Source organism: Phenylobacterium sp. (assembly GCF_004799515.1).
In the GTDB taxonomy this organism is placed as follows: Bacteria; Pseudomonadota; Alphaproteobacteria; order Caulobacterales; family Caulobacteraceae; genus Phenylobacterium.
In genome coordinates this window covers 339,212-393,912 of record NZ_SSMX01000026.1, presented here as the reverse complement: position 1 = coordinate 393,912, position 54,701 = coordinate 339,212, and the positions used below count along the sequence as shown (strand labels likewise).

At 69.6% G+C, this 54,701-nt stretch carries 58 protein-coding genes (2 of these 58 running past the window's edge); 40 read left to right on the top strand and 18 right to left on the bottom strand.

Annotation, left to right across the window (positions count from 1 at the left end):
• Positions 1-1,112 carry the 5' portion of a DUF885 family protein gene (locus tag E8A49_RS11320; protein ID WP_293380715.1) on the bottom strand. 685 nt of this gene lie to the left of the window's left edge, so 1,112 of the gene's 1,797 nt are visible here — the first part of the coding sequence; its start codon is at positions 1,110-1,112; the stop codon falls past the left edge of the window.
• Between the two features lie 211 nt (positions 1,113-1,323).
• On the opposite strand from E8A49_RS11320, the gene E8A49_RS11315 reads away from it, so the two are divergent.
• Positions 1,324-1,710: a hypothetical protein gene (locus E8A49_RS11315; protein WP_293380712.1), complete on the top strand. Its 387-nt coding sequence runs from the start codon at positions 1,324-1,326 to the stop codon at positions 1,708-1,710.
• Between the two features lie 3 nt (positions 1,711-1,713).
• Here the strand turns inward: E8A49_RS11315 and lepB are convergent, their stop codons facing one another.
• Positions 1,714-2,493, bottom strand: a complete 780-nt coding sequence (gene lepB / locus E8A49_RS11310) for a signal peptidase I (RefSeq protein ID WP_293380709.1) — start codon at positions 2,491-2,493, stop codon at positions 1,714-1,716.
• A 201-nt stretch (positions 2,494-2,694) separates the two neighbouring features.
• Here lepB and E8A49_RS11305 point away from each other — a divergent pair, with 201 nt between their 5' ends.
• A complete protein-coding gene (locus E8A49_RS11305) occupies positions 2,695-3,135 on the top strand; it encodes a copper-binding protein (RefSeq protein ID WP_293380706.1) in 441 nt (146 codons plus the stop codon).
• 49 nt (positions 3,136-3,184) lie between these two features.
• Here the strand turns inward: E8A49_RS11305 and E8A49_RS11300 are convergent, their stop codons facing one another.
• Positions 3,185-4,789: a M20/M25/M40 family metallo-hydrolase gene (locus tag E8A49_RS11300; RefSeq protein WP_293380703.1), complete on the bottom strand. Its 1,605-nt coding sequence runs from the start codon at positions 4,787-4,789 to the stop codon at positions 3,185-3,187.
• Between the two features lie 179 nt (positions 4,790-4,968).
• On the opposite strand from E8A49_RS11300, the gene E8A49_RS11295 reads away from it, so the two are divergent.
• The 3 genes from E8A49_RS11295 (at position 4,969) to E8A49_RS11285 (ending at position 9,204) form a co-directional block, all read left to right on the top strand.
• Positions 4,969-5,289, top strand: a complete 321-nt coding sequence (locus E8A49_RS11295) for a hypothetical protein (RefSeq protein ID WP_293380700.1) — start codon at positions 4,969-4,971, stop codon at positions 5,287-5,289.
• Positions 5,290-5,450: 161 nt separating this feature from the next.
• Entirely contained in the window at positions 5,451-8,411 is a 2,961-nt protein-coding gene (locus tag E8A49_RS11290) for a M14 family zinc carboxypeptidase (protein WP_293380697.1), read from the top strand.
• Positions 8,412-8,727: 316 nt separating this feature from the next.
• Positions 8,728-9,204 carry a hypothetical protein gene (locus E8A49_RS11285; protein WP_293380694.1) on the top strand — a complete coding sequence of 159 codons (477 nt, stop codon included), beginning with the start codon at positions 8,728-8,730 and terminating at the stop codon, positions 9,202-9,204.
• Between the two features lie 39 nt (positions 9,205-9,243).
• On the opposite strand, the gene E8A49_RS11280 is transcribed toward E8A49_RS11285, so the two are convergent.
• The gene (locus E8A49_RS11280) at positions 9,244-11,001 is read right to left on the bottom strand and encodes a chloride channel protein (RefSeq protein WP_293381037.1); all 1,758 of its coding nucleotides are present in this window, start codon (positions 10,999-11,001) and stop codon (positions 9,244-9,246) included.
• A 225-nt stretch (positions 11,002-11,226) separates the two neighbouring features.
• On the opposite strand from E8A49_RS11280, the gene E8A49_RS11275 reads away from it, so the two are divergent.
• On the top strand, positions 11,227-11,421 hold the full coding sequence (locus tag E8A49_RS11275; RefSeq protein WP_293380691.1) for a hypothetical protein: 195 nt from the start codon (positions 11,227-11,229) through the stop codon (positions 11,419-11,421).
• A gap of 88 nt (positions 11,422-11,509) precedes the next feature.
• The gene (locus tag E8A49_RS11270) at positions 11,510-11,974 is read left to right on the top strand and encodes a hypothetical protein (protein ID WP_293380688.1); all 465 of its coding nucleotides are present in this window, start codon (positions 11,510-11,512) and stop codon (positions 11,972-11,974) included.
• Here E8A49_RS11270 and E8A49_RS11265 read toward each other — a convergent pair.
• Complete coding sequence (locus tag E8A49_RS11265; protein ID WP_293380685.1) at positions 11,971-12,657, bottom strand: TetR/AcrR family transcriptional regulator; 687 nt, start codon at positions 12,655-12,657, stop codon at positions 11,971-11,973. The genes E8A49_RS11270 and E8A49_RS11265 overlap by 4 nt on opposite strands.
• A 66-nt stretch (positions 12,658-12,723) precedes the next feature.
• Here E8A49_RS11265 and E8A49_RS11260 point away from each other — a divergent pair, with 66 nt between their 5' ends.
• Positions 12,724-13,248, top strand: a complete 525-nt coding sequence (locus tag E8A49_RS11260) for a hypothetical protein (RefSeq protein WP_293380682.1) — start codon at positions 12,724-12,726, stop codon at positions 13,246-13,248.
• A 1-nt stretch (position 13,249) separates the two neighbouring features.
• On the opposite strand, the gene E8A49_RS11255 is transcribed toward E8A49_RS11260, so the two are convergent.
• Entirely contained in the window at positions 13,250-13,762 is a 513-nt protein-coding gene (locus E8A49_RS11255; RefSeq protein ID WP_293380679.1) for a hypothetical protein, read from the bottom strand.
• 171 nt (positions 13,763-13,933) lie between these two features.
• Between E8A49_RS11255 and E8A49_RS11250 the strand changes: the two genes are divergently transcribed.
• From E8A49_RS11250 to E8A49_RS11220, 7 genes are all read left to right on the top strand, one after another.
• Positions 13,934-14,335 carry a GFA family protein gene (locus E8A49_RS11250; protein ID WP_293380676.1) on the top strand — a complete coding sequence of 134 codons (402 nt, stop codon included), beginning with the start codon at positions 13,934-13,936 and terminating at the stop codon, positions 14,333-14,335.
• Between the two features lie 237 nt (positions 14,336-14,572).
• Positions 14,573-16,255, top strand: coding sequence for an ankyrin repeat domain-containing protein (locus E8A49_RS11245; RefSeq protein ID WP_293380673.1), 1,683 nt, complete (start codon positions 14,573-14,575; stop codon positions 16,253-16,255).
• Positions 16,245-16,682 (top strand): DUF5990 family protein, encoded by a 438-nt coding sequence (locus E8A49_RS11240; RefSeq protein ID WP_293380670.1) that lies wholly within the window; start codon positions 16,245-16,247, stop codon positions 16,680-16,682. Before E8A49_RS11245 ends, E8A49_RS11240 begins: the two co-directional genes overlap by 11 nt.
• A 51-nt stretch (positions 16,683-16,733) precedes the next feature.
• Positions 16,734-17,132 (top strand): VOC family protein, encoded by a 399-nt coding sequence (locus tag E8A49_RS11235; RefSeq protein WP_293380667.1) that lies wholly within the window; start codon positions 16,734-16,736, stop codon positions 17,130-17,132.
• Between the two features lie 434 nt (positions 17,133-17,566).
• Positions 17,567-17,875, top strand: coding sequence for a hypothetical protein (locus E8A49_RS11230; RefSeq protein ID WP_293380664.1), 309 nt, complete (start codon positions 17,567-17,569; stop codon positions 17,873-17,875).
• Between the two features lie 106 nt (positions 17,876-17,981).
• Positions 17,982-18,710 carry an SDR family oxidoreductase gene (locus E8A49_RS11225; protein WP_293380661.1) on the top strand — a complete coding sequence of 243 codons (729 nt, stop codon included), beginning with the start codon at positions 17,982-17,984 and terminating at the stop codon, positions 18,708-18,710.
• 144 nt (positions 18,711-18,854) lie between these two features.
• Entirely contained in the window at positions 18,855-19,472 is a 618-nt protein-coding gene (locus tag E8A49_RS11220) for a YdeI family protein (protein WP_293380658.1), read from the top strand.
• A 55-nt stretch (positions 19,473-19,527) separates the two neighbouring features.
• Here E8A49_RS11220 and E8A49_RS11215 read toward each other — a convergent pair whose 3' ends face one another.
• The 7 genes from E8A49_RS11215 to E8A49_RS11185 form a co-directional block, all read right to left on the bottom strand.
• The gene (locus E8A49_RS11215; RefSeq protein ID WP_293380655.1) at positions 19,528-20,148 is read right to left on the bottom strand and encodes an exopolysaccharide biosynthesis protein; all 621 of its coding nucleotides are present in this window, start codon (positions 20,146-20,148) and stop codon (positions 19,528-19,530) included.
• Between the two features lie 39 nt (positions 20,149-20,187).
• Positions 20,188-21,669: a phospholipase D-like domain-containing protein gene (locus E8A49_RS11210; protein WP_293380652.1), complete on the bottom strand. Its 1,482-nt coding sequence runs from the start codon at positions 21,667-21,669 to the stop codon at positions 20,188-20,190.
• Positions 21,670-21,776: 107 nt separating this feature from the next.
• A complete protein-coding gene (locus E8A49_RS11205) occupies positions 21,777-22,472 on the bottom strand; it encodes a response regulator transcription factor (protein ID WP_293380649.1) in 696 nt (231 codons plus the stop codon).
• 15 nt (positions 22,473-22,487) lie between these two features.
• The gene (locus E8A49_RS11200) at positions 22,488-23,969 is read right to left on the bottom strand and encodes an ATP-binding protein (protein WP_293380646.1); all 1,482 of its coding nucleotides are present in this window, start codon (positions 23,967-23,969) and stop codon (positions 22,488-22,490) included.
• Positions 23,970-24,093: 124 nt separating this feature from the next.
• Positions 24,094-24,726, bottom strand: a complete 633-nt coding sequence (locus tag E8A49_RS11195; RefSeq protein WP_293380643.1) for a glutathione S-transferase family protein — start codon at positions 24,724-24,726, stop codon at positions 24,094-24,096.
• 124 nt (positions 24,727-24,850) lie between these two features.
• On the bottom strand, positions 24,851-25,891 hold the full coding sequence (locus tag E8A49_RS11190) for a hypothetical protein (protein ID WP_293380640.1): 1,041 nt from the start codon (positions 25,889-25,891) through the stop codon (positions 24,851-24,853).
• Between the two features lie 114 nt (positions 25,892-26,005).
• On the bottom strand, positions 26,006-26,869 hold the full coding sequence (locus E8A49_RS11185) for a hypothetical protein (RefSeq protein WP_366928808.1): 864 nt from the start codon (positions 26,867-26,869) through the stop codon (positions 26,006-26,008).
• A gap of 466 nt (positions 26,870-27,335) precedes the next feature.
• On the opposite strand from E8A49_RS11185, the gene E8A49_RS11180 reads away from it, so the two are divergent.
• From E8A49_RS11180 to E8A49_RS11170, 3 genes are all read left to right on the top strand, one after another.
• Positions 27,336-28,931 (top strand): MFS transporter, encoded by a 1,596-nt coding sequence (locus E8A49_RS11180; protein WP_293380634.1) that lies wholly within the window; start codon positions 27,336-27,338, stop codon positions 28,929-28,931.
• 76 nt (positions 28,932-29,007) lie between these two features.
• Positions 29,008-30,351, top strand: a complete 1,344-nt coding sequence (purB, locus tag E8A49_RS11175) for an adenylosuccinate lyase (protein ID WP_293380631.1) — start codon at positions 29,008-29,010, stop codon at positions 30,349-30,351.
• On the top strand, positions 30,321-30,677 hold the full coding sequence (locus tag E8A49_RS11170; protein ID WP_293381034.1) for an MmcQ/YjbR family DNA-binding protein: 357 nt from the start codon (positions 30,321-30,323) through the stop codon (positions 30,675-30,677). Before purB ends, E8A49_RS11170 begins: the two co-directional genes overlap by 31 nt.
• Before the next feature lie 4 nt (positions 30,678-30,681).
• On the opposite strand, the gene E8A49_RS11165 is transcribed toward E8A49_RS11170, so the two are convergent.
• The gene (locus tag E8A49_RS11165; protein WP_293380628.1) at positions 30,682-31,005 is read right to left on the bottom strand and encodes a DUF1476 domain-containing protein; all 324 of its coding nucleotides are present in this window, start codon (positions 31,003-31,005) and stop codon (positions 30,682-30,684) included.
• A 234-nt stretch (positions 31,006-31,239) separates the two neighbouring features.
• Between E8A49_RS11165 and purC the strand changes: the two genes are divergently transcribed.
• From purC to E8A49_RS11085, 16 genes are all read left to right on the top strand, one after another.
• The gene (purC, locus tag E8A49_RS11160; protein ID WP_293380625.1) at positions 31,240-31,995 is read left to right on the top strand and encodes a phosphoribosylaminoimidazolesuccinocarboxamide synthase; all 756 of its coding nucleotides are present in this window, start codon (positions 31,240-31,242) and stop codon (positions 31,993-31,995) included.
• Positions 31,995-32,234, top strand: coding sequence for a phosphoribosylformylglycinamidine synthase subunit PurS (gene purS, locus E8A49_RS11155; protein WP_293380622.1), 240 nt, complete (start codon positions 31,995-31,997; stop codon positions 32,232-32,234). The genes purC and purS overlap by 1 nt, the downstream gene beginning before the upstream one ends.
• A gap of 8 nt (positions 32,235-32,242) precedes the next feature.
• Complete coding sequence (locus tag E8A49_RS11150) at positions 32,243-32,611, top strand: hypothetical protein (protein ID WP_293380619.1); 369 nt, start codon at positions 32,243-32,245, stop codon at positions 32,609-32,611.
• Between the two features lie 52 nt (positions 32,612-32,663).
• Positions 32,664-33,326 (top strand): phosphoribosylformylglycinamidine synthase subunit PurQ, encoded by a 663-nt coding sequence (gene purQ / locus E8A49_RS11145; protein WP_293380616.1) that lies wholly within the window; start codon positions 32,664-32,666, stop codon positions 33,324-33,326.
• Between the two features lie 46 nt (positions 33,327-33,372).
• The gene (locus E8A49_RS11140) at positions 33,373-35,304 is read left to right on the top strand and encodes a CocE/NonD family hydrolase (protein WP_293380613.1); all 1,932 of its coding nucleotides are present in this window, start codon (positions 33,373-33,375) and stop codon (positions 35,302-35,304) included.
• A gap of 178 nt (positions 35,305-35,482) precedes the next feature.
• On the top strand, positions 35,483-36,661 hold the full coding sequence (locus E8A49_RS11135; protein ID WP_293380610.1) for an efflux RND transporter periplasmic adaptor subunit: 1,179 nt from the start codon (positions 35,483-35,485) through the stop codon (positions 36,659-36,661).
• A gap of 6 nt (positions 36,662-36,667) precedes the next feature.
• Positions 36,668-38,146 (top strand): efflux transporter outer membrane subunit, encoded by a 1,479-nt coding sequence (locus E8A49_RS11130; RefSeq protein ID WP_293380607.1) that lies wholly within the window; start codon positions 36,668-36,670, stop codon positions 38,144-38,146.
• Positions 38,147-38,223: 77 nt separating this feature from the next.
• Positions 38,224-39,432, top strand: a complete 1,209-nt coding sequence (locus E8A49_RS11125; protein ID WP_293380604.1) for an acyl-CoA dehydrogenase family protein — start codon at positions 38,224-38,226, stop codon at positions 39,430-39,432.
• Positions 39,433-39,456: 24 nt separating this feature from the next.
• Positions 39,457-39,876, top strand: coding sequence for an MAPEG family protein (locus E8A49_RS11120; RefSeq protein ID WP_293380601.1), 420 nt, complete (start codon positions 39,457-39,459; stop codon positions 39,874-39,876).
• Between the two features lie 441 nt (positions 39,877-40,317).
• Positions 40,318-42,534, top strand: coding sequence for a phosphoribosylformylglycinamidine synthase subunit PurL (gene purL, locus E8A49_RS11115; RefSeq protein WP_293380599.1), 2,217 nt, complete (start codon positions 40,318-40,320; stop codon positions 42,532-42,534).
• Positions 42,534-43,676 (top strand): alanine racemase, encoded by a 1,143-nt coding sequence (locus tag E8A49_RS11110; RefSeq protein ID WP_293380596.1) that lies wholly within the window; start codon positions 42,534-42,536, stop codon positions 43,674-43,676. The genes purL and E8A49_RS11110 overlap by 1 nt, the downstream gene beginning before the upstream one ends.
• Before the next feature lie 157 nt (positions 43,677-43,833).
• The gene (locus E8A49_RS11105; protein WP_293380593.1) at positions 43,834-44,313 is read left to right on the top strand and encodes a PEPxxWA-CTERM sorting domain-containing protein; all 480 of its coding nucleotides are present in this window, start codon (positions 43,834-43,836) and stop codon (positions 44,311-44,313) included.
• Between the two features lie 108 nt (positions 44,314-44,421).
• A complete protein-coding gene (locus E8A49_RS11100) occupies positions 44,422-45,081 on the top strand; it encodes a peroxiredoxin (protein WP_293380591.1) in 660 nt (219 codons plus the stop codon).
• Between the two features lie 69 nt (positions 45,082-45,150).
• Positions 45,151-45,564 carry a response regulator transcription factor gene (locus tag E8A49_RS11095; protein ID WP_293380588.1) on the top strand — a complete coding sequence of 138 codons (414 nt, stop codon included), beginning with the start codon at positions 45,151-45,153 and terminating at the stop codon, positions 45,562-45,564.
• Positions 45,565-45,670: 106 nt separating this feature from the next.
• Positions 45,671-46,201 (top strand): DUF4199 domain-containing protein, encoded by a 531-nt coding sequence (locus E8A49_RS11090; protein ID WP_293380585.1) that lies wholly within the window; start codon positions 45,671-45,673, stop codon positions 46,199-46,201.
• Between the two features lie 45 nt (positions 46,202-46,246).
• Positions 46,247-47,290 carry an NADP-dependent oxidoreductase gene (locus E8A49_RS11085; protein WP_293380582.1) on the top strand — a complete coding sequence of 348 codons (1,044 nt, stop codon included), beginning with the start codon at positions 46,247-46,249 and terminating at the stop codon, positions 47,288-47,290.
• Positions 47,291-47,302: 12 nt separating this feature from the next.
• Here the strand turns inward: E8A49_RS11085 and E8A49_RS11080 are convergent, their stop codons facing one another.
• Positions 47,303-47,815 carry a hypothetical protein gene (locus E8A49_RS11080; protein ID WP_293380579.1) on the bottom strand — a complete coding sequence of 171 codons (513 nt, stop codon included), beginning with the start codon at positions 47,813-47,815 and terminating at the stop codon, positions 47,303-47,305.
• Positions 47,816-48,129: 314 nt separating this feature from the next.
• On the opposite strand from E8A49_RS11080, the gene E8A49_RS11075 reads away from it, so the two are divergent.
• Together E8A49_RS11075 and E8A49_RS11070 are read left to right on the top strand one after the other, a co-directional pair.
• Positions 48,130-49,860, top strand: a complete 1,731-nt coding sequence (locus E8A49_RS11075) for an alpha/beta fold hydrolase (protein ID WP_293380576.1) — start codon at positions 48,130-48,132, stop codon at positions 49,858-49,860.
• Between the two features lie 40 nt (positions 49,861-49,900).
• Positions 49,901-50,068 (top strand): hypothetical protein, encoded by a 168-nt coding sequence (locus tag E8A49_RS11070; RefSeq protein ID WP_293380573.1) that lies wholly within the window; start codon positions 49,901-49,903, stop codon positions 50,066-50,068.
• Positions 50,069-50,098: 30 nt separating this feature from the next.
• On the opposite strand, the gene E8A49_RS11065 is transcribed toward E8A49_RS11070, so the two are convergent.
• Together E8A49_RS11065 and E8A49_RS11060 are read right to left on the bottom strand one after the other, a co-directional pair.
• Positions 50,099-50,518 carry a hypothetical protein gene (locus tag E8A49_RS11065; protein ID WP_293380570.1) on the bottom strand — a complete coding sequence of 140 codons (420 nt, stop codon included), beginning with the start codon at positions 50,516-50,518 and terminating at the stop codon, positions 50,099-50,101.
• Between the two features lie 185 nt (positions 50,519-50,703).
• Positions 50,704-51,042, bottom strand: a complete 339-nt coding sequence (locus tag E8A49_RS11060; protein ID WP_293380567.1) for a helix-turn-helix domain-containing protein — start codon at positions 51,040-51,042, stop codon at positions 50,704-50,706.
• Between the two features lie 123 nt (positions 51,043-51,165).
• Between E8A49_RS11060 and E8A49_RS11055 the strand changes: the two genes are divergently transcribed.
• On the top strand, positions 51,166-51,912 hold the full coding sequence (locus E8A49_RS11055; protein WP_293380564.1) for a glucose 1-dehydrogenase: 747 nt from the start codon (positions 51,166-51,168) through the stop codon (positions 51,910-51,912).
• Between the two features lie 66 nt (positions 51,913-51,978).
• Here E8A49_RS11055 and E8A49_RS11050 read toward each other — a convergent pair whose 3' ends face one another.
• Positions 51,979-52,458 carry a CinA family protein gene (locus E8A49_RS11050; protein ID WP_293380561.1) on the bottom strand — a complete coding sequence of 160 codons (480 nt, stop codon included), beginning with the start codon at positions 52,456-52,458 and terminating at the stop codon, positions 51,979-51,981.
• A gap of 92 nt (positions 52,459-52,550) precedes the next feature.
• Here E8A49_RS11050 and E8A49_RS11045 point away from each other — a divergent pair, with 92 nt between their 5' ends.
• The 3 genes from E8A49_RS11045 to E8A49_RS11035 form a co-directional block, all read left to right on the top strand.
• Positions 52,551-53,783 carry a serine hydrolase gene (locus E8A49_RS11045; protein ID WP_293380558.1) on the top strand — a complete coding sequence of 411 codons (1,233 nt, stop codon included), beginning with the start codon at positions 52,551-52,553 and terminating at the stop codon, positions 53,781-53,783.
• 99 nt (positions 53,784-53,882) lie between these two features.
• Positions 53,883-54,374, top strand: a complete 492-nt coding sequence (locus E8A49_RS11040; protein ID WP_293380555.1) for a DUF1579 domain-containing protein — start codon at positions 53,883-53,885, stop codon at positions 54,372-54,374.
• 9 nt (positions 54,375-54,383) lie between these two features.
• Positions 54,384-54,701: the 5' portion of a LysE family translocator gene (locus E8A49_RS11035; RefSeq protein ID WP_293380552.1), read on the top strand. It continues 312 nt past the right edge of the window; only the first 318 of its 630 coding nucleotides appear in the window; its start codon is at positions 54,384-54,386; its stop codon lies beyond the right edge, outside the window.

Here is a 54,701-nt window from a genome sequence, read left to right as displayed (position 1 = left end):
TCCGGCGCCACGGGCTCGATCCCGAAGCGGCTGCGCGGCAGCCAGCCGAAGAAGGCCGGCAGCTTGCCGTCCACCCGCTTGGCGATCCAGGCGGCGCGGTTCAGCAGGTCCTGCGGATCCTTCACGTAGAACTGCGGATCGCTGCGCAGGAAGGCCAGGAAGGCCGGGAAATCGCCCTTGAAGCCGGTCTCCTTCATGACCGCCAGCATCTGGGCGTGGATCTTGGCGACCTCGCTCAAACCGAGCTGGTGGATCGCCTCCGGATCCATATCGAGCGTGGTGAACTCCTTGATCTGGGCGCGGTAGTAGGCCTTGCCGTCCGGCAGGTCCTCGGCGGCCAGGCGCTCGGCAGCGTGCGGGATGTACTCGGCGTCGAGGAAGGTCAGCAGCTTGGCATAGGCAGGCATGGCCTGGCCCTCGATCGCCTGCTTGGCCTCAGCCTTCAGCGCCGCCTGTTCGGCCGGCGTCACCGAGGCCGGCATGTGCTCGAACGGCTTCCAGAAGAAGGTGTGCTCGGCGTCCGGAGCCTGGGAGACCATCGACACCGACTTGTCCCGCCCGACCAGGGTCGCCTTGGGCGAGGTGAAGCCGCGCGCCAGCCCTGCGCGCATGTTCACCGTCTCGTCGGCGAAGTAGCGCGGCACATCGCGGATCTCGGCGATCCAGTTCCGGTAGTCCTCGGCGTTGTGGAAGGTCCGCGAGGCGGTGAAGCCCAGGCTCGACCAGAACTGGGTGTCGGAGTTGAACGGCTTCTCGTACTCGCGGAAATGCTGCTGCGCGATCAAAGTGTCGATCTGGTCCTTGTAGACCTCGTAGTTCACCGCCTCGGCGGGCGACAGGTCGGCCTCGGCGATGGCGTCGACCTGCCGGCGCACGTCCTGCCAGTGCTCCAGCCGCCGCTGCTGGGTGACGGCGTCAACGTGGCCGAGGGTCGGGGGGATCGGCGAGTCGCCGCGTTCGCCGCCCGGGAACTCGATCTTCCGCCAGGCCCACTCGGCCTTGTAGATCGCCTGGAACTTCGCGTCCGCCGGCCCCGGCGCATCCGCCGCCAGCGCGTCGCCCGCCCAGACCACGCCCGCCAGCGCCACGCCGGCCAACAGCTTCATCCGCATCCAAGACCCCCCGAAAGACCACCCACGCGCGAAGCGCGACAAGTTCAAACCACGGAATTCACGGAACGTCACGGAAAGCGCCCTTCCGTGCAATTCCGTGTCCTCCGTGGCCCCAAAAGCAGCGTGTCCGGACAGGAATCTCCTGTCGCAGGGACGCAAACTGCGCTTTGCGCTAGGGTCACGACGACCACCCGGCCCCGGGATAACCGACATGACCGCCAAGCTGAAGAAGAGCGAGACGCTCGAGATCCGCCTGCCCTACCCCACCAAGCTCGCCTTCATGGCCCGCTGCCGCGACGAGGGCCGCTCGGCCAGCGAGGCCCTGCGCGGTTTCATCGAGGGCGAGATCACGCCGGCCAGGCGGCCAGCCCGCCTCGTCCCGCGGCTCGCCCCCCGTGTGGCTATCGGCGCCCTGATCGCCGCGGCCATGGGCGCCGTCGCCCTGCCGTCACTGGCGCATCCGAACCTGCGCGCCGAGTTCGACTGCCTGGCCCGCGACCGCCAGGCCATCGGCCCCGCCGACCTCGCCCGCCTAGACGCCAACCACGACGGCCAGATCACCTACGCCGAATTCCGCGCCGCTTGCGGCGGGCGCTGAGCCCTACCGCACCCGCAGGAAGAACCGCTGCGGGTCGAGGTGCAGCCAGGTCCAGGGCTTCAGCGCCGAGGCGCCCGGCCGCCAGGAGACCAGCACCGCCTCGGCCCGGCCGACCAGCATCTCCGCCGGCACGAAGCCCACGCCCACCTCGCTCGGCCAGCGGCTGTCGAGCGAGTTGTCGCGGTTGTCGCCCATGAAGAAGTACATGCCCGCCGGCACCGCATAGACGCCGGTGTTGTCGCCCTCGCCGTCCGCCGAGCCGCCGAAGGTCAGGTAGCGTTTTCCGCCCTCGGCGGTCTCGATCACCCGCGGCACGGGCCGGCCCGGATCGTCGTGGTCGACGCCCGGACCCAGGAACTCGCGCAGGTTCGGCCGGCCGTTCACATAGACTTGGCCATGGACCACCTGCACCCGGTCGCCCGGCAGGCCGATCAGCCGCTTGATCAGGAGTTCGCGCGGGCCGTGGAAAACGATCACGTCGCCCCGCTTCGGCGTCTGGCCGAACAGCCGGCCGTGGAACAGCGGCGGGTTGAAGGGGATCGAGCCGCGGCCCCAGCCATAGGGCCACTTGGAGACGAAGACATAGTCCCCCGTGACGATCCCGGGCTCCATGGACGAGGACGGGATGGTGTTGGGCTGGAACACCAGGATGCGCAGCGCCAGCGCGAGCAGCAGGCCGACGGCCAGGGTCTTGGCGATCTCCCACACCTCGCGCCAGAACGGGACGGCAGGCGCGGCGGAGGCGTGCGGCAAGGGATCGGCAGGCATGGCCAAGGGTCTCATGCGCGGCTCAGGCGCGGCGCGGCCTGCCCGCCATCCCTGCCGCCTGCCCCCTGGCGCCGCCAGCCAACTCCTGTCAGGACAGGCCCGCGATCCTGTCCGGACACGGCCGAGAAAGGTTGCAAGCCTGAGATCACCAGGCATGATTCCGGCGTATTTTGCCCTTAGCGCACGCTTCAAGGTCACGCCGTTTGGGGGACAACCATGCTCAAGCGCCTCACCCCGATCCTCATCAGCCTCATGGCGATCAGCGTCATGGCGGTCAGCCCCGCCTACGCCCAGCGCGGCGGCGGCCGTGGAGGTGGTGGTGGCGGCGGTGGCGGCGGTGGCGGTTCCAGCGCCCCGCCCGCGGCCCCGCTGCCGCAGCAGAAGCCGATGAACCAGCTGGTCATCGTGGGCGTGGTCAAGGCCATCGACGCCGACGCCAAGCAGATCACCATCGCCTACGACCCGGTGGACGCGCTGAACTGGCCGGCGGGCGCCCAGCCCTTCCCGGTCGCCAAGTCCGCCATGCTGGGCCAGGTCACCGTCGGCGAGAAGGTGCGCTTCACCCTCGACAGCAACCAGATCGCCACCATCAAGGACTTCAACGCCCCGCCGGAACCCCGGCAACGGACCGTCAACCCGAACACCGGGCCGTTCTAGGGCTCAACGCTCCTCCTCCCCCTGTGGGAGGAGGACGCGAAAAAGGCGCCTACTTCCCCGTCGCCGCGCCGGTCGTGTCGAAGCGCTTGAAGAAGCTGCCCGCCTTCCAGACCGGCCGCTGCGGCGCATCGGCGACCTGGGTCAGCAGCGCCAGCAGATAGGCGTCGAAGGCGTCGGCCGAGGCCAGGTCCACCGGCTGGGTCAGGTCGTCCTGCGGGGAGTGGTAGCGGAAGGTGTTCCAGTCCTTCTCCATCTTCTCCTCCGGCGAGCCCGGCAGGCCCTGCACCTTCAGCGCCACCGACGGCACCCCGGTCTTGATGAAGCTGTACTGGTCGGAGCGGACGAAGATGTTGCGGTCCGGCGCGGGGTCGGGAAGCGTGTCGTAGCCCTTGGCCGCCGCCACCTCGCGCGCCGCGTCGCCCAGCGTGCTCTCGCCCTCGCCCAGCACCAGCAGGTGCTTCAGCGGGAACAGCGGCAGGAATTCGTCCATGTTGATGTCCGCCACGATGGCGGCCTTGGGCACCGTCGGATGCTCGGCGAAGGCCTTGGAGCCCAGCAACCCCTTCTCCTCGCCCGCGATGGCCACGAAGACGATGGAGCGCTTCAACGGCTTCCCGGCCTTCCTCAGGCCCTTGGCGGTCTCGATCAGCGAGGCCACGCCCGCGGCGTTGTCCATGGCCCCGTGGTAGACCTTGTCGCCCTTGATCGGCTCGCCGACCCCCAGGTGGTCGAGGTGGGCCGACACCACCACGTACTGCGCCTTCAGCTTCGGGTCGGTCCCCGGCAGGATCCCCACGACGTTGGGCGAGCTGATTGCCTTGGTGGTCGTCGCCACCTCCGCCGTCACCGAGGGCTTCAGCGCGAAACGCGGCAGCGGCTTGTGCGCATCCGCGAGCGCCAGCAGCTCGGCGAAGCTGTGGCCGGAGCCGGCGAACAGCGCCTCGGCCTTCTCCGGGTTCACCGAGGCGGAGAACATCGCCCGGTGATAGGTCTGCAGCGCGGGCTCGGCGAGCCGCATCCCCGGCTGGCCGGACAGCGCGATGATCCGCGGCCACGGGATATCCATGGCCTTGGGGTTCTGCAGCCGGATCACGCCCACCGCGCCGGCCGCCTCAAGCGCTTTGGGGAACTCGGTGGACGAGGCGTGCGACTTCAGCGCCGCCGACAGCGTGTCCGGCCCGCCGCCCAGCACGACGACGACCTTGCCCTTCAGGTCCTGGCCGGCGAAGTCGTCGTAGCCGGCTTCCGGCAGGTGCAGGCCGTAGCCCAGGAAGACCAGGGGCGCCGACACCGTCTTCGGCTGTTCGTCCCGCGCGCCCAGGGTCAGGTCCGGACCGATGGCCAGGGGCGTGGTCCTGCCGCCCTCCACCAGCGCCACCTTCGAATGGGCCTGGTCGACGTTCTCCTCCAGGTACTTCACCGCCTGGAAGTAGGTCCCGGCGTCGCCGCCCGGCTTCAGCCCCGCCGCCTTGAACTGGCCGGCCACATAATGCGCGGCCTTGTAGTAGCCCGGGCTGCCGGTCAGCCGCCCCTCGAAGGCATTGGAGGCCAAGATCTTGATGTGCCCCCACCAGGCGCTGGTCGCCTTGGTGGGCTGGGCGGCGGCGGTGAGCGGCAGGGCCGCGATGGCGGCGGCCAGGAGGATCGAGCGCACGGGGTCATCCTTTTGCGGATCGAAAGCGTCGCCTGAGACCCTAGCAAGCTTTGCCGGGAGGGCCAGGACCCTACTCAGGCGCCGGCCGCTATGGGCGCCGCCGCTCTTCGCCGCGCCAGAAATCGTTGCGGGAAATCGGCAATCGGCGGTAGCAATTATGGGTTCAGGAGGATCGTATCGTGCTGACCGCGTTGCTTGCCGCCGCCATCTTCACCCAGGCGGCCCCGGCCGCAGCACCGTCCTCGACCAGCTCGCCGGCGCCCGCCGCGACGCCGGGCGACAAGACCGTCAGTCCACTGGTCATCACGCCGGAAGCCAAGCCGCCCTCGGCTTCGGACATCCAGAAGTACGTCCTCGTCTGTCACAACGAGACAGTGCTGGGCAGCATGTTCCCCAAGCAGGTCTGCGCCACCCAGGCCCAATTCACCGAGCGCCGCAACCTCGACCAGCAGGAAGTGCGCCGCTGGCAGTCGCTCAAGACCGCGGGCGGCTCGCACTGAGCGGGCGTTATCCCGGTTTCGCCGCGGGTGAAGACCGGGACCCATAGACGCCGCGGCTGGGGATGATCCGCGGGAGGATTGCCCGCCCGATCCGCGCCCCCTTGCCTCCCCACGCCCGTTTCACGCTAAGGTCGCGCGGCAAAGCTTGGGGGTGTTCCGACGTGATCGAGTACCGGCGTTTGGCCCGCGCGGCCGCCTTGGTCCTGGCGGTTGTCTTCGCTTCCGCCTCCCTGGCCCACGCCCAGAGCCCGGCGCCCGTCCAGCCGCAGGACGAGGCCTACACCGCCCTCATCAAGAAATACCTGGTCGACCCGCGCTTCACCACCGAGCTGGTCGACCATATGCCGGCCTCGGACACCGTGCCCTCGCCGCTGAAGTTCTTCGGCCGCATCCCCGGCGCGCCCGGCGAGCTGACCTACGCCAAGGACATCGAGCGCTACTACCAGGAGCTGGCCAAGACCTCGCCGCGCGTGAAGTTCTGGACGGTCGGCAAGTCCGAGGAAGGCCGCGACCAGGTGGTCATCGCCATCGCCGACGAGGCGACGCTGAAGGACCTAGACAAATACAAGGCCCAGCTCGCCGCCCTGGGCGATCCGCGCAAAACGACGCCGGACCAGGCCAAGGCGATCATCAAGACCGCCAAGCCGATCTACTGGATCACCAGCGGCATCCACTCGCCCGAGACCGGCGGGCCGGAGATGCTGATCGAGCTCGCCTACCGCCTGGCGATCGAGGAGACGCCCCTCGTCCAGAACATCCGCAAGAACGAGATCGTCTTCATCACCCCGGTGGTCGAGGTCGATGGCCGCGAGAAGATCGTCGACACCTACTACTACGGCAAGAAGACCGGGAAGCCGAAGCCGCCCCTGGTCTACTGGGGCAAGTACGTCGCCCACGACAACAACCGCGACGGCATGGGCCAGTACCTGAAGTTGACCCAGAACATCACCGCCGGCGTCCTGGAATGGCATCCGACCGTGCTGCACGACCTGCATGAGGCGCAGTCCTACCTCTACGTCTCCACCGGCACGGGGCCGTACAACCCGGCGCTGGATCCGGTGCAGTCGCAGGAGTGGTGGCTGCTGGCCGGGACCGAGCTGACGGAGATGGCCAAGCGCGGCGTCCCCGGCGTCTTCACCTACGGCTACTATGACGGCTGGGTGCCCAACTACCTGTTCTGGATCGCCAACGCCCACAACTCCTTCGGGCGGTTCTATGAGGTGCAGAGCTACGGTCCCGACATCCAGAAGGACCTGAAGCTGCCGCCCACCACCACCAGCCGCGAGTGGTACCGCCAGAACCCGCCGCTGCCCTCCGTCGACTGGGGCCCGCGCAACAACACCAACATCCAGGAATCGGCCTTGCTGATCGCGCTGGACCGCGTGGCCAAGGACCGCGAGACCTACCTCGACACCTACTATGTGAAGTCGCAGCATGCGGTGGAGGGCGGCAGGACCGGGGCCGTCAACGCCTGGGTGATCCCCGCCGACCAGACCGCCAGGCTGAACGTCGCCGACATGATCAACGACGTGCGCCGCCAGGGCCTGGAGGTCAGCGTCGCCGACGCCGCCTTCACCGCCGGCGGGGTCAAGGTCGTCCCCGGCGACTATGTCATCCGCGCCGACCAGCCCTACCGCACGCTGGCCGACCTCTATTTCAGCATCCAGAACTACCCGGCGGCCAATCCCCGGCCCTACGACGACACCGGCTGGACCATGTCCTACATGCGCAACGTCGCCATGAAGACGGTGCATGACCCGGCGGTCCTGAAGCAGCCGATGACCCTGCTCACCGCCGACGTGACGTCCAAGGGTGTGATCTCTGGCGCCGGCAAGACCATCCTGGTCGACCACACCGGCGACAACGAGCTCGTCACCTTCCGCTTCCGGCTGAAGGACGTGAGGATGCTGGCCGCCGAGCAGGCCTTCGACGCTGGCGGCAAGCACTACGCCGCCGGGACCTTCATCATCCCCGACGCACCCCGCGCCGCCGTCGAGAAGGCCGCCGCCGACCTCGGCCTGAAGGGCGAGGCGGTGGAGGCCGCGCCGACGGTGAAAAGCCATCCGCTGACCATCCCGCGCATCGGCTACCTGCACTCCTGGCTCAGAACCCAGGACGAGGGCTGGTGGCGCGCGGCGCTCGACCACTACGGCGTGCCCTACACCTACATGGCCGACACCAAGGCCCGCCTGGGCGACCTCAGGAAGCGGTTCGACGTCATCCTCTATCCGACCGTGGGCTCCAGCGCCCGCGACCAGATCGTCGGCGTGGCCATGAATGGCGACGTGCCGATCCCCTACAAGAAGTCCGACCTGACCCCGAACCTCGGCGTCCTCGACTCCGCCGACGACATCCGCGGTGGCCTGGGCGCCGACGGCCTGGCCGAGTTGCAGAAGTTTGTGAAGGCGGGCGGCGTCCTGATCGGCGACGGCTCGACGGTGGAGCTGCTGGCCAACTACGGCGTGGCCGCCGGCGTCAGCGTCACCGCCCCGGCCGACCTCTACACCAAGGGCGCGATCATGCGCGGCGTCTTCACCGACCAGGCCAGCCCGATCGCCTACGGCTATGCCGGCAAGGAGCTGCCGATCTACTTCGCCGACGCCCCGGTGATCACCGTGGCTGCGCCCGGCCAGAACGGTTTCGGCGGCGGCGGCGCGGCCGGCGGCGCGGGCGGACGCCTCGCCCAGAACATCACCCCGAACGCGGTCGCCGCCCACGTCTCGCCCTGGCTGCCCGACCCCTCGGCCAAGCCCGCCGCCGAGCCGGCCGCCCCCGTCGAGACCGCCCCGCCCGCCTCGCGCCAGGGCGGCGCGGAGCCCACGCAACGGCCGCGCACGGTCATGGCCTTCCCCGGCCAGGCGGACTCGATCTTGCTCTCCGGCCTGTTGGAAGGCGGCGGCGCGTTGACCCGCAAGGCGCTGATCGTCGACGTGCCCGACGGCAAGGGCCACATGGTGCTGTTCGGCCTGCGCCCCTACTGGCGCTGGCAGACCCAGGGGTCCTATTTCCTGGGCTTCAACGCCATCCTGAACTGGGACCATCTCGACGCCGGGACCCCGCCGAAGCCGGAGGCGGCCAAGACCGAGCCCACGAAGACGGAAACCGCGAAGACCGGCGACTAGGGTCCAGACCCAGTTGGACGCGCCGGTAATCTGAGAAATATCAGCCGCTTAAAAGCTCTGTCATCCCGGACGGCCTGCAACGTCGAGCCGGGACCCAGGGCCTGCCGCACAGCCTGGATCCCCTGGGTCCCGGCTTCTCCGCTTCGCTACGGCCGGGATGACGGGCTTTTTGGACGTCCGAGGGCAATCCTATTGAGTACGGACTCTAGCCGCGCCGGTGCGGCCTCGGCCGGCCGGCTATCGCCATGATCCGGCCAAATATATCGTGGCAGGATATATTTGGCGCTGACGCTCGGGAACGCTTCGTGGGGAGGCGGTGGGCCAGCTCTCGCCGAACACCCGTGCCGTCTGCTCCGACAATATCGGCCACGATGGCCTGGCGCCGACGGCGGCGGAGCGCGACGCCGGTCTGGTGGTCTGCGCCTATGTCGACGCCATCGGAAAACTCAACCTGCCGGTCACCTTCCCGTTCGACGAAAACTATCGGCTCGATCGCCTGCGCTACGGGTTCGCCAACGGCCGGCTCGTCCAGATAGCCGCGGAAATCTCGCTCGACGGCTACGACGCCCTGGTGCGCGATTTCACGCAACGCTACGGGCCGTCCGTCCGCCTGGTGCGTGACACGGTGAAGAGCGAAATCGGCGCCCTGCCCCGCGTGACCCAGGCCTGGTCGGCGCCGGAGGGCTCCATCGAAATCGTCGACCCCGTCCTGCCTGAAGATGAGATCGGCGTGCGCTTCGCGGCTGGCCCCCGATCGTCCGCCGCGCCGATCCCGGCGACGGCCCGTCGCTGACGCCGTCCGCCGCTCGCCCGGTGGCGTCGGTGTGCGGCGTCAGGTGGGCGTCCGGTCGCGGCGTGGATAGGTGCTGACCGTCGCGGCGACGGAATCGGCGACGTGCTCCTTGCTGATCAGGCCCACCACGTCGGCGGCGCGCGGCACGCCGCGGCCGCGGATCACCACCGCCATCCCCGCGTCGCGGCGCGCCATACGGCGGATCACGTCGAAGACCACGTCGTCCTCGCTGACCACGGTGAAGTTGCGGCTGGCGACCTCGCCGAGGGTCGCGCCGGTGTGGGAACCTTCCAGGCCGCGCCCCAGGCCGGTGTTCACCCGCAGCACCCCATAGATTCGTCCCTTCTGGCTCACCACCAGGTGGCGCAGCCGCCCGCCGTGCTCCGGGCGGCTGAGGTAGCCGTCGAAGCTCGCATCCGAAGGCAGCACCTCGATATCGGTGTCCATCACCTCGCGCGCGGCGTGCACCAGGAACATGTTGGCGTGGCGCGCCTTGGGGATCGCCCGGCCGCGGCGCACCAGCCTCAGGGTGTAGATGTTCTCCGGGCTGAGCACCCGGCGCACGCCGATGCTCATCGCCACGGCCACGATCATCGGCATGACGATGGAGTAGTCGAGGGTCATCTCGAAGATCATGGTGACCGCGGTCATCACTGCCCCGGTGCCGCCGCCGACCATGGCCCCCATGCCCACCATGGCGAAGGCCGGCACGCTCAGCGGGACCGGCAGACCCGCCCAGTTGAGCAGGGCCGCGAACCCGCCGCCCAGGGTCGCCCCCATGTAGAGCGACGGCGAGAAGATGCCGCCTGACGACCCCGAACCCAGGCTGAGCGACGTCGCCAGCACCTTGCAGAGGAACAACAGGCCCAGCAGCCAGAACGCTGTCGCCTGGTTCGACAGGATCGCCTGCACCGTCGCATAGCCGACCCCGTCGACGTAGTACTGCCCCAGCGTGCGGAACAGCAGGTACATGAGCCCGCCCACCCCCAGCATGCCCAGCATGTGGCGCAGATAGCGTGGCTTGATCCGATCGAAGAGGTCCTCCGCCAGGTGCAGCGAGCGGATGAAGCCGGCCGCGGCGACTCCGGTGATGGCCCCCAGCACCGCGAACATCGCCAGCACCAGGATCGCGCTCGGGTCGACCGCCATGGCCTGCAGCGGCGGCACCAGGAACGCTGGCGCATCGCCGAAGAACCAGCGCCCCACGAAGGTCGCCGCGCCTGTGGAGATCGCCACCGGCAGGAAGGTCTCGACGCTGACCTCCGGCATCATCAGCTCGATGGCGAACATGACCCCGCCGATCGGGGTGTTGAAGGTCGACGCGATGCCCGCGCCCGCGCCCGCGGCCACCAGGGCGATCCGCTGGCCGGCAGGCATCCGCACGATCTGTCCCAGCGTCGAGCCCAGAGCCGAGCCGATCTGGATGATCGGTCCCTCGCGGCCCACCGACGAGCCGCTGCCGATGGCCAGCGCCGAAGCCAGCGACTTCACCAGCGCCACGACCGGCCGGATCACCCCGCCGCGGTAGTAGATGGCTTCCATGACTTCCGGCACGCCGTGGCCTTTGGCCTCCGGCGCGAAGTTGCTGACCAGGAAGGTGACGCCCACCGCGCCCACCACCGGGACCAGGATCACCAGCGCGCCCCACGGCGTCGGGGCTGTGAACACATTGGCGTCGTAGTGCAGCGCCAGATGGCCGGTGAAGAACAGGTTGTGGATCAATCCGATCAGGTCGCGGAACAGCACCGCGCCGAAGCCGGTGACGATCCCCAGCGCCAGGGCCAGCAGCGAGATCACGGGCAAGGCCAGGCGCTGCCGTTCCTCAGCCTCCAGGCTGGTTTCCTTTGGGCGTCTGGCGGGGCGGCGTCCGCCGGAGCGAACCGAGGTCTGGGTCATGTTTTTGTGGCGGCCGGTCTTGAGGATTCGGATTGGAACGGCGCATTTATATCATCTAGTGATATGTTCTAGATCAAATCGAGATACCGCCGGGCTTCGCGGCGGCGTCTCCCAATGGAGTGCTTGATGCTGTTCAGTGACGACCGCCGCCGCCAACTCTTGGCGAGCCTGCTCGAACTGCGGGCCTCCAGGCTGGCCGACAACGCTCAGATTCAACGGGGGTTGATCGCCGTTCTCGAAGTCTTGCTGGACGACACGGGAGACCGCGCGGCGGTGGCCGACCCGGAGTTCCTGTTGCGAGGCGCCGACCTTGGACGATAGACGACGAAACCCGACGGACAGGCCACGGACGAACTTCCGCCGTGATCTTCATCAAGGTCAACGGCAAAGCTTGGGGAGCAAACAAGGAATGCAAAAGCACCGCATCGTTCTGTGGGCCGCCTGCGCCGTCGCGGGCCTAACGACGCCGCTCGCGGCGCCATTGGCGGCTATGGGCGCGCCGGCCGCGAAGTCCGGCGACGACGCCGAATACGGCCGCGACCTGATCTCGGTCTCGGCGGCCAACCGCCACGCCCAGTTCCCCACCGCGACCTGCACGGTCTGGGTGAACGCCGAGGGCCTGGGCGTCGGCCCCGATGTGCTCGGCGGCTATCACGGCCTGACCATGACGCTGAACCCGCACCCGCTGCCGGGCGAGGTCGCCACCCCCTTCGCCGCCGGCCTGGCCGACATGAAGGCGCACTTCCCCAAGGCGCCGCCCTGGATGGTCGCCGCGGTCGAGAAGAGCCAGCCGGCCATCGAGGCCGCCTGCGCCCAGGACCACTTGACGCCCTTCAAGATCCGCGCCCTGACCAAGCAGGACCGCGGCGGCTAGACCCGCTCTCCGTCCGCTGCGGATCGGCGCCCGTAGGCCGCCAGGAAGACGCCGACGCTTTGCGCCAGGTGCTGCTGCTGCTCGGCCGCCGAGAGATGCACCGAGCCGAAGAACATCGCTCGGTTGACCGGATCGCCCATCACCAGCCAGTTGAACTGGGTGGCGGCGACCATCGGGTCGTCCAGCGTCAGGAACCCGCGGTCGCTCCAGCGCCGCAGGGCCGCCGCCAGGCCGGCGATGGCCCGCCCGGGTCCGCCCTCGTAGAGCGCGCGGCCCAGTTCCGGAAAACGGTCCGTCTCCGAGATCACCAGGCGCCGCAACCGCAGCAGCTTCGGGACCAGGACAACGTTCAACAGCCGCTCGCCATGGCCCATGAGCGCCCCCGCGACCTCGGCCTCGGTCTCCGGGTCCCGCATCTCGACCTGGACGCGGTCCGACCCCTCGCCGGTCATGGCCCGCACGACGGCGACGAAGAGCGCCGCCTTGCTCTCGAACTGCTTGTAGACCGTCTGCTTCGAGACCGCGGCGCGGACCGCCACCTCCTCGACGCTCGCGCCGACGAAGCCGCGGTCCAGGAACAGGGCCTCCGCCGCCTGCAGGATCGCGCGCCGCTTCCGCGCCGTCCGGCCAGCGGGCTCGCCGGCATCCCCGTCGTGGGTCGTGGCCACCGTGGACCGTTCCATTCGAACCTCCCGGTTGACTCTCAGTACTGGACGGTCGAGTTCTAAATCAGACCTCGGGGAAAGCCAATGGCGTACGCGCATCCCTCCAACGCGGCCGTCTGCCGGTGCGGCCAGACGGCCATCGACCTCGCCGGCGCGCCGATCCAGAGCGTGACTTGCTATTGCGAGAGCTGCCGGACCGCGGGCCACGCCTTCGAACACGACCTGGGCGCCCCGCGGACCGTCCATGCCGATGGCGGCGTGGACTACTGCCTCTACCGGAAGGACCGGGTGAGGATCGCCCACGGCGCCCAAAACCTGCGGGACTATCGCCTGAAGCCGGACTCGCCGACGCGCCGCGTGGTGGCCGGCTGCTGCGGGTCGCCGATGTTCCTGGACTTCGCCCCCGGCCATTGGCTGACGGTCTTCCGCGACCGCCTGTCGGGGCCGGCGCCCGAGCCCAGGATGCGCATCATGACCAAGGACAGGCCCGAAGGCGTGGCGCTCTCCTACGCCATCCCCGCCTATGGGGCGCAGCCGCCGGGTCTGATGTTCAAGCTGCTCTGGGCCTGGGCGGCCATGGGCTTCCGCCGTCCGAAGATCGCCTGGTGATCTAGCGCGGCGCGGCCCGCTGCGCCGGAATGTCGAAGAACCCCACGATGCCCTTGATATGGCCCGCCGCGTCGTAGGTGATGGCGTCGAAACCGTGCATCATCAGCGCGCCCTTGGGATCCATCATCGACCACTTGGCCAGGCCATGGTCGGCCCAGAGCAGCAGGTCGTCGAGCTTCAGGGTGACGCCCGGGCTCTGATGCTGGAAGCCCGCGATCATGGCGTTGACGCCGGCGACGCCCTCCGCGCGGACCGAGGCGTCCTGATAGGTCATGCCGGCCGCCAGGCTGTCGGTCAGGCGTTGCAGGCGCAGGCCGTCGGACGGCGAGGCCCAGGCGTCCGTATAGGCCTGGAACGCCGCCTGGTGCTGCGCCCGCTCAGTTGCGGAGAGCGGCGCCGGGGCCTTGGACGGGGCCTGATCCGCCGCCCAGGCCGACCCGCCAGCCGACAGGCCGAGGCTGAGCGCCGCCAGGGCCGCGGCGTGGTGACGTCGAGGTGTCGAGGGCTGGTTCATGGTCTCCTCACGGCGTCGGGCTGCGGACGGCTGACCCGCGCGCCGGGGGCGGCATGACGATCCATGGGCGCCCCCGCGTCCTTCGCGGCGGCCACGCTACTGAATTCGGCGCCAACGCCCAACCGATGTTTCGCGGTTGTCCTCGCCCGCGATCTCCGGAAACTAGGCGCCATGACCGCTCGAACAGCCTCGTGTAGCTGCGGACAGCTTCGCCTCACCTGCGAGGGCGAGCCCGTCCGCGTCTCCATCTGCCATTGCCTCGAATGCCAGAAACGCACCGGCGGCGTCTTCGGGACGCAGGCGCGCTTTCCGCGCGAGGCTGTGACGATCGAGGGCCGCGCTGCGACCTGGACCCGGGCGGGCGACAGCGGCCAGTCCGCCACCTTCAACTTCTGTCCGGTATGCGCCTCGACGGTCTACTGGGAGCCCGCCGTCTTGCCCGGCTTCGTGACCGTCGCGGTGGGCGCCTTCGCCGATCCGGGCTTCCCGCCGCCGCGTGTCTCCGTCTACGAAGAGCGCCGCCACCCCTGGGCGCTCGCCCTGGCGGAGCTGCCGCTGGAGCATGAGGTCTAGGCCCCTTTTTCCCGCGCCTCCGCCCGGCGGTCGGCGCCGGGTTTCCAGCGGGACCGGAGCCCCTGGCCGCGATTGACAACGCCGCCGGACTTTCGCATTCCTTGCGGCAGCGCGCCTCTGGAGCGCCGCCTGTCCGCGGCAAGGGAGCCGGCTCCCATCCAGCCTCACCTCTATCTTACGAAACCTTCTTCCGGCCTTTCGTAAGCGGACGTCTGGCGATGGGAAGGAAGGTTCTCAATGCGCCGCAAACTCACGGCCAGAACACGTCTCGACACCCTCAGGAAAGACGCCAAGCGCTGGCTGAAATCGCTGCGCGCCGGCGACCCCGCCGCGCGTAGCCGGCTCGACGCCGCCTGGCCCAAGGCGCCGGCGGCGCCCGCCCTGCGCGACCTTCAGCACGCGCTCGCCGTGGAATACGGCCAGCCGAGCTGGATCGCCCTCAAGGCCGCCCTCGACGACCTGGCGCTCGACCGCAAGACCCATGCGGAGCGGGTGGACCAGCTCCTGCGCCATGGCTGGGACGGCGACCTCTCCGCCGCGCGCCGGATCCTGGCGCGCTACCCCCAGATCGCCACGGACAGCCTGTTCACGGCGGCGGCCTGCGGCGATCTCGGCGAGGTCGAACGGCGGCTCGCGGCCGACCCGCAAGCGGCCCTGCGGACCGGCGGGCCGCGCGCCTGGACCGCGCTCGCCTACGTGACCTACAGCCGGCTCGACGAGGTCAACGCGCTCGCCATCGCCCGGCGCCTGCTGGACGCCGGCGCCGATCCGAACTTCGCCTTCGACGACGGCTGGGGCATCCCGTTCAAGGTCCTGACCGGCGCGGTTCGGCTGGGCGAAGGCGCAAGGCCCAGCCACGCCCAGGCCACGGAACTGGTGGAGCTGCTGATCTCGGCCGGTGCGGACCCGTTCGACATCCAGACGCTCTACAACGTCTCCATCGTCGGCGAGCCGCTGGTCGAACCGCTCTACTGGTACGATCTGCTTTGGCGTCACTGCGAGGCCAGCGGCCAGCTCGGCCGGTGGCGCACCGACGGCGAGGCCAGCCTCGGGCACGGCTTCGGCCTGTCGACCCTCGACTACCTCCTGGGCAATGCGGTGGGGCAGGACGAGCGCGTCCGCGCGGAGTGGCTGCTCGACCGCGGCGCGGACCCGAACACCCACCACGCCTATGCCAAACAGCCCCTGCACGCGGTGGCCCAGCTCTCCGGCTTCCTGGACCTCCAGGGGCTGCTCGAGCGGCGCGGCGCGCGGCCGGTGGAACTGACCGGGGCCGAGGCCTTCCAGGCGGCGTGCCGGCGCCATGACGCGCCCGCCGTTCGGGCGCTGGCGGCCGCCGACCCCGCGCTCCTGCGTCATCCGGCGCCGCTGCTGGCCGCGGCCATGTTCGGCGACGCGGAGTCGGTCGGCCTCTTGCTGGAGCTCGGCGCCGATGCGCACGGCCTCGACGACGATGGGATCAGCCCGCTGCACCGGGCGGTGCAGTCGGGCTCGCCGGCGGCCGTGGACCGGCTGCTGGACGCCGGCGCAGACCCCAACCTCCGGGACCGGAAATGGCGGGGCACGGCCTTGAGCTGGGCCGTGGCGCTGGGCCGCCCGCAGCTCTTCGAGCGCCTGCTCCCAATCAGCCGCGACGTGCGCGCCCTCGCCCGGCTGGCGGCCTTCGAGCGGCTCGAGGCCGTCCTGAAGGCCGAACCCGCCCTCGCCAACCAGCGGCTGGCGGAGGACGACTCCCCGACGCCGCTCTATTGTTTGCCCGACGACGAGGACGCCGCCGCCGAGGTCGCGCGCCGGCTGATCGCCCACGGGGCCGACCCCACGGTCCGCGACGCGAACGGCCGCACCCCCGCCGACGCCGCCCGCGCCCGCGGTCTGGACGAGGCGGCCGAGCTGATGGAGGGTCCCCGCCATGCCGTCTGAGCGCTTCGACCTGCCGCTCCGCATCGTGGTCGCCGACCCCCTGCCCGGGCTCGCCATCGCCCTGCAGCGGGGCAAGGCCGCCAAGGCCGCGCTCGCCCCACCCGCAAGCCGGTCGGCGCAGGCGGTCGCCTTCGATCTGGAGGTGACGGTGGACGGCCGCTTGCCGGACGGGCGGCCCCGGCTGCTGGGCGCCTATGTCCAAGGTCCGCCAGAGGCGCGGTTCGCCTATCTGTCGGTGGGCCGCTATGCCGGCCAGGCGGATTCCGAGTGGGCCGGCCGGGTCAAGGTCCCGCTGGGCGGCATCGGTTTGGAGGCGATCGCGGCGCTCGCGCCCGGCGCACGGCTGGTGGCGCACATCGCCGGCCGCTCGCCCAGGGGCGGCCCGGCGCTGGCGTCCGTGCAGCTCCTGCCGCCCGGCTGGACCTAACGGGCGCCCGACACGGTTCAAACCATTTCAGCAATGCCTGGGAGAGACGTCATGGCGGATCAGATGCCCCTCGGCCCGATCGGCAACATCTTCTATTTCGTCGAGCGGTTCGACGAAGCGGTGAAGTGGTATTCGGACCGCCTGGGCCGCGAGCCGGTGATCGCGGGCGGCGCGCTGGCCGCCTTCGACATCGACGGAACCCGTCTCACCATCCACAAGATCGATGAGCTGAACGACAAGGGACCCTCTGGGGTCGCCGCCTATTGGACGGTGCCCGACGTCGACCAGGTGGTCGCCGAATGGACCAAGCACGGCGCCGTCGCCCATCGCGGCCCCAAGACCGTCTTCACCCACGAGCGCCTTTGTCAGCTGCTCGACCCGTTCGGCAACCTGTTCGGCGTCCGCCAGCCGGCGCCCTACGCCGGCGAGCCGCCGGAGCCCGTCACTTGAACTCAGCCCATCGCCTCGAGGGTGGAAGGCGGCCCGGCTAGGGGCCTCAATTTTGACAAGCGAAGCCGAAGATTTGGCGGCGCTTGAACTGCCGTCAGGGCTGGCAAATGGGCTCCCAACCGCGGACCGTCGGCGCCAGCGGTCGCGGGTTGGCGATCAGCATAGCCCTTGTCGCCCACGCCCTGTTTCTCGCGCTTCTCCTGTGGAAGCTGGGAGACACGCGACGTCTGGCCGAGGCGCCGAGCATCAACCTGCTGCTCACGCCGCGCCCGCATCATCGGCCGACAGCTCCCGAGCCCAGTCTCGCCAAAGACCGATCCACCGGAGCGGCCCACGTCAAGGCCGACCGCCCGATCCCGCATCCGTCTACGGCCCCGGCGCCGGCCGAAGCCCTCCCAGCCCAGGACACCCCACACGAAGATGAGCGAAGCGGCGTGCGCGCCACACTGCGCGGCCTCCTTGGCTGCCAGCATGCCGCGCTGCTGGCCCTGACCCCGGACGAGCGCAGGAAATGCGAGGAGCAGGCCGCCGCCGGGACGATCCCCGGCCGGGCTGCGCCAGGGCCGAAGCTGAACTTCGATCTCCACGGCGTCTTCACCGCCGCCCCTGAGCCCTACTTGCAGCGAAAGCCGACCAACGGCTGCAAGGCGCGCGCCGCCGGCGACGCAGCGCCAGGACCGGGAGGGCGTTACGGAGGCGCCGTCGGCGCTGAGCTGGGCGTCGGCTGCGCCGTACCCTTTTGAAGTTCCGCCGCTCCCCGGGGGGTAGCGCCTATACCGGTATAGGCTCCCGCCTTTTTCCGGCTCGCCGCGACGACTACCTCTTCCTGAACGCATAGGGAGTCGGACCATGGCGAAGCTGGACGGTGCAAAGGTGGTGGTGATCGGCGGCGCTTCGGGCGTCGGCTTCGCCGTGGCCGCCGCGGCGATGGAGGCCGGCGCCGAGGTGTTCGTCGGCTCCAGCCAGGCCCCGCGGATCGAGGCGGCGGCCGAAAAGCTCGGCCAGATCGCCAACGGGAAGGGCGCCAAGGGGCGAACCGTCGACGTGAAGGACGAGGCCTCGGTCGCCGGCTTCTTCGAGGCGGCGGGCCCGTTCGACCATCTGGTCTTCACCGCCGGCGACTGGGGCCACATGTTCGGCCCGACCCGCGATCTCGACGTCGAGGCCAGCAAGGCCCGCATGGAGGTGCGGTTCTGGGGCGCGGCCCGGGCCGCGAAGCACGCGACCCGCCAGATCGCCAAGGACGGCTCTATCACTCTGACCGGCGGTATGCTGGCGCACCGGCCCATGCCGGGCATGCCCCTGGTCACAGCCTCGGCCAACACGACGGAAGGGCTGGCTCTGGGCCTCGCCCGCGACCTGGCGCCTATCCGGGTCAACGCCGTCTGCCTGGGCCTGATCATCAGCGAGCAGGTGCAGACCATGGGCGAGGCCACGATCAAGGGCTTCACCGCCAACCTGCCGCTGCCGCGCGGCGGCACCGTCGAGGAGGCGGCCGAAGCCTACCTCTACCTCATGCGCGCCACCTATGTGACCGGCCAGGTCGTGCGGGTCGACGGCGGCGGCAGCCTGGTTTGAGCCGCGGAGGCGGAACCTTCGAAGGCCGGAAAGGGTGAGACGGTCAACCCCGCTCCGCCGGCGAGCTGACCGCTGAACATCGGCTATGGGTGCGTGGCTGTATGATTCGGCGCCTTGACGCGCCTTACCGATGGGATCTCAACAATGTCGGACGGAGCCGGCATGCCTCGAGATGAGCTTCCTCTTCTGACTTTCGCCGACGCGGATTCGCTGCGGCGCTGGCTGGAGGAGCAGGGGGAGACATCTCCCGGAGCCTGGCTTCGGTTCGCCAAAGAGGGCGCGCCGGAGCCGACCGTCAGCAAGTCGGACGCAATAGATTGCGCGCTGGCATATGGCTGGGTGGACGGCCAACTCGGCGGCCTGGATGCCCACTATTTCAAAACCCGTTTCTCGCCGCGGCGGCCCAAAAGCGCCTGGTCCCAGATCAATTGCCAGAAAGTCGAACAACTGGAGCAGGCCGGTCGCCTGCATCCTCGGGGGCGCGCGCAAGTCGACCAGGCAAAGGCGGATGGACGCTGGGCGGCGGCTTACGCCGGCCAGAGCAAGGCCGCGCCGGATGCCGATTTGGAGGCTGCACTCGACGCCGAACCCGCGGCGCGGGCGCTGTTCGATGCGCTGGACTCGGCCAACCGCTACGCGATCCTCTATCGGGCGCACCAAGCAAGAACCCCGGAGAAGCGAGCCGCCAAGATCGCCGAGCTGGTGGACATGTTGAGCCGAGGCGACACGATCCACCCTCGCCGAGCAAAGCGGTCTTCGTAGGCGGAGCCCCGATGTCTCAGATGGGTCGGGATCGGACGCCGCGCCGCCGCCGGAGTCAGAGCATCCGCTCCACGTGATGGACGATCGCCATGACGCCGTGCGCGCCCAGGTAGATGATCACACCCTGCACGCCGACGAAGCCGTAGCCGGCCAGCACCATCAGCCCGTCGCGCCGCGTCAGGCCCAGGGCGAACATCCCGAGCGCGAGCGCCGGGAACAGGTTGGCGAAGGGGATGGGCAGGACGAGCACCAGGGCCAGCACGGTGCAGACGACGCCAACCAGCCGGGTCCCGGCGCCGCCGCTGAGCGGGCGCAGGCGCGCATGCCCGAGCGCTTCGAGACGCTCCAGCAAGGGCAGGATGCGTTTAATGATCTTGGCGAGCGGCTTGTGGTCCAGGGTGCGCGCCGCGAGCCATTTCGGCAGCCAGAGCTTGCTTCGGCCGAGGGCGATCTGCGGCGCCACGACCAGCAGCGGCAGGGCCAGCACCATCGAAGCGCCTGGCGGCAGGGGCACGAGCACGGGCAGCGTCAGGACGAACAGCACGGGCCCCAGCCCGTTCGTTCCCTCGAACCGCTTGACGATCTCGCCGACGCTGAGCCGCGCCTTCCGGCTGCGCATCAGGACGCCCAGGCCGCCGGACAGGGATTGCGCGGAACGCGTGCGGGGAACGGCCATCCAGTCGGTCCTAGGTCCTGACGAGCCGGGAGCGGACGGTCATTTCACCGCGTCGCGGCCCCGCCGCTCGGCGCTCTGCGACATGGCCTTGCGCCGCCATGGCCGCCAGCTGTCGGCGGACGAGAACGGGTCGCCCAGGTGATAGGTCGCGATGACCGCCGCGGCGCCTTCGACCGGCGGCCGCTCGATGGGCCGCAGCCGGGCGTAGCCGGCCAGGCGCAGGGCTTCCAGGCCGGCCCCGACGCCCCCTGCCCTCTGGATCGACCGCGCCACGGTCTCGTCGTCGCAGCCCAGCCAGTGCGCGAGCAGGCGCGTGCGCAGGCGGGCGATCTCGGCGCGGGCGCCGGCGCCGCCTCGGCCGGCCGCCTCGAAGCTCAGGTCGCACTCGGTGTCGAACCCCATGGATCGGTTGTTGATGTTGGCCGAGCCGATGCGCAGCAGCCGGTCGTCGATGATCGAAAGCTTGGCGTGGACGATGATGATCCGGCCAAGCGTCGTGACCGGGCTGTAGGCCTGGAAGCGGCCGTGCTTGTCGGCCCGCTTTAGCTTCTCGATGAAGCGAACCCGCGTGCGGTCCATCGTCGCCTGGTCGAAGAAGCTCGGCGAATGCTCGGTGCCGATCAGCACGACCTCGGGCCCGTCCGGCTCGCTCAGGCGCTGCGCCAGCGCCGCGGCGATCAGCGGCGAGGTGAAGTACTGGTTCTCCATGTAGATGCAGCGCTGGGCCGCGGCGATGGAGGCCAGGTGCAGCCGCTCGACCTCGCGGACCTCCGGGTGGCCTTTCCAGGCGCCGTGCGTGCGCGAAAGCCCGACCTCCACGCCCTGGAATTGCGGCGTCACCCGGCTGGGCCACGCCGGCCGCGTCTTCGGCGGCGCCGGCAGCGTCTCGCCGGTGCAGCGGGCCCAGCGTTCGCGGAACAGCACGCCCAGCGCCTCCGCCGGCGCGCCCTCGACGAGGCCCATCACCTCGTGGCGGCTGTCGAAGTCCTTCTCCGAATTGCCGTGGGCGTGCTTCGTCTTCTCGCGCCGGGGATCGTCGTCCAGGTGCCGGTCGGTGTCCCATCGGTCGGGCCCGATGTCGCCGCCGCCGCAGAAGGCGATGGCGTCGTCGATGACGATCGCCTTCTGGTGGTGCGAGGCGCCCATCGGCAGCTTGCCGTCGAGCACGAACTTGACCTGGCTGCCGGCGAAGACCTTGCGGTCCGCCAGCGGGAACCAGTTCTGCGTCGCGGCCACCGGCAGGGCCGACTGCCAGCAGAGGATGCGGACGTCGAGGCCGGGGTTGTCCTTCGACAAGCGCTTCAGGAAGTTCGCGATGCGGTCGTCTTCAGGCCCCGTGCAGCCGGGCTGCGGGTGGAACAAAGTCTGCGGCTCGAAGGCCCAGTTGAGCAGGTGGACGGTGTGTTTGGCCTTGCGCATGGCGGCCATGGCGACGTCGAAATAGTCCGCCATGTCGATGATCAGCGCCGCGCGCGCGCTCGTCTCGCGCCGCCAGCAGGTCGATCCCGGTTCCAGCAACACGCCGCAGCCTCCTACCCAATCCCGGGTAAGCCGCCACAGCCAAGGTCGTTCCAACCCGCCGGCGGTTTCTCAGCGGAGCGCTGTCAACGCGGGTGACGCAGCCGGCCCTACTCCTCGCACTGCAGGCGGTAGCCGATGCCGGGCTCAGTGACGAGTAGCTCGGGGCTCGACGGGTCGGCTTCCAGCTTCTGGCGAAGCTGGGCCATCAGCACACGGACGAACTGGGCGTCGGCGTTGGTGTCGGAGCCCCAGACGGCGGTGATGATCTGCTTGTGGGTCACCACCTGGCCCGCGTGACCGGCCAGGATGCGCAGCAGCTGATATTCGCGCGGGGTCAGCCGCACCTCCTCGCCCTGGATCATCACCCGCCGCGCCGGGAAATTGATTTCCAGCCCGCCGAACTGGAAGCGCGGCTGGGCGGTGAAGCGTCGCTCGCGCCCGCGCATCACCGCGCGGATGCGGGCAAGCAGCTCGCCCACGCCCACCGGCTTGTTGACGAAGTCGTCGGCGCCCAGGTCCAACGCAGCGATCTTTTCAGTCTCCAGATCCCGGGCCGAGAGGACGATGATCGGGGCGTCCGACCACTCTCGGATGCGCTGGATCACCTCCTTGCCGTCCATGTCCGGCAGGCCGAGATCGAGGATCACCACCTCGCTGGGCTCGCTTGCCAGCTGGCCCAGGGCGCCCTCGCCGTTCTCCGCCGCGGTGACCGTGAAGCCGGCCGCCGCCAGGGCGGGCGTCAGCGCGCGCACGATCTGCGGCTCATCGTCGACGATCAGCAGCCGGCCCAGGTTGGCGTTCATTCTCTTAGCGCTCCGTCAGACTCTCGCCGCTGGCAGGGCCAGCGAAATCACCAGGCCGCCGGGCGGGACGGGGCGCACGACCGCGCCCGCCTCCCCGCCCATCCCCTGCATCACCCCGCGCACGATGGAGAGCCCCAGGCCCGTCCCCGGCAGCCGCTTGGCCGCCGCCCCGCGGTAGAACTTGTCGAACAGTTTCGGCAGCTCGGCCTCCGGCACGCCGGGCCCCTCGTCGGCCACCTCGACCACCACCTGGCCGCCGCGCGGGAAGCTGGTCAGCGAGATCCTGCCGCCGTCGGGGCTGTAGCGGATGGCGTTCTCCAGCACATTGGCCAGCGCCACCTCGAACAGCACCGGGTCGCCCTGGGCGATCTCGGCGCCCTCGCCCAGCACGCAGGCGATCTTGCGCTTGCCGCGCAGCCGCTCGAAGCGCCGGCGCGTGCGGTCGACCACCTCGGCCAGGTCGAAGGCCGCGCTGGTCGGGTCCAGCGCCCCGCCCTCCAGCCGCGTCATGTTGAGCAGGTTGGTGACGAAGGCGTTCAGCCGCTCGGCCTCCTCCTGGATGGTGGCCGTCAGGTCGTGGCGGGTCTTGGCGTCGAACTGGTCGCCGAACTCCTGCAGCGAGGTGGCCGACGCCAGCACTGCCGCGAGCGGCGTGCGCAGGTCGTGGCTGATGGAGGACAACAGCGCGTTGCGCAGGTCCTCGGTGCGCGCGCGGGCCTCGGCGTCGGCCTTGGCGACCGTCAGCCCCGCCCGCGCGGTGGCGGCGGCCCCGGCGTCGGCCAGGATCTGCAAGAGGTTCTCTTCTTCTTCGCTCAGCGCCGGCTCGGTGCGCCAGCCGGCCACCGCCCCGCCGGTCAGCACCCGCACCCGCCAGCCCGCCGCCTCCACCGTGCGCGCCAGGCCGTCTTCCGCCAGCATCAGGGCCCTGGCCGCGCTCAGCACCATCGGCGTCGGCGCCTCGCCCCCCGCCGAGCACAGGACACCCCGGTCCAGCACGAAGGCCTGGCCGCGGGCGGCGGCGGCCAGGTGCTCGGCCAGCCGGGCGCGGATGAAACTCGCGTCGTCCGAGGCCGAGAACTCCCGCGTCCCCTCGAACAGCACCGCCGTCGCCAGCGCCCGGGCCTCGGCGCGCTTCGCTTCGTCGCGCACGCGGCCCGTCAGGTTGCCCATGAGCAGGGCCACCGTCGGGAAGGTCAGCAGCACCAGAACGTCCTCCGGCCGGTACGAGGCCAGGCTGAAGTGGGTGTTGGCGACATAGAAGTTGTAGATCAGGAACGAGCTCGCCGCGGCCACGTATCCGGGCCCCGAGCCCACCAGGTACGACGTCACCAGCACGCCCACCAGGTAGACGCCGGCCACCCGGTTGGAGTTGGTCAGCCAGTCCAGCAGCGTCGCCGTGGCCGTCGCCAGCGCCACCATCCCCACCGCCACGGCATAGCGGCCGGGCGTGCTCAGCCGGCTGATCCAGGAGGGCTGCGAGGGGGAGCGGCGGGACAAGGTCGGGACGGCTCGCGGGGGTGCGGCGGCTCACGGCCGCGGGCGTCCCCGACAGTGCCCCAAAGCCCGCCGCAACGCCAACTATGCGGGCCTTATGGCGAAGCTATGCCGCAGGCTTACGCCCTCAGCCGACCCCGGCCAGCCAGGCCTGGAACTCCGGCCGGTCCAGCAGCCGCTCGGCGTAGCGCGCCGCGGCGCCGGAACGGTCGCCGAAGTCCGACAGCTTCACCCCATAGCTCTTGAAGCGGGTCGCCACCGGGGTGAAGAAGGCGTCGGCGACGCCCCAGTCCTCGCCGACCAGCCATGGGCCGCCGAACTTGGTCATCAGCCCGGTCCACAGCTTGACGATGCGGCGGATGTCCTTGTGCGTCGCCTCCGACAGGGTCGCGGCGCGCGGCCACATGGTCAGGTCCATCGGGCATTCGCCGCGCAGGGAGGCGAAGCCGGAGTGCATCTCCGCCGCCGCCGACCGCGCATAGGCCCGCATCCGCGCGTCCCGTGGCCACAGCCCCATGTCCGGGAACCGCTCGGCCAGGTACTCGCAGATCGCCAGCGAGTCGGAGATCACCACGTCGCCGTCCTTCAGCACCGGCACCAGTCCGGTCGCCGAATGCTTCAGGATCGCCGCCTCCGAGGCCCCGTCGGCCTGCCGAAGCGGGATCAGCGTCTCGTGGAACACCACGCCGGTCCGCTTCAAGACCAGCCACGGCCGCATCGACCACGTCGACCACGCCTTGGTCCCGATGACCAGTTCCATAGGGGCTCCTTCCGCTCAGCCGCCAAGGCGATAGCGCGCCAGGGCGGCTGTTCTCAACGGCATAAATGCCGGACCTTTGCTAAGCAGCCGTTAGGGGCCGGCCGCAACCCGCGTAGCGACGGCCCTAAGGCTGCGCCCCAACCTTCGGCGGTTCGGCCTTCGCCGCCTTCTCCGTCGCCCGCGCCCCAGCCAGGATGTCGGGGAAGGCGTAGTTGCCCTCGTGGCAGGCGAACTCGTAGATCGGCCCCTTGGCGGCGTTCAGCATGGTCTCCGCGCGCCAGGGCCATTTGTAGACCTCGGGGTCCTCGACGGTGAACTCGTAGTGGATCTGGGTCGGCGAGATGCGGGTCAGCCGCTCGGTCACCTTCGCCGCTGGACTCAGATAGAAGACGCCGCCCGGCAGGAAGCGCGGGCCGTCGTGCGGGTTCTGGTCCACCGTCTCGATCACCAGGGTTTCGCCCTCCCACCAGCCGACGCTGTCGCCCATCCACGGATGGGTCCCCACCGCGGGGTGGCGCGCGCCCATGTGGACGATGCGCAGGTCGTGCATGGTCTCCGACAGGATGGCGATCTCGCCCCGTGTCTGGAGGATCTGGTAGTTGGCGTTCTGGGTGGAATTGAGCATCGGCGGGCCGGTGGTGCCGCCGGACGCCGTCAGGCAGCGCTCGTCCGGCATCCGGGATTCCGGATTGGCGAAGTCGTGCTGGTCGGCCTCGTCGGCGGCGTCGGCCAGCTTCCGCCCCGCCGGCGTATAGGGCAGCTTGCCGTCCGCCGGGTCGACGATCAGCGAGGTGCGCGCCTGGCCATAGATGCGCAGGAAGTCGACGTTGCGGTCCGGGAACTCGCTGGTCGCCTGGCCCACGTCGTCGGGGTCGGGGTCGGCGTCGCCGGGCTTCGGCGGGGGTTTCGGCGGCGCGTCGGGGTCGGGCGGCGGCTTGCGGCCGTCGATCAGGGCGTCGCGCCGCGCCAGCGCCCAGGCCACCTGCGCCTCCGTGGCGATCAGCGTCTTGTAGCGCTTGGGCCGCTCCAGCAGCGTGTAGGAGAGGTTGCTCCAGATCCCCTCGAAGTCCGGCGTCCCCTCCGCCGTGCGCGGCGCGTGGTAGGGCGCCGCCGCCGCGGTAGGTCCGCCGCCCCCCGCCGCCGCCAGCGATAGGCTCAGAATCACGAATAGCGCCGTTCGCCCAACCATGGCCCGAGAAGGCGAGGCTTCCGCCGCGACCGTCAACCGCTTTCGCCCAGGCCGCTAACCCCGGCGCGCCTGCCCTAGCCGGGCTCGGCCTCAAGCCCAATAGTCGTCCCACCCGTCGTCCGCCTCGCCCTCCGGCCCGTCCCGCTCGACCTCCACCGCCCCGCCGCGCGCCGCCCAGGTCGCGTCCGGCCCCCGGGTCGAGGCCGGCTCGCGCACCGCCGCAGGCGGCGGCAGCCGCTCGCCGCCGCGCCCGCCGCGCTCCCCCGCCGGGATCATCGAATAGAGGTGCTGCGCCGGCTCGGCGCTCCAGCGCCCCTCCCCGTCCGGCCCGTCACCCCCGCCAGGCCCACACGTCACGAACTTCTTGGCGTAGACGTGCAGCACCGAGTGCCCGCCGCCGTCCGCCCCGCCCACCTCGCGCGGCCGCATCGGCCCGTACTTCCGCGGCGCCAGCTTGGCCGCGTACCAGCGCAGGTGCTCCAGCTTCACCTTGGTCGCGAACGCCGTCTCCGGCGTCACCGCGCAGGCGTCCTCCCAGCCGTCCTCGGCGATGGTCAGCCCCTGGATGTCCCGCGCCATGGCCACCGCCTGGCGAAACGCCGGCACGTCGCGCAGCCACCGGTAGAAAGTCGAATAGCCCGGCATCTCCGGATCGCGCATCACCGTCTTGACCAGCTCCCCTGCGCACAGCCGCGCGCAGATCGCCTCCGCCACCTCCGGATCGTAGGACGACCGCGCCCCGCCCCGCAGATTGAGCCCCGCCGCCTCCCGAGCTTCCCGAAGCGCCCGCCCGAACGACCCCCGCTGCGCCGCCCACCGCTGCACCACCCGAGGCGACGGCATCCCCGCCTCCGCGCAAACCTCGCGCAGAGCCTTCCCCTCCCGGGTCCCCGCCAGCACCCTCGCCCCCAGCTCGTCCGACCACGGCGTCTGCTGAGACCGCGGAACCCCCATCCCAAACCTCCATGAATGATCTACCTCCCCTGCGCGGCGGGGAGGGGGACCGTCCGCCAAAGAGCGGACGGTGGAGGGGGCAAACCCCAGACACCGAGCCAAAAATCCTCCCCCCTCAAGGGGGACGAAGCCGCGGAGGGGGTCACCCCGGCAAGACACGCCCAAAAGGCCCCTCACCCGCGCCAAAGGCGCAATCAGACGGCTACTCGAACCCTAGCCGAAATCGCGCAGAATTGCAAGAACAAATCAAGAACACGAATATCGCCCCGCCTGGATTCAACGCTAACGACGAATCAGGCATGTGGCCGGACTTCCTAAAGGCGCGACGCGTGTCTGCCATCATGCCAGAAACACCGTGGAACCTAAGAAGCTTCAAGTCCCCTACCGCCTCTCCCAAAACCCGCTAACCTCCGCCCAAACACCGCCGCCCGCCTCGCGGGCGGCGAGTATAGATATCGGGGGAAGCATGACCACGACCACCACCGGGCCCGCCCCGGGCCCTGCCTCTGCGTCCGCCGCGCCGGTCTACAGCGCCAATTACAAGCGGCTGGTGCTGATCCTGTTGGTGACGGCCTACACCTTCAACTTCATCGACCGGACGATCATCGCGACGCTCGGGCAGCCGATCAAAGACTCGCTGCACATCACCGACACCCAGCTGGGGGCGCTGGGCGGGCTCTATTTCGCGCTGCTCTACACGTTCCTGGGCATCCCCATCGCGCGGTGGGCGGAGCGGGCGAGCCGGGTCAACATCATCACCGCGGCCATCGTCATCTGGTCGGGATTCACCGCGCTTTGCGGCACGGCGGCCAACTTCGCGACGCTGGCGGCCTACCGCTTCGGGGTGGGGGTCGGCGAAGCCGGGCTGTCGCCGCCGGCGCACTCGCTGATCAGCGACTACTATGAGCCGAAGCAGCGGGCCTCGGCGCTCAGCGTCTACTCCTTCGGCATCCCGCTCGGCACCATGCTGGGGGCGATCCTGGGCGGCCAGATCGCCCAGGCGTTCGGCTGGCGCATGGCCTTCACCGTGGTGGGCCTGCCGGGCCTCCTGATCGCCGTGGCGCTGAAGGCGCTGGTGAAGGAGCCGCCGCGCGGGCACTCCGAGCCGTTTTCGCCCCCGCTGGGGGAGATGTCGCAAAGCGACAGAGGGGGGCTGGCCGCAGGCCAGGGGCCGCATCCGACGGTGGCGGAGGACGTGAGCGCCGAGGTCCCTGGCGCGCCGCCGGTCAGCTTCGGCGAGGAGTTCCGCCAGATGGGGGCGGTGATCCGCACCCTGTTCGGCAAGTGGCCGGTGCTCAACATGGTGCTGGGCGTGACCCTGGTGTCGTTCGGCGGCTATGGCGGCGGCCAGTTCGCGCCGCCCTATTTCCTGCGCGCCTTCCACCTGAACTACGCCCAGGTGGGGCTGATCATCGGCCTGGTGGCGGGCTTTTCCCAGGGCATCGGCACCCTGATCGGCGGGCCGATCACCGACCGGATGTCGAAGCTGGGCGCGCGCTGGTACTCCCTCGTGCCCGCCATCGGGGTGACGCTGGCCTATCCGTTCATCGTCGGCATCTATACCGCCGGCACCTGGCAGGCGGCGGCGACCTTCATGCTGTTCCCCGGGATCCTCTCTTACGTCTATCTCGGCCCGACCTTCGGGGTGGTGCAGAACATGGCGCCGACCCACCAGCGGGCGACGGCGGCGGCGATCCTGTTCTTCTTCCTGAACCTGGTGGCGCTGGGCGGCGGGCCCTTGTTCACCGGCTGGCTGATCGACCATTTCTCGGCCTTCCATTATGCGCACGCCGGCGCGAACACCGTGTGGGACGCGGTCTCGGGATTCGCGGGCTCGCATCCGGCGGACTTTCAGGCGGCCTGCCCGGGGGGCAAGGCGGCGGCGGGGGCGGACGCGGCGGCCAAGGCGGCCTGCTCCGGCGCGCTGGTGCTTGGCACCCGCCACGGGGTGATCGTGGCCTACGCCTTCGGCCTCTGGGGCGCGCTCCACTACCTCATCGGCTCGTTCGGCATCGGCAAGGCCATGGCCGAGGCCCGCGCGGCCCGGGGCGAGGCGGACTGAAAGCGGGGCGGACTGAGGGGGCGAAGGCGACTGAAAATTTGACTTCCGGCGGGGGGCGGCCACATACCCTGACGACATGATCCCCCGCTACGCCCGCAAGGAAGCCGCCGACATCTGGAGCCCGCAGACCCGGTTCCAGATCATGTTCGAGATCGAGGCCTACGCGGCCGACGCCATGGCCGAGCTGGGGGTGATCCCCAAGGAGGCCGCCCGGGTCATCTGGGAGAAGGGCCGCGACGCCCTCTGGGACGCCGAGCGCATCGACGAGATCGAGCGCGAGGTGAAGCACGACGTCATCGCCTTCCTGACGCACGTCACCGAGGTGGTGGGCCCGGAGGCGCGGTTCCTGCACCAGGGCATGACCTCCTCGGACGTCAACGACACGGCGCTGGCGGTGCAGCTTTCCCGCGCCACCGACATCCTGATGGACGACGTCGACCTCGTCCTGGCCGCCCTGAAGCGCCGCGCCTTCGAGCACCGCTTCACGCCCACCGTCGGCCGCAGCCATGGCATCCACGCCGAGCCCACCACCTTCGGCTTGAAGCTCGCCGGCCACTACGCCGAGTTCGTGCGCGCCAAGGAACGCCTGGCGATGGCCAAGTTCGAGATCGCGACCTGCGCGATTTCCGGCGCGGTCGGCACCTTCGCCAACGTCGCCCCCGAGGTGGAAGCCTATGTGGCCGACAAGCTGGGCCTCGCGGTCGAGCCGGTCTCGACCCAGGTGATCCCGCGCGACCGCCACGCGGCCTATTTCGCCGCCCTGGGCGTCGTCGCCTCCTCCGTCGAGCGGCTGGCCGTGGAGATCCGCCACCTGCAGCGCACCGAGGTGCTGGAGGCCGAGGAGCCCTTCGACCCGGGCCAGAAGGGTTCGAGCGCAATGCCGCATAAGCGCAACCCGATCCTCACCGAGAACCTCACCGGCCTTGCCCGGCTGGTGCGCTCGGCTGTCGTGCCGGCCATGGAGAACGTGGCGCTGTGGCACGAGCGCGACATCAGCCACTCCTCCGTCGAGCGCGGCATCGCGCCGGACGCCACCGTGCACCTGGACTTCGCGCTCCGCCGCCTGGCCAGCGTGATGGAGCGGCTGGTGATCTATCCGGAGAACATGCTGAAGAACCTCGACCGCCTGGGCGGCCTGGTGCATTCGCAGCGCGTGCTGCTCGCGCTCACCCAGAAGGGCGTGGCCCGCGAGGTGGCCTATGCGGCCGTGCAGCGGAACGCCATGCGGGTCTGGCGCGGCGAAGGGAATTTCCTGGATTTCCTGAAGGCCGACCCCGCGGTCACCCTCTCGGACGCCGAACTCGCCGAGCTGTTCGACAACGCCTACCACTTCAAGAACGTCGACCGCGTCTTCGCCCGCGTGTTCGGGGAGCAGGAGGAGGCGAAGGCATCGCGACTGTCGACGATCTCCGCCGCCTGAGCCTCGCCCTGCCGGGCGCCCATGAGGTGACCTACAAGGGCGACCCCTGGTTCAACGTGGGCAAGAAAACCTTCGCCCTGCACTTGCTGGGACGCGGCCGGGCGATCCTGAAGCTCGACAAGGGCCACCAGGAGCTGCTGTTCGAGATTCGCCCCGAGACCTTCCAGAAGTGCAAGGTCGCCACCGCCTACTGGAGCTACGTGGACCTGGGCGGGCTCGATGAGGCCGAGCTCGCCGACCTAGTGCTGGAGGCGTGGACCGGCATCGTGCCCAAGAAGATCAGCCGCCCGGTGCTAGAAGCGGCGAAGGCCGCAGCCCGGCCTTGAGCGGCTACTTGCCCTCGCGCACGCTCTCGCGGGCCTGGGCCAGCAGTTCGGCCATCTTCATGCGGACTTCGCCCTCGGAGACCTGGACCCCTGCGCCCTTCAGGTCCTCGAAGACCTTGCGCAGCACATCGTCCTCGCCAGGCTGTTCCAGGTCGGACTTGACCACCGCCTGGGCGTATTCGGCCACATGGCCGCCTTCCAGGCCCATCAGCCCAGCAGCCCATTCGCCCAGCGCGCGGTTGCGCCGGGCGGCGGCCTTGAACTCCTGCTCTTGATCGAGCGCGAAACGCTTCTCGAAGCCACGTTCACGGTCGTCAAAGGTGGTCATGGGGTCCTTGGGAAAAAGCTGTACGACGGGCGATCACATATCCCGCCCGGTCGGGCGCCGCAATCGAAAGGCGGGAACGCCGGGAGGTTTGCGCCGGCCTCCCGCATCCGCTAATTTTACGCCGCCTCATATGAAGCGAGACGCCGAGTCGAATCCGCGCGCGAGGGACTTGGACCGCGCGCGTTTTTCATTATTTCGACCGGCTGAGCCCTCGCTGACGGAGAAGGCGCGACGATGACCCGCCGCAAGAAGATCTACGAGGGCAAGGCCAAGATCCTCTATGAAGGACCCGAGCCTGGCACCCTAATCCAGTACTTCAAGGATGACACCACCGCCTTCGACGCCACCAAGAAGGCGGTGCTCGAGGGCAAGGGCGTCATCAACAACCGGATCAGCGAGCACATCATGACCAAGCTCGCCTCGATCGGGGTGCAGAACCACTTCATCCGCCGCCTGAACCTGCGCGAACAGCTGATCCGCGAGGTCGAGATCGTCCCCCTTGAGGTGATTTGTCGCAACGTGGCGGCGGGCTCGCTGTCGACCCGCCTGGGGCTGCCGGAAGGCCAGGCCCTGCCGCGCTCGATCATCGAGTTCTGCCTGAAGGACGACAAGCTGCACGACCCGCTGGTGTCGGAAGAGCACATCACCGCCTTCAACTGGGCCTCGACCCAGGAGATCGACGACATCATGGCGCTGACCCTGCGCGTGAACGACTTCCTGACCGGCATGTTCGGCGCGGTCGGCATCACCCTGGTGGACTTCAAGGTGGAGTTCGGGCGGGTCTGGGAGAACGACTTCTCCCGCATCATCCTGGCCGACGAGATCAGCCCGGATTCCTGCCGCCTCTGGGACAGCGCCACCAACGAGAAGCTGGACAAGGACCGCTTCCGCCGCGACCTGGGCAATGTGATCGAGAGCTACACCGAGGTGGCCCGCCGCCTCGGCATCATGAAGGAGATGCCCACCGTGATCCAAGGCGGCCTGCACTGATGAAGGCCATTGTGCATGTGTTCCTGAAGCCCGGCGTCCTGGACGTGCAGGGCAAGGCGGTCGAGCAGGCCCTCCACGGCCTGGGCTGGGGCGGCGTCAGCGGCGTGCGCGTCGGCCGCACCATCGAGTTCGACCTGGCCGGCGCGGACGCGGCCGCCGCCGAGGCCGAGGTCAAGGCGATGTGCGACAAGCTGCTCGCCAACACGGTCATCGAAAGCTACCGCGTGGAGGTGGCGTGAGGGGCGCCTTGGCCCTCACCCTCCTGATCGCACCCCCGCTCTGCGCCTGCACGCCACAGGAGACCGCCCAGCCGGACCCGGCCATCGGCCTCGACTGCGCCCTGCCCTTCGACGCCCAGGCCACGAAGATCACCGTCCAGGCGGGCCTCGTTCCCGCGCCGCACGATCCGCTGGAGCCCTACAAGTTCTATTCGACCCCCCACGGGCGGGTGTCCTACCTGATCACCGAGCCTGGGGCGCCCGGCCATCCGGCGATCGCCATGGAGGTGGCGAGCCAGGGTAAGGTCGACATCTCCGGCTGCCCCTACGGCGACCCGAAGGGCTATGCGAAGATCATGGCCTATCTGGAGAGCCTGAAGACGGTGACCCATCGATGAGCGGCGCCCGCCTCGCCCAGTTCAATCCCGCCCGCCCGTCAAGGAGCCTGCCATGAAAGCCGCCGTCATCGTCTTCCCCGGCTCCAACTGCGACCGCGACTGCAAGGTGGCCATCGAGCGCTCCACCGGGGCGCATGTGGACATGGTCTGGCACGGCGACACGGCGCTGCCGGACGGCGTCGACCTGATCGTCCTGCCGGGCGGCTTCTCCTACGGCGACTACCTGCGCTGCGGAGCCATGGCGGCCCTGTCGCCGGTGATGGGCGAGGTCCGGGCCGCCGCCGAGCGGGGCGTGGCGACGGTGGGCATCTGCAACGGCTTCCAGATCCTCTGCGAGGCCGGGATGCTGCCCGGCGCCCTCCTGCGCAACGAGAAGCTGAAGTACGTCTGCAAGCAGGTGGATCTGGAGGTGACCAACGCCCAGACCCGCTTCACCGCGGGCTACGCCGGCCGCCGCCAGGTGACCCTGACCGTCGGCAACGGCGAGGGCAATTTCTTCGCCGACGAGCCGACCCTCGAACGGCTGGAAGGCGAAGGCCAGATCGTGTTCCGCTACCTCGACAACCCCAACGGCTCGTCGCGCGGCGTGGCCGGCATCGTCAATGCGAAGGGCAATGTGCTGGGCGTGATGCCGCACCCGGACCGCGCCTTCGAGCCCGAACTGGGCTCGGCGGACGGCGCGATCCTGTTCCAGAGCGCGCTTGCCAGCGCCTGAGATCCCGGGGGCTTCCCAACCCCGCGCCATCGGCTACGGTCAAGCCATGACCCGCTTCGCCCCGCCCGCGGCCTTCGCCGCCGCCCTCGCCCTCTTCGCCGCGCCCGTCCTCGCCCAGGCCCCGACGGGCCCGGAAATCACACCGGATATCCCGGCGCACTTCGAAAAGCCCACGGCGCAGAACGACTGGGTCAAGCGCACGGTGATGATCCCCATGCGCGACGGGGTGAAGCTCTACACCGTCATCGTCATGAAGAAGGGCGCCCACGACGGGCCCATCCTGCTGACGCGCACGCCCTACAACGCCAAGGGCCGGACCCAGCGGTTCGACAGCCCGCACGTCACCGACGAACTGGCCCAGCTGGACGAGCCCTTCGTCACCGACGGCTATATCCGCGTCTATCAGGACATCCGCGGCAAGTACGGCTCCGAGGGCGACTATGTGGTCACCCGCCCGCTGATCGGGCCGCTGAACCATACGAACGTCGACCACGCCACCGACACCTACGACACCATCGAGTGGCTGGTGAAGAACGTGCCGGAGACCAACGGCCGGGTGGGCATGATCGGCTCGTCTTACGACGGCTTCACCACGCTGATGGGCCTGATCAACCCGCACCCGGCGCTGAAGGCCGCCGTGCCGCAGTCGGCCATGGTCGACGGCTGGATGGGCGACGACTTCTTCCACTACGGCGCGTTCCGCACCACCAACCTGGACTACTTCTCAGGCCAGATGACCGCCCGCGGCGAAGGCTTTAAGATTCCTCGGGAAACCTTCGACGACTACACCAACTTCCTGCGCGCCGGGAACATCGAGACCTACGCCAAGGCCGCTGGCCTCGACCAGGTGCCCTACTACCGCAAGATGACCGAGCACGCGGCCTACGACGCCTTCTGGAGCGAGCAGGCGCTGGACAAGGAGCTGGCCCGCCAGCCGCTCAAGGTCCCCACCATGTGGGTCGGCGCCCTGTGGGACCAAGAGGACATGTGGGGGACTATCCACGCCTACCTGGCCACCGAGCCCAAGGACAAGAACAACGACATGAACTACCTGGTGCTGGGCCCCTGGCGGCATTCCGGCGTCAACTACGAACAACGCCAACTCAACGCGCTGAAGCTGCCCGGCGACACGGCCACCGAGTTCCGGATGAAGATCCTGAAGCCGTTCCTGGACGAGCACCTGAAGACCAATGGGCCCAAGGCCAACACCCCGCCGGTGTTCATCTTCCGCACCGGCGACATGGAATGGGACCGCCTGCCCAAGTGGCCGCTGGCCTGCGAGGAGGGCTGCGGGTCCAAGATGAAGCCGCTGTATCTCCAGCCGGGCCTGGGCCTGGGCTTCCAGGCGCCCGCGGGCGGCGGCGCGGCTTTTGACGAATACGTCTCCGACCCCGCCAAGCCCGTGCCCTACGTCCACCGCCCGGTGCGCTACGACGATCCGCCGCAATGGCAGTACTGGCTGACCACCGACCAGCGGCATGTGGACGGCCGCCCGGACGTGCTGACCTACGCCACCGAGCCGCTGACCGCGCCCATGCGGATTTCCGGCGCGCCCATCGTCAACCTCTTCGCCTCCACCAGCGGCACGGACTCCGACTGGGTGGTGAAGATCATCGACGTCTATCCCGACACCGTGCCCAGCCAGGTGGAATTGGGCGGCTACGAGCTGCCCATCGCCATGGACATCTTCCGTGGCCGCTACCGCGAGAGCTTCTCAACGCCGCACGCGATCCCGGCGGGCCAAGTGGAGAAGTACCGGTTCGTCCTGCCGACGGCCAACCACGTCTTCCTGCCGGGGCACCGGATCATGGTGCAGATCCAGTCGAGTTGGTTTCCGCTTTACGACCGCAATCCGCAGACCTTCGTCCCCAACATCTTCTTCGCGAAGCCCGCGGACTACCAGGCGGCGACCCAGCGGGTGTTCCACGCCGGCGCCCAGGCGACCAACATCGAGTTGCCGGTGGTCGACATACATTGATCGGTCTTATGGGATCACTATGTTGCGCCCGCGCGGCATCGCGGTTTGGCGACAATACGAAATGCCGGCGTCGCGTTCTGGAAAGACGGTCCTGACCCGGGCCGCCTTCCAGGCGTCGAAACTGGTAGTCCTCTCCCATCGACCCCCACGGGTTGTCCTTAAGAATCAGGTCCTGCGGGTGCGTACCCAGATCAAGCTCTGCCTCCTGCCCTTGCTGGCGGTTGTTCCGTTGCTGGCCGCCTGCGGCCACAAGGACAACAAGCCGCCCCAGCGCACGCCCGAGGTGGGCTATGTGGTGCTGAAGACCCAGGACGTGCCCCTGGAGATTGTGCTGGGGGGTCGCACCAACGCCTATGAGACCTCCGAGGTCCGGCCGCAGGTCAACGGGGTCATCAAGGCCCGCCGGTTCGTCGAGGGCAGCGTCGTCAAGCAGGGCCAGACGCTCTACGAGATCGATCCCTCGCTCTACCGCGCCGCCGTCGCCCAGGCGCAGGCCAACCTGCAGAACGCCGAGGCCACCCGCGACGCCGCGGTGGTCAAGGCTGACCGCTACAAGCCGCTGGCCGACATGCAGGCGGTGGCCAAGCAGGATTACACCGACGCCGAAGCCGCCGCGAAGCAGGCGATCGCCCAGGTGGCGCAGAACAAGGCCGCCCTCGACACCGCCAAGATCAACCTGCAGTACACCACCGTTCCGGCCCCGATCACCGGACGCATCAGCCGTTCCCTGGTGACCACCGGCGCCCTGGTCACCTCCGGCCAGACCAATGCGATGACCACCATCGCGCGGCTGGATCCGATCTACGTCGATATCCCGCAGTCCAGCGCCGACATGGTCACCCTGCGCCGCGAGCTGTCCGGCGGCGGCGTCACCCCCTCGTCGGCCGACGTGCAACTGACGCTCGAGGACGGCAGCGCCTATCCGCAGCACGGCGTGATCGAGTTCTCCGAGACCATCGTCGACCAGACCACCGGCTCGGTGACCCTGCGCGCGCGCTTCCCCAATCCGACCGGCCTGTTGCTGCCGGGCATGTTCGTGCGCGCCAAGCTCAGCCAGGCCACGGCTCGCAACGCCATCCTGGTGCCGCAGCAGGGGATCAGCCGCGACCCGCGCGGCGACGCCACCGTCTACGTCGTCGGCCCCGGCGACACGGCGCAGCTAAGGACCGTCCAGGCCGCCCGCACCGTGGGGACCAGCTGGCTGGTGACCGGCGGCCTCGCCGCCGGCGACAAGGTGATCGTAGAGGGCCTTGGCCAGTTGAAGCCGAACCAGCCGAACCAGCTGGTGCATCCGGTCCCCGCTGGCTCCGCGCCCCGCCAGCCCAAGCCCGGTACCGGCGCAGGGCGTCAGGGCTAGCGCCTGATGGTCTTGCGCCGCGCCCTCGCCCGTCCGGCCCTGGCCCTGCTCCTGACCGGCGCCGGCCTGGCCGGCTGCACCCTGGAGCCGCACTATGTGCGGCCGACGCCGGCGATCCCGCAGTCCTGGCCGGTGGGCGACGCCTATCCGCCCGCCAGCGCCACGCCCCTGCCCAGCGTCAGCTACCGGGACATCTTCAAGGACCCGAACCTCCAGGCGATCGTCGTCGAGGCCCTGGCCAACAACCAGGACCTGCGCGCCGCCATGGCCAACGTGCTGATCGCACGCTCGCAGTACCGGGTGCAGCGCGCCCAGCTGTTGCCGAAGATCGACGCCACAGGCGGCATGACCGAGGCGCATGGCCTAGTGGAGACCGTCACCCCCGCCGGCGCGATCACCGAATCGCGCCAGACCACCCGCGCCTATGACCTCGACCTCGGCTTCACGTCCTTCCAGCTCGACCTGTTCGGCCGCGTCCGCTCCCAGACCCACGCCGCCCAGGAGCAGTACTTCGCCAGCGAAGCCGGCCTGCACGCCGCGCGCCTGACCCTGGTCGCCGAGGTGGCCAACGCCTACCTGACCCTCGCGGCCGACCGCAGCCTGCTGGCCATCGCCAAGGACACCGTCGCCAGCGCCCAGAAGACCGTCGACCTGACCCAGGCGCGGCTGAACGGCGGCGTCGCCCCCCGCACCGACCTGCGCCAGGCCCAAACCGTGCTGGAGCAGGCCAACTCCGACACCGCCAACCTGACCACCAGCGTCGCCCAGGACCGCAACGCGTTGGAGCTACTGGTCGGCGCCAAGGTGGCCGACACCGCCCTGCCCACCTCCATCGAGGCCGTCGACAGCCTGCTGGCCGAGGTTCCGGCGGGCCTGCAGTCCGGCGTCCTGCTGCGCCGGCCCGACGTGGTGCAGGCCGAGCATCAGCTGCGCGCCGCCAACGCCCAGATCGGCGCCGCCCGCGCCAACTTCTTCCCGACCATCAGCCTGACGGCGCTCGCCGGCGCGGCGAGCCCGGCGCTCGGCCAGCTGTTCAACGGCCAGAACTTCAACTGGACGGCGTCCGGCGCGGCGGACCAGACGATCTTCGCCGGCGGTGCCAACGTCGCCAACCTGGCCCTCGCCAAGGGCCAGCGCAGCCTGGCCGTGGCCCAGTACCAGAAGGCGATCCAGACCGCCTTCCAGGAGGTCGCCGATGCGCTCGCGCGGCGCGGCACCATCGACGCCCAGATGACCGCCCAGAACCACCTGGTGGCCGAAGCCGACGATGAACTGGTGCTGGCCACCGCGCGCTATAACCAGGGGATCGATCCCTTCCTCGACACCCTGGTCGCCCAGCGCACCCTATACCAGGCCCGCCAGACGCTCGCCGAGACGCGGCTGATCCGCGCCGACAACCTGGTCAGTCTTTACCAGACCCTGGGCGGCGACGAGCTGATCGACGCGGCCGGCAAGCCCCGGCCCGCCCGCATCGCCGCCAAGTAGCCTGCCCTCGCAGCACGCTTGCCGGGACGGTCGAGGGGACTAAGCTTCCGCCCAATAACTAAAGTGGGAGAAGCGGCATGGCGGATTTCGGCGGCGACCTGGAGCTGGAGGACTTCCGCGCCGAGGCGCGCGCCTGGCTGGAGGCGAACTTCCCCGCGTCGCTGGCCGGCAAGGGCCTGGCCGCCCTCACCGACGCGCTGGTCGACAGCCCCGAGTTCAGCGCCTGGAAGAAGGCCATCGGCGAGAAGGGCTGGGCCACCCCCACCTGGCCGACCCAGTACGGCGGCGGCGGCCTCCCGCCGGCCCAGGCCCGGGTGCTGACCCAGGAGATGGCCAGGATCGGCGCCTTCAACCCGCTGATGTTCGGCATGGGCATCACCATGATCGGCCCGACCATCCTCGACTACGGGACCGAAGCGCAGAAGCAGACGCACATCCCGCGCATCGTGCGCGGCGAGGTGCGGTGGTGCGTCGGCTACTCCGAGCCTAACGCCGGCTCCGACCTCGCCTCCCTGCAGACCCGCGCCGTGGACGCCGGCGACCACTGGGTGATCAACGGCCAGAAGACATGGACCTCGGGCGCCCAATGGTCCGACTGGTGCGGCATGCTGGTGCGCACCGACCCGTCGGCCCGCAAGCATGACGGCATCTCCTTCATGCTGGTCGACATGCATCAGCCGGGGATCGAGACCCGGCCGATCGCCCTGATCGCCGGCGCCTCGCCCTTCTGCGAGACCTTCATCACCGACGCCGTCGCGCCGAAGGACGCGCTTCTGGGCCAGCTCAACGTCGGCTGGACGGTGGGAAAGCGCCTCTTGCAGCACGAGCGCGCCAGCCAGACCGGCGCCATGGGCGGCGGCGGGCGCACCGTCCCGCTGCACGAGGTGGCCCGCAAGTACGTGGCCGTCGACGCCCACGGCCGGATCGAGGACCAGGACCTGCGCACCCGCCTCGTCCGCCACCAGATGGACGCCCGGGCCCACGCGCTCACCCTGGTCCGCGCCGCCGCTGAGGCCAAGGAGGCCAACGGCGCCACCAACGCCGCCTCGGTGCTGAAGAACTCCGCCACCCACGTCGCCCAGACCCGCGCCGAGCTGACGCTGGAGATCATGGGCGCCCAGGGCCTGGGCTGGGCCGGCGAGGACTTCAACCGCGAGGAGCTCGAGACCGTGCGCGGCTGGCTCTCAGGCAAGGCGATGTCGATCTACGGCGGCTCGGCCGAGGTGCAGAACAACATCATCTCCAAGCGGATCCTGGGCCTGCCGGACACCACCCACTCCAGTTGACGCAAGCGCCGGGGGGCGAGGCCGATGACCGATCCGATCCTGAAGCCGGTGATCGCGCTGGTGCTCTGGTCCTTCGTGATGTGGGCCTGGCTCTACGCCACCCGCATCCCGGCCATCACCCGGCTGAAGATCGCCTACGACCCGCGCCGGCCGGCTTCGGAGTTCGCCGACGCGATCCCGCCGGAGGTGCGGTGGAAGGCCGACAACTACAACCACCTGATGGAGCAGCCGACGCTGTTCTACGCCATCGCCCTGACCCTGGCCCTGCTGGGCCACGGCGGCGGCCTCAACCTGTGGCTGGCCTGGGCTTATGTGGGCTTGCGGGTGGTCCACAGTCTGGTGCAGGCGACGGCCAACGTCATCATGGCGCGGTTTTCGATCTTCATGGTCGCCTCGCTCGTCCTGCTGGCGCTGGCGGTGCGCGCGGCGATGCTGGTGTTCTGAGAACGTCCAGACGCAAAGAAGGCCGCCCTTTCGGGCGGCCTCTGCCGCTTCGTTCGTCCGCGCAGGACCGAAATCCTGGAAGCGCCGCGGGGCCCCCGTGCCCTGACGACCGCGAGTGACGGCCGCCGTTGCCCCTTCTGTGCGCGCAACCTTCGGATGAAGGCAAGGGGCGCTACGTCGCACCCGCCACGATCTCGCCGGGTTGTTGTGGCCGCGCCACGCCGCGAAATGGCCCCATTGGGACCCAGCCCCGGCCACATCCGGCGCGTTAACTGTGATCGTCGGCTGATCGGCATCCGGTCCGGATCCTGAAAAGCCCCCCAGCCCCCCAGATTGGGCGCAGGTCAGCCGACGACTTCCCCTTCAGCAGAATCCCGCGTCGCCGCCTCCCAAAGGCGCGGCCCTATCGCGCTTGCCGTCGAGTCCGGCTAGAAGCCCGCCATGAGCGCCGCCCCCACCAAGAGCCTCGCCGAGACCGCCGCCGAGTTCGGCCTGAAGCGCGAGGAATTCGACCTCATCGTCCGCCGCCTGAACCGCGAGCCCAACCACGTCGAGCTGGGTGTCTTCTCGGTGATGTGGTCGGAGCACTGCTCCTACAAGTCGAGCAAGAAGCACCTCGGCAAGTTCCCCACCACCGGCCCCAAGGTGATCTGCGGCCCGGGCGAGAACGCCGGCGTCGTCGACATCGGCGAGGGCCCCGACGGGCAGAAGCTTGCGTGCATCTTCAAGATGGAGAGCCATAACCACCCCTCGTTCATCGAGCCCTACCAGGGGGCGGCGACCGGCGTCGGCGGCATCATGCGCGACGTCTTCACCATGGGCGCGCGCCCCGTGGCCCTGCTGAACGCCCTACGGTTCGGCGACCCCAGCCATCCGAAGACCAAACGCCTCCTCGGCGGCGTGGTGGCCGGCATCGGCGGCTATGGCAACTGCGTGGGCGTGCCCACCGTGGCCGGCGAGACCAACTTCCATCGCGGCTACGACGGCAACATCCTGGTCAACGCCATGTGCGTGGGCCTGGCCGACGCCGACAAGATCTTCTACTCCGCCGCGCCCGCGCCCGGCCTGCCGGTGGTCTACTTCGGCTCCAAGACCGGCCGCGACGGCATCCATGGCGCGACCATGGCCTCCGCCGAATTCGACGACGCCTCCGACGAGAAGCGCCCCACCGTCCAGGTCGGCGACCCCTTCGCCGAGAAGCTGCTGATCGAAGCCACCCTGGAGCTGATGGCCTCCGGCGCGGTCGCCGCCATCCAGGACATGGGCGCGGCCGGCCTCACCTCGTCCTCGGTGGAGATGGCCGGCAAGGGCGGCGTCGGCATCGAACTCGACCTCGACGCGGTGCCGCAGCGCGAGGAGGGCATGAGCGCCTACGAGATGATGCTCTCGGAGAGCCAGGAGCGGATGCTGGCGATCCTCAAGCCCGGCCGCGAGGCCGACGGCCAGCGCATCTTCGCCAAGTGGGGCCTGGACGCCGCCACCATCGGCCACACCACCGACACCGGCCGCCTGGTCCTGACGCACAAGGGCGAGACGGTCTGCGACGTGCCGCTCGCGCCGCTGTTCGACGACGCCCCGCTCTACGACCGGCCCTGGACCGCGCCGGAGCCTCAGCCGCGGCTCGACCCTGCGTCCGTGCCCGCGCCCGCCGACTACGCCGAAGCTGTGCTGAAGCTGATGAGCGCGCCGGACATGGCCTCGAAGCGCTGGCTCTGGGAGCAGTACGACCGGCACGTCATGGCCGACACCCTGGAGGATAGCGCCACCGGCGCCGACGCCGGGATCGTCCGCGTGCACGGCACCAAGAAGGCGCTGGCCGTCACCTCCGACGTCACTCCGCGCTACGTCCAGGCCGACCCCTACGAAGGCGGCAAGCAGGCCGTCGCCGAGGCCTGGCGCAACCTCACCGCCGTGGGCGCCGACCCCATCGCCATCACCGACAACCTGAACTTCGGCAATCCCGAACGGCCCGAGATCATGGGCCAGATCGTCCGCGCCATCGAAGGCATGGCCGAGGCCTGCCGCGCGCTCGACTTCCCCGTCGTGAGCGGCAACGTCAGCCTCTACAACGAGACCAATGGCGCGGCCATTCCGCCGACGCCCACCGTGGGCGCGGTAGGCCTGATCGCCGACTATGCGCGCCGCGCCGACTTCGGCTCCCTGACCGGCGGCGAGACCCTGATCCTGGTCGGCGAGACCCGCGGCCACCTCGGCGCCTCGATGTACCTGCGCGAGCTGCTTGACCGCGAGGACGGCGCCCCGCCGCCGGTAGACCTCGCCGTCGAGCGGCGAAACGGCGACTTCGTGCGTAATCTGATCCTCTCCGGGCAAGCCTCTGTCGTGCATGACCTTTCCGACGGCGGCCTGATCGCCGCGGCGGCCGAGATGGCGCTGGCGTCGCGCGTCGGCGTCCAGCTCATGAACCGCGAGGACATCCCGGCGCAGGCCTGGCTGTTCGGCGAGGACCAAGGCCGCTACCTGCTGGCGGTCCACGGCGCCGACGCCGCGCTGGCCGCCGCAGAGGCCAGCGGCGTCCCGGCCCGCGTCGTGGGTGAAGCCGGCGGCGACGTCATCGCCGTCCCCGGCCTGTTCAGCCTCGCCCTGGAACGCCTGCGAACCGCCCACGAGGGCTGGCTGCCGGGCTTCATGGGCGCCTGATGACCAGCCTGGCCGCCCACGTCAGCCTGATCGGCCAGCCGGGTTCGCGCGAGCGCATCCCGACGCCGGCCGCCGTCCTCGACCTCGACGCCTTCGAGCGCAACCTCGCCAGGATGGCCGCCCGCGCCAAGGCCGCCGGCCTGGCGCTGCGCCCGCACTCCAAGTCCCACAAGACCTCCGCTATCGCCCACCGGCAGATCGAGGCCGGCGCAGTCGGCATCTGCTGCGCCAAGCTGGCCGAGGCCGAGGCCATGGCCGGCGCCGGGATCGAGGCCATCCTGGTCACCTCGCCCATCGCCGGGGCGGGCCAGGCCGCCCGCGCCGCGGCCCTGGCGGCCGAACTGCGGGACTTCCGCATCGTCGTCGACCATCCCGACGGCGTGGCCGAGCTGGCCGCCGCGGCGGCGCAAAGCGAAGTCGAGGGGCCGATCCAAGTCCTCATCGACGTCGACCCCGGCATGGGCCGCACCGGCGTCCACGACGCCGCCCAGGCGGTCGAGGTGTTCCGCGCCATCGCCGCGCAGCCGTCCCTGAAGCTGCTCGGCGTCCAGTGCTACGGCGGGAACTGGCAGCACATTGCCGGCGCCAACGCCCGCGCCGCCGCCGTCGCCGACGGGATGGCCTACCTCTCCAGCGTGATCGCGGCCCTGCGCGACGCGGGCGCCGCGATCGGCGTGGTCACCGGCGGCGGCACCGGCTCCTTCGCCGCCGACGCCGCCCAGGGCGTGCTGACCGAGGTGCAGCCCGGCTCCTATCCCTTCATGGACCGCGACTACCGCGAAGCCCTGCAGGATGACCCCGACGGCGCCTTCGAACAGAGCCTGACGATCGCCACCACCGTCATCACCGCCAACCATCCCGACTGGGTCACGGTCGACGGCGGGCTGAAGGCCTTCTCCACCGACGGCCCCCTGCCCTTAGCCCTGACGCCGAAGTTCGCGGGATGCGCCTACCGCTACTTCGGCGACGAGCACGGCCGCCTGACCCGCCCCGAGGGCCAACCCGTCGCCCGCGGCGAGCGGGTGGAATTCGCGCCCGGCCACATCGACCCGACGCTCGACCGCTATGACGTGATCCACATGGTTCGCGGCGACGTGCTGGTGGAGATCGCCTCCGTCGAAGCACGCGGCGCCAGCCAATAGGCCACCAAGACGCCGCCGCGAGGGTTCGGCTTATCTAAGCGTAAATGTCGCATTAACTTCTCGGGGACTTGCGATAAGGGTCGCGAGAGGCGCCGGTGGAGGCGCCTGTTGGTGGGGTGGGGCGATGAATATCAGAACGTTTTGCGTGTCTATCGGCATGACCGCGATTGCGGCGCTCGTTATGGCGAGCCCGGCTGCGGCGACCGTCTACTATGATTTTTCGGCGAATTTCCAGGAAGGGAACTTCGTTCCGCCGAACCTGAGCTTCAAGCTCAACACCGACGATTTCATCAGCTCGGACCAGACCTTCACCCCCGCCCAGGTCGGCCTGATCTGCGGCGACGCCTTCGTGACCTGCACCTCGGTCACCCTGTCCACCGACTTCTTCGCCGGACATGATACGGTGGAGATCAACTTCCTCGCCGGCTCCAACCCGCAAACCGCCTACTACTATTTCGGCCCGACAGCCTTCGGCGCCATTGGCGGCTCCCGCCAGGACCAGGGCTCGTTTTTCAACAACGCGACCCTGTCGGTGGCGGTGCCGGAACCCGCGACCTGGGCGATGGCGATCATGGGCCTTGGCCTGGTCGGCGGGACGCTGCGGTCTGCGCGTCGGCAACGCGCCGCGACCGCCTAAGCTGCGGGCGGTCCGACAGACCGCGCTGTCGCCTCGTCCATTTTTTCTGCATTGCCCTCCAATCCGGGCGCGCGGAAGGTCGCGCCTCGCCGACGCGGAGCCTCGACCATGACCCTCAAGCTGAACGACATCGCCCCGGATTTCACCCAGGACTCCACCGAGGGCCCGCTGCACTTCCACGACTGGGCCGACGGCCACTGGGTGGTGTTCTTCTCCCACCCCAAGGACTTCACGCCGGTCTGCACCACCGAGCTGGGCGCCGTCGCCAAGCTGAAGCCGGAGTTCGACAAGCGCGGCGTCAAGGTGCTGGGCCTGTCGGTGGACCCGGCCGACAACCACGCCTGCTGGGCGGCGGACATCGCCGAGACGCAAGGGACCGCCCCCAACTTCCCCATGATCGCCGACACCGACCTATCGGTCTCCAAGCTCTACGGCATGCTGCCGGCCGACACCGAGGGCACGTCGGAGGGCCGCACCCCGGCCAACAACGCCACCGTGCGCAACGTCTTCGTCATCGGGCCCGACAAGCAGATCAAGCTGATCCTGGTCTATCCGATGACCACCGGCCGCAACTTCGATGAGATCCTGCGGGTGATCGATTCCATGCAGCTCGCCGCCGCGCACAAGGTCGCGACGCCGGCCGACTGGAAACAGGGCCAGGATGTGATCATCACCGGCGCGGTCAGCGACGACCAGGCCAATGCGCTGTTCCCCGGCTTCGTGACCCACAAGCCCTATCTGCGGACCACCAAGCAGCCCGGGACCTGAGCTTTCGGCTGCATCGGCCGCCCACCGCCACGGTTGACCGCCGCCCAGGATCACGCACCATCGCAGGCGATGACCCGCACCATCCTGATCTGGGCCCTCGTCCTGGCCCTCGGCGCCTTCGCGCTGCAGTGGCTGGAGTTCCAGTACCTGGCGCGGCGGTTCTCCTTCGAGATCTACGTCGGCCTGATCGGCACGGCCTTCGCGGCCGGCGGGGTGTGGCTGGGCTGGCGGCTGAGCGCGCGGCCGATGTCCGGCGCCTTCGCCTGCAACACCGCCGCCCAGGCTTCGCTCGGCCTCACCGGCCAGGAGATGAAGGTGCTGGAACGCCTGGCCGCCGGCCAGTCCAACAAGGAGATCGCCCGCTCCCTCGGCCTGTCGCCCAACACCGTGAAGACCCACCTGGCCAACCTGTTCGCCAAGCTGGAGGTCGCCCGACGCACCCAGGCCGTCGGCAAGGCCCGCGACCTGCAGCTGATCCCGTGACCGCGCCCCGCCGAACGGGTCAGACGCACGATCTCACCCTTTCGGGCGATACCGCCCGACACGCCGCACCGGCAGGCTCCCCTCCAACCTCAAGGGAGCCAACACCATGACCCGCATCGTCCTCACCTACGGCCTGATCTCAGGCCTCGTCACCATCGGCGGCATGCTGATCGTCATGAGCTTCGCCGGCCACAGCCTCTGGCTGGGCTACCTCGTCATGCTGGTGGCGCTCTCCTCGATCCTGGTGGGCGTCAAGCAGCACAGGGACCAGGCGCTGGGCGGGGTGATCCGGTTCTGGCCCGCGCTGGCGGTGGGCCTGGGCATCGCCGTCGTCGCCTCCCTGGCCTATGTGGTCATCTGGGAGGCCTATCTGGCCGCCACCCACTACAGCTTCATGGACCAGTACGCCGCGTCCATGCTGGCGGCCAAGCGCGCCGCCGGCGTCACCGGCGCGGCCTACGCCAAGGCCGTCGCCGACGCGGACGCCATGCGCCGCGAGTACGCCAACCCGCTCTACCGCCTGCCGGAGACCTTCCTGGAGATCTTCCCGGTCGGCCTGCTCATCGCGTTGGCCAGCGCCGCCCTGCTGCGCAACCCGCGGTTCCTGCCGGCGAAGGTTCGCATGGCGGCGGCCTAGGCGCGCCCTAGGCGTCGGGGCGGCCACCACGTAAGACTCGGGCCCATGCCGACCTACCGCTACTGGACCCGCTCCGCCGCCCCGCTGCCGGCCTGGCCCGAGCCCGACACCTTCGAGCTGCGCGAGGCGCCGGTCCCGGAGCCCGCCGAGGGCCAGGCGCTGACGCGGACGATCTACGTCAGCCTCGACCCCTACCAGTGGGGCTACAAGAAGCGCGGCGTGGAGCCGCCGGGCGCGCCCTGCCATGCCCGCACGGTCGCCCAGGTGGTCGAAAGCCGCATGGAGGGCCTCGCGCCCGGCGACCTGGTCTTCAACACCAACGGCTGGGCCGAGATGGGCCTGATGGGCGAAGGCGTGCCCCGGCCCGGCTACATGATCCCGCGCAGGCTCGACCCGGCCCAGGGCCGCATCTCCCAGGCGGTCGGCGTCCTGGGGATGCTGGGCCTGACCGCCTACGCCGGGATGGTCCTGCAGTGCGAGCCGAAGCCCGGCGACACCGCTGTGGTCTCGGCGGCCTCCGGCGGGGTCGGACAGATCGCCGGCCAGCTCGCCCGGCTGAAGGGCTGCCGCGTCGTCGGCATCGCCGGCAAGCCGGAGAAGTGCCGCTTCGTGACCGAGGAGCTCGGCTTCGACGCCTGCGTCTCGCACCTCAGCCCGACCTTCGCCGACGACCTCAGGGCGGCCTGCCCCGCCGGTGTCGACGTCTACTTCGAGAACGTCGGCGGCGCGGTCTTCGACGCGGTCCTGCCGCTGTTCAATCCCGGAGCGCGGATGACCATCTGCGGCCTGATCGCCACCTACGGCGATCCGGACGGCGACGCCGCCCGCGCCGCCCTGATGGCCCGCGGCGAGGCCATCTTCACCGCCCGCCAGGTGAGCGTCCGTGGGCTCTTCGTCGGCGACTATGTGACGGACCACCACGACGAATTCCTCGCCCAGATGGGCCCCTGGGTCGCGAGCGGCCAAGTGAAGTACCGCGAGGACATCCGCCAGGGCCTGGAGACCCTCCCCGCCGCCTTCGCCGAGATGCTGAGCGGCGGCAACTTCGGCAAGATGCTGGTGCAGGTCAGCGAAGACCCGACGCTCTAGGGCGCCGGTCAGCTAGTTCTCGGCCGCCGCCGCGCCGCGGTCCGGGACGCTCGCCAGCTCGATATGCAGGTGCGGCCCCTCGCGGCCATGGGCGGCTTCGGCCGCCACCCTCAGGAAGGCCGCGCCGTCGCGGCGCAGCTTGGCCGCGGCGCTCTGCGGCGACATGCCGGCGACCACCACGTCATAGGCGCCCGGCGCATCCGGATCGCCGATCGAGTGGCGCGACAGATGGCCGGCCGGCACGGTGCCCGCGCCCTGGCGGCGCAGGGCGTTCTCCTGGGCGACGGTGCGATAGCCGCTGGTCTGGCGCCAGCGGCCGGGCCCGAACACCCGGTCCAGGGTCGCCGAGAAGTCGCCGCCGGTCGCCGGGGCGGCAGCGGCGGGCTTCGGATGGAAGCGCGCATAGTCCGCGTCGGCGGAGACCACCTCAATCGTCCCGGCGGACGCCCCCGTCGCCAGCCACAAGGCCGCGAGCCCCGACGCCGCGCCGGCGGCGGCCAACAGCGATGTCGCCCGGACCATCATCCGGCCAGCCTAGCCGCGACAGGCTTTCCAGACCGTTCAAACGCCGGAGGCCGGCTAGGCGGCGCATCCACAATGCTGTCGGGTCTGCGCTCCCTCAGGACACCGACGTCGGTTCGCGACCCGTTGCGGACGATGGCGGGGCGCGGGCTACCGCTGACTTCATCAGGCGCGAAGGCTGCTCGATGCTTGTGTCCCGCCGCGAAAATTACATATGTAGTTGAGATGTGGGTATTACATGTGTAGACCAAGCTCCGGTTGAGGAGGCCGGCTAGACATCCGGGGCGCGGGCAGCAATCGATCATGGAGGGCTTGGGATGCGCATGATGGTCGGCGGACTGGCCGCGGCGCTGGTGTTGGGTCTGGCCGCGAGCGCGCGCGCGGAAGAGGCGGCGGGCGACTGGGTGGGCGTGTTGGCGACCGCGCCCTACGGCGACGTCACCATGGCGCTGCACCTCAAGAAGGACGGCGGCGGCTATTCGGGCGCGCTGGACGACGTGACCCTCGGGTTCATGAACCTCAGGCTGGGGAATCTCGCCGTGTCGGGCGACCACATCGCGATGGCCATCCCGGCGGCGCAGGCCACCTACGAGGCGACCTGGGACCCCGCCGCCCAGCAGTGGGCGGGGCTCTGGAAGTCACAGGGCGCCGAGGCTGGGTTGCCGCTTCGCTTCAGCCGCGGGCTGCCGCCGCCGGCGCCGCGAGTCGCCGGGCTCGATGGCGACTGGGCCGGCGCGGTGGAGATGACGTCGGGGATCAAGATGCACTTGGCCTTGCACGTCGTGACGACCGAGGCGGCCGGCACAACCGCCAAGCTGGACGTCGCCGAGCAAGGCAGCGTGGCCCAGCCCGTGAGTTCGATCACCCGCGACGGCGACAAGGTGACCTTCGAGATGCGCTACGTGGGCGTGCGGTTCGCGGGCGTGCTCGACGCGAATGGCCGGATCGCCGGCGCCTGGCGCCAGGCCGGGACGGAGAGCCCGCTGATCTTGGCGCGGAGCGTATCCGCCGCGACGCCGACCGTTCTCAACCGACCCCAGACGCCGACCAAGCCCTATCCATATCGGGAGGAGGCGGTGGTATTCGACAATGCCGCGGCCCATGTCAGGCTGGCCGGCACGCTCACGCTGCCGCAGGGCAAGGGGCCGTTCCCAGTCGCGGTGCTGATCTCAGGCTCCGGGCCGAACACGCGCAACGAGCCGGTCCTGGGGCACCAGATCTTCCTGGTGCTCGCCGATCACCTGACGCGCAACGGGATCGCGGTGTTGCGATACGACAAGCGCGGCGTGGGCGAATCCACCGGCGACTATTCCAAGGCCACGACCCAGGACTTCGCCGACGACGCCGAGGCGGCGGTACGCTACCTCGCCGCCCGGCCCGACATCGACAAGCGCCACATCGGCCTGATCGGCCACAGCGAAGGCGGGCTGATCGTGCCGATCGTCGCAGCGCGCGACCCCGCCGTGAGCTTCATCGTGATGATGGCCGGTCCCGGCGTGAACGGAACCGACGTCTACGTCGAGCAGGCTCGCCGCATTTTCCAGGCGATGGGCGCGACGCCGGAAGCGGTCGCCAAAGCCGCGACACAGAGGATGGCGATGATCCGAATCATCCAGACGACCAAAGACTCCGCAGAGGTGAGCGCGAAGGTCGCGGCCCTCTTCGGTCCCAACATCGCGCCATCGTTGATCAAGACCGCTGTCGACACCTACAACACCGATTGGTTCCGCGAATTCTTCGCCTACGACCCCCAGCCCGCCCTACGCAAGGTCCACTGCCCGGTGCTGGCGCTGAACGGCGACAAGGATGTGCAGGTGTCGTCGGCCCAGAACCTGCCGGCGATCCGCGCCGCGCTCGCCGCCAACCGCGACGTTGAGATCGACGAGATTCCGGGTCTGAACCACCTGTTCCAGACGGCGAAGACCGGCGGGCTCGACGAGTACGCACAGATCGAGGAGACCGTCGCGCCCGTCGCGCTGGACAAGATCACGTTCTGGGTCGCCCGCCACACCGGCGCGAAGGCCGCGGTCGCGGCTGCGACGCGTTAGCCCTCGGCTCACCGGCCTGAACCTCTCGCCCGGAGCCGCCATGCCCTTCCGGTTCCGCTCGGCGGCGCTCGCCGCCTTGGCCGCCGGCATGTCGCTCGTCGCCGATCGGGCCCTGGCCGACCCGATGCTGTGGAGCGTGAAACTGGCGGGGCGAGCGCGTGCGTTAGAAGGATCGTTGGCAAGCCAAGGGTCTGCTTTCGATCCTTAGCGGACGTGGCGGCAGGCGCCTGGGCTCATCCTATTTCTGTCTCTTGTGCCTGTTGTGGCAGGACGTGCAGGTGTCGCCGAGATCGCTGGCGGCCTTGGCGAAGGCTGCGGCGTCTTCCTTGCCGGCAGCCTTCTCGGCTTCGTCCGCCAACCTGGCGAAGTCGGCGGCGGACTTTATCCAGATCGCCCCGGACTGCTTTTGCGGGCCATTGAGATTGCTTGCAGCATTTTTCAGCACCTGCGTGGCCAAGAGAACCCGCTCCCATCGTTCCTGGGAGACCTTCGCGCCGGGGCCATTGACGGGATCCACTTCGCCGGCCAGCGCAAAGACCGTATTGCTCGCGGGGTCCACCAGCTCCTTCATCTCCTCCGTCACGCTCATTAGGATCGCGGCGACCCCACTGCCTGCGATGCAGAGGCTGGCGGCGACGGTGAAGGCAAGCAAACGCATCGGGGAACCTCTAGGCGCGACCATGGTGACGTAAGCGGGTGGGGTTTTGTTTGTCGTCGCACATTGCCGGAGCCGTTGTCCGACTTCCACCCACTCCAGTCACTCGGCGTGTCGCTTTCCCGCCACCCGCGGCGCGTGGTCCGGCGCCCAGCGCCGTCGTCGCAATCGATGGGTGAGCAACGGCCTTAGGCGGCGCGCGCCGCCTGGACCGCGTGGGCGTTGAGGATCGCCGGGATGAGCCCGGGGAAGCGGCCTTCGATCTCCAAGCACCGCGAGGTGTTGCGCATCTCGACGCCCTGCCGCTCCGAGCGGATCAGGCCGGCCTCGCGCAGCACCTTGAAGTGGTGCGACAGGGACGACTTGGGGATCGGCTTGTCGTTCACCTCGGCGAAGGCCGAGCAGGTCTGGGCGCAGTCGGCTCCGGCGATGTTGGTGAAGATCGCCACGCGCACGGGATCGGACAGGGCATGCAGGATGCCCTCCAGTTGGATGTCCTCGAGCGCGGGGTGAGCCAGCGGCCTCATGAAAATTCAAGTAGGGGGGCTTGAAGCCAAGTTCAATAGTTCCATTTATCCGAACTATAGAACGGGGATGGCGCGAGACCGCGCTGCCGGATCGCTCCGAAGGCTTCTCAGAGGAACTCCAACATGTCCAAGCTCACCGGCAAGGTCGCCGTCGTCACCGGCGCCTCCAAGGGTATCGGCGCCGCCATCGCCAAGGCGCTCGCCGCCGAGGGCGCGTCCGTCGTGGTCAACTACGCCTCCAGCCAGACCGGCGCCGACGCCGTCGTGGCCGCCATCACCGCGGCCGGCGGCAAGGCGGTCGCCGCCCACGGCGACGTCTCCAAGCCTGCAGAGGCGCAAGGGATCATCGACGCGGCCATCGCCGCCTTCGGCCGCCTCGACATCCTGGTCAACAATTCCGGCGTCTATGCCTTCTCCGCCTTGGCGGACATCACCGTGGAGCAGTTCCACCAGATGTTCGACATCAACGTCCTGGGCGTGCTGCTCACCACCCAGGCGGCGTCCAAGCACCTGGGCGAAGGCGGCAGCGTCATCAACATCGGCTCGGGCGTCACCAGCCTCTTCCCGTCGGAGTCCGCCGTCTACACCGCCACCAAGGGCGCGGTGGACGCCATCACCGGGGTCCTGGCCGCCGAACTCGGCCGGCGCAAGATCCGGGTCAATTCGGTGAACCCCGGCATGGTCGAGACCGAGGGAACCCACACCGCCGGCTTCATCGGCTCGGACTTCCAGGCCGCCCTGGTCGGCCAGACCCCGCTGGGCCGCGTGGGCCAACCCGACGACATCGCCGACGTCGTCGTGTTCCTCGCCTCCAACGACGCCAAGTGGCTCACCGGCGAACACCTGGTGGCCGGCGGCGGCCTTCGCTGATCCCCCGGCGAAGAGAACGCCCGGCCGCCCCCAGCCTCCCCTGCCGCGCCGCGGCGGGGGAGGTTTCTATTCCACCGCCCGCTTGAGCAGATCGAGCGCCGCGGCCGTGAAGGCGGTCATGTTGGCCGCCCGGTCGCTTTCGCCGGTCTCGAGGGTCACCGCCATCTCCACCGGCCCGGAGATGGCGATGCAGGTGTGGCCCGCCGCGTCGCCGTAGCCGTTGCCGGTCGGCCCCGCGGCGCCGGTCTCCGAGAGCCCCCAGGTCGCCCCGAACCGCTCCCGCGCGGTGCGGGCCAGCAGCAGCGCATAGGGCTCGCTCGCCGAGCGCATCCCGGCCACCGCCTCGCGCGGCAGGTCCATCAGCACCATCCGGGCCTTGCCCGTGTAGACCACCGCCCCGCCCAGGTAATATTTCGACGCGCCGGGCACGCCGAGCAGGGCCGCCGAGATCAGCCCGCCGGAGGAGCTCTCGGCCACCGCCACGGTCTCGCCCCGCGCCTTCAGCCGTTCCCCCAGCTCCGCGGCGATGGCGTCCAGGTCGGTCATGGGCTCTCCTTAGCGCTTGGCGGGCCGCCTTATCGGCGCCCATGATGGCGGCCAATTAAAGCAAGAGACGCCATTTCCCGGGAGGATATTTCATGGACGCCCAATCGCAGTGGACGGGCCTGGACGCCGGACGCCTGGAGCGCATCGGCGCGCACCTGGAGCGCAGCTACCTTTCCAACGGTAAGATCGCCGGCTGTCAGGTCAGCGTCGCCCGTCACGGCCATCTGGCCTATTCGAAGTCCTTCGGCCTGATGGACAAGGAGCGGAACAAGCCCACCGCCGACGACACCATCTACCGCATCTATTCCATGACCAAGCCGATCACCTCGGTCGCGCTGATGACCCTCTACGAGCAGGGCTATTTCCAGCTCAACGACCCGGTCAGCCGCTATGTGCCGTCGTGGAAGAACCACCGCGTCTGGGTCTCCGGCGAGGGCGCGGACATGAAGACCGAGGCGCTGCACCGTCCCATCAGCTTCCGAGACGTGCTCTCCCACCAGGCGGGCTTCACCTATGGCGGCGGCCTGCCGGGAATCGGCCTGCAGCACCCGATCGACAAGATCTACCGTGAACTGAAGGTCCGCTCCGTGGGCGGCGCCGATTCCATGCAAGTGTTCCTCGACAAGCTCTCCCAGGTGCCGTTGCGCTACCAGCCGGGCACGGCCTGGATGTACTCGCTGGCCACCGACGTCTGCGGCGCCCTGGTGGAGGTGATCTCCGGCAAGCCCTTCGCCCAGTACCTGGACGAGGTGATCTTCGCCCCCCTGGGCATGAAGGACACCAGCTTCTTCGTGGCGCCGGACAAGGCCGACCGCTTCGCCGCCAACTATCAGCGCGGGGCCGACAAGCAGCTGAAGCTGATCGACGACCCGGCGACCAGCGGCTTCCTGCAGGACCCCGGCTTCAAGTCCGGCGGCGGCGGCCTCACCGGCACGTCGGCCGACTACCTGCGCTTCTGCGAGATGCTGCGGCGTGGCGGCGAATTGGACGGCGCGCGGATTCTGGGGCCCCGGACCATCGAGATCATGCACATGAACCACCTGGCCGGCGGCAAGGACCTGACGCAACTGGCCATCGGCGGCTTCTCCGAGACCGCCAACGAGGGCGTGGGCTTCGGCCTGGGCTTCGCCTCGACCATGGGCCAGGTCGAGACCGGCTCGCTCGGCGTCGGCGACTACTACTGGGGCGGTGCGGCCTCGACCATCTTCTGGGTCGACCCGAAGGAGGACCTGTCGGTGGTGTTCATGACCCAGCTCATGCCCTCCGGCACCTTCAACTTCCGCGGCCAGCTGAAGAGCATCATCTACTCGGCGATCATCGACTGAACCCCAGCGCGGCGGAAAGAACGATCCCGGAACATCCTGCTGACATGATGTTGTCAGCAGGCCCTCCCTAAACCTGTCCCCGCAGCCAGGGACAGGACCATGAACGCGATAGCTCTGATCAAGGACGGCCGGCGGGACTTCGACTTCCTGCACGGCGACTGGACCGTCGCCCACCGGCGGCTGAAGCGCCGTGGCGCGGATTGCCACGACTGGGACGAGTTCGCCGGCACGACCTGCTGCCGCAGCCTGATGGGCGGCGTCGGCAACGTCGATGAGAACCACATGACCGAGCGCGCCTTCCAAGGCGTCACCTTCCGCGCCTTCGACGTCGCGCGCAGGACCTGGTCGATCTACTGGGTCAACGCCGCCTCGGGCCTGATGGGCGAGCCGGTGCACGGCCGCTTCGAGAATGGCGTCGGCCGCTTCTACGGCGACGACCTGGACGATGGGCGGCCCGTGAAGGTGGCCTTCGTCTGGGTGGTCGAGGGCCCCGACCGGGCGCACTGGTCCCAGGCCTTCTCCTACGACCACGGCCAGACCTGGGAGGAGAACTGGGCCATGGCCTTCACCCGAATCCCCAGGCGTGGCTAGGCTTCCGCCATGGCCGCCCAGCTCCTGTCCCTGCTGTCGCTGGCGCTGGCCAGCATCGCGGTCTGCGTCGCGCCGGGGCCGAACAACTTCATGCTGATGCGCTTCGGCATGCGCCATGGCCGCGGCATCGCCGAGGCCTCGGGCCTCGGGACGACGCTGGGCTGCATCGTCTGGTGCGCGCTGGCGGCGCTGGGCATGGCCGCCCTGCTGGCCGCCGCGCCCTGGCTGGAGATTGGGCTGCGTATCGCGGGCGGCCTCTACCTCCTGTGGTTCGCCTGGACGCTCTGGCGCGCCCCGCCGATCGCGCCCGAGGGCGCGGAGGCGGGG

Bases quoted from the DNA above. Each gene is read 5' to 3' on its own strand.
- E8A49_RS11270 (WP_293380688.1), top strand. From the start codon at position 11,510: ATGCAAAAGCACCGCATCGTTCTGTGGGCCGCCTGCGCCGTCGCGGGC.
- E8A49_RS11130 (WP_293380607.1), top strand. From the start codon at position 36,668: ATGGTCTTGCGCCGCGCCCTCGCCCGTCCGGCCCTGGCCCTGCTCCTG.
- E8A49_RS11235 (WP_293380667.1), top strand. From the start codon at position 16,734: ATGGCGGATCAGATGCCCCTCGGCCCGATCGGCAACATCTTCTATTTC.
- E8A49_RS11120 (WP_293380601.1), top strand. From the start codon at position 39,457: ATGACCGATCCGATCCTGAAGCCGGTGATCGCGCTGGTGCTCTGGTCC.
- E8A49_RS11215 (WP_293380655.1), bottom strand. From the start codon at position 20,148: ATGGCCGTTCCCCGCACGCGTTCCGCGCAATCCCTGTCCGGCGGCCTG.
- E8A49_RS11255 (WP_293380679.1), bottom strand. From the start codon at position 13,762: ATGAACCAGCCCTCGACACCTCGACGTCACCACGCCGCGGCCCTGGCG.
- E8A49_RS11165 (WP_293380628.1), bottom strand. From the start codon at position 31,005: ATGACCACCTTTGACGACCGTGAACGTGGCTTCGAGAAGCGTTTCGCG.
- E8A49_RS11240 (WP_293380670.1), top strand. From the start codon at position 16,245: ATGCCGTCTGAGCGCTTCGACCTGCCGCTCCGCATCGTGGTCGCCGAC.
- purQ (WP_293380616.1), top strand. From the start codon at position 32,664: ATGAAAGCCGCCGTCATCGTCTTCCCCGGCTCCAACTGCGACCGCGAC.
- E8A49_RS11040 (WP_293380555.1), top strand. From the start codon at position 53,883: ATGAACGCGATAGCTCTGATCAAGGACGGCCGGCGGGACTTCGACTTC.
- purL (WP_293380599.1), top strand. From the start codon at position 40,318: ATGAGCGCCGCCCCCACCAAGAGCCTCGCCGAGACCGCCGCCGAGTTC.
- E8A49_RS11185 (WP_366928808.1), bottom strand. From the start codon at position 26,869: ATGGGGGTTCCGCGGTCTCAGCAGACGCCGTGGTCGGACGAGCTGGGG.
- E8A49_RS11105 (WP_293380593.1), top strand. From the start codon at position 43,834: ATGACCGCGATTGCGGCGCTCGTTATGGCGAGCCCGGCTGCGGCGACC.
- E8A49_RS11140 (WP_293380613.1), top strand. From the start codon at position 33,373: ATGACCCGCTTCGCCCCGCCCGCGGCCTTCGCCGCCGCCCTCGCCCTC.
- E8A49_RS11220 (WP_293380658.1), top strand. From the start codon at position 18,855: ATGTCGGACGGAGCCGGCATGCCTCGAGATGAGCTTCCTCTTCTGACT.
- E8A49_RS11050 (WP_293380561.1), bottom strand. From the start codon at position 52,458: ATGACCGACCTGGACGCCATCGCCGCGGAGCTGGGGGAACGGCTGAAG.
- E8A49_RS11265 (WP_293380685.1), bottom strand. From the start codon at position 12,657: ATGGAACGGTCCACGGTGGCCACGACCCACGACGGGGATGCCGGCGAG.
- E8A49_RS11055 (WP_293380564.1), top strand. From the start codon at position 51,166: ATGTCCAAGCTCACCGGCAAGGTCGCCGTCGTCACCGGCGCCTCCAAG.
- E8A49_RS11205 (WP_293380649.1), bottom strand. From the start codon at position 22,472: ATGAACGCCAACCTGGGCCGGCTGCTGATCGTCGACGATGAGCCGCAG.
- E8A49_RS11065 (WP_293380570.1), bottom strand. From the start codon at position 50,518: ATGCGTTTGCTTGCCTTCACCGTCGCCGCCAGCCTCTGCATCGCAGGC.
- E8A49_RS11125 (WP_293380604.1), top strand. From the start codon at position 38,224: ATGGCGGATTTCGGCGGCGACCTGGAGCTGGAGGACTTCCGCGCCGAG.
- lepB (WP_293380709.1), bottom strand. From the start codon at position 2,493: ATGAGACCCTTGGCCATGCCTGCCGATCCCTTGCCGCACGCCTCCGCC.
- E8A49_RS11075 (WP_293380576.1), top strand. From the start codon at position 48,130: ATGCGCATGATGGTCGGCGGACTGGCCGCGGCGCTGGTGTTGGGTCTG.
- E8A49_RS11110 (WP_293380596.1), top strand. From the start codon at position 42,534: ATGACCAGCCTGGCCGCCCACGTCAGCCTGATCGGCCAGCCGGGTTCG.
- E8A49_RS11245 (WP_293380673.1), top strand. From the start codon at position 14,573: ATGCGCCGCAAACTCACGGCCAGAACACGTCTCGACACCCTCAGGAAA.
- E8A49_RS11195 (WP_293380643.1), bottom strand. From the start codon at position 24,726: ATGGAACTGGTCATCGGGACCAAGGCGTGGTCGACGTGGTCGATGCGG.
- E8A49_RS11315 (WP_293380712.1), top strand. From the start codon at position 1,324: ATGACCGCCAAGCTGAAGAAGAGCGAGACGCTCGAGATCCGCCTGCCC.
- purB (WP_293380631.1), top strand. From the start codon at position 29,008: ATGATCCCCCGCTACGCCCGCAAGGAAGCCGCCGACATCTGGAGCCCG.
- E8A49_RS11045 (WP_293380558.1), top strand. From the start codon at position 52,551: ATGGACGCCCAATCGCAGTGGACGGGCCTGGACGCCGGACGCCTGGAG.
- purS (WP_293380622.1), top strand. From the start codon at position 31,995: ATGAAGGCCATTGTGCATGTGTTCCTGAAGCCCGGCGTCCTGGACGTG.
- E8A49_RS11085 (WP_293380582.1), top strand. From the start codon at position 46,247: ATGCCGACCTACCGCTACTGGACCCGCTCCGCCGCCCCGCTGCCGGCC.
- E8A49_RS11180 (WP_293380634.1), top strand. From the start codon at position 27,336: ATGACCACGACCACCACCGGGCCCGCCCCGGGCCCTGCCTCTGCGTCC.
- purC (WP_293380625.1), top strand. From the start codon at position 31,240: ATGACCCGCCGCAAGAAGATCTACGAGGGCAAGGCCAAGATCCTCTAT.
- E8A49_RS11305 (WP_293380706.1), top strand. From the start codon at position 2,695: ATGCTCAAGCGCCTCACCCCGATCCTCATCAGCCTCATGGCGATCAGC.
- E8A49_RS11060 (WP_293380567.1), bottom strand. From the start codon at position 51,042: ATGAGGCCGCTGGCTCACCCCGCGCTCGAGGACATCCAACTGGAGGGC.
- E8A49_RS11100 (WP_293380591.1), top strand. From the start codon at position 44,422: ATGACCCTCAAGCTGAACGACATCGCCCCGGATTTCACCCAGGACTCC.
- E8A49_RS11275 (WP_293380691.1), top strand. From the start codon at position 11,227: ATGCTGTTCAGTGACGACCGCCGCCGCCAACTCTTGGCGAGCCTGCTC.
- E8A49_RS11250 (WP_293380676.1), top strand. From the start codon at position 13,934: ATGACCGCTCGAACAGCCTCGTGTAGCTGCGGACAGCTTCGCCTCACC.
- E8A49_RS11225 (WP_293380661.1), top strand. From the start codon at position 17,982: ATGGCGAAGCTGGACGGTGCAAAGGTGGTGGTGATCGGCGGCGCTTCG.
- E8A49_RS11070 (WP_293380573.1), top strand. From the start codon at position 49,901: ATGCCCTTCCGGTTCCGCTCGGCGGCGCTCGCCGCCTTGGCCGCCGGC.
- E8A49_RS11080 (WP_293380579.1), bottom strand. From the start codon at position 47,815: ATGATGGTCCGGGCGACATCGCTGTTGGCCGCCGCCGGCGCGGCGTCG.
- E8A49_RS11260 (WP_293380682.1), top strand. From the start codon at position 12,724: ATGGCGTACGCGCATCCCTCCAACGCGGCCGTCTGCCGGTGCGGCCAG.
- E8A49_RS11095 (WP_293380588.1), top strand. From the start codon at position 45,151: ATGACCCGCACCATCCTGATCTGGGCCCTCGTCCTGGCCCTCGGCGCC.
- E8A49_RS11090 (WP_293380585.1), top strand. From the start codon at position 45,671: ATGACCCGCATCGTCCTCACCTACGGCCTGATCTCAGGCCTCGTCACC.